General features: G+C 51.8%; 41 protein-coding genes (1 of these 41 cut by a window edge). 34 read left to right on the top strand and 7 right to left on the bottom strand.

The genetic code is table 11. The features are described 5' to 3' along the window. Nucleotides 1-230 precede the first annotated feature (230 nt). The 5 genes from AB8809_RS19195 to AB8809_RS19175 all read left to right on the top strand — a co-directional run bounded on the left by AB8809_RS19195 (nt 231) and on the right by AB8809_RS19175 (nt 4,491). Complete coding sequence (locus AB8809_RS19195; protein ID WP_349855285.1) at nt 231-833, top strand: hypothetical protein; 603 nt, start codon at nt 231-233, stop codon at nt 831-833. A 3-nt stretch (nt 834-836) separates the two neighbouring features. After that, nucleotides 837-1,268 (top strand): hypothetical protein, encoded by a 432-nt coding sequence (locus AB8809_RS19190; RefSeq protein WP_349855284.1) that lies wholly within the window; start codon nt 837-839, stop codon nt 1,266-1,268. 457 nt (nt 1,269-1,725) lie between these two features. Continuing rightward, nucleotides 1,726-2,397 (top strand): hypothetical protein, encoded by a 672-nt coding sequence (locus AB8809_RS19185; protein WP_349855282.1) that lies wholly within the window; start codon nt 1,726-1,728, stop codon nt 2,395-2,397. Between the two features lie 97 nt (nt 2,398-2,494). Further along, nucleotides 2,495-2,767 carry a hypothetical protein gene (locus AB8809_RS19180; protein WP_349855281.1) on the top strand — a complete coding sequence of 91 codons (273 nt, stop codon included), beginning with the start codon at nt 2,495-2,497 and terminating at the stop codon, nt 2,765-2,767. A gap of 1,244 nt (nt 2,768-4,011) precedes the next feature. Then, a complete protein-coding gene (locus AB8809_RS19175; protein ID WP_349855280.1) occupies nt 4,012-4,491 on the top strand; it encodes an Hcp family type VI secretion system effector in 480 nt (159 codons plus the stop codon). 213 nt (nt 4,492-4,704) lie between these two features. Here the strand turns inward: AB8809_RS19175 and AB8809_RS19170 are convergent, their stop codons facing one another. Both AB8809_RS19170 and AB8809_RS19165 read right to left on the bottom strand, forming a co-directional pair. Further along, on the bottom strand, nt 4,705-5,394 hold the full coding sequence (locus AB8809_RS19170; RefSeq protein ID WP_349855279.1) for a hypothetical protein: 690 nt from the start codon (nt 5,392-5,394) through the stop codon (nt 4,705-4,707). A gap of 323 nt (nt 5,395-5,717) precedes the next feature. Continuing rightward, entirely contained in the window at nt 5,718-6,785 is a 1,068-nt protein-coding gene (locus tag AB8809_RS19165; protein WP_349855278.1) for a DUF1176 domain-containing protein, read from the bottom strand. 376 nt (nt 6,786-7,161) lie between these two features. Between AB8809_RS19165 and lpxP the strand changes: the two genes are divergently transcribed. Next, the gene (gene lpxP / locus AB8809_RS19160; RefSeq protein WP_012773357.1) at nt 7,162-8,085 is read left to right on the top strand and encodes a kdo(2)-lipid IV(A) palmitoleoyltransferase; all 924 of its coding nucleotides are present in this window, start codon (nt 7,162-7,164) and stop codon (nt 8,083-8,085) included. A gap of 254 nt (nt 8,086-8,339) precedes the next feature. Here lpxP and AB8809_RS19155 read toward each other — a convergent pair whose 3' ends face one another. Next, nucleotides 8,340-8,744, bottom strand: a complete 405-nt coding sequence (locus tag AB8809_RS19155) for a hypothetical protein (RefSeq protein WP_336709370.1) — start codon at nt 8,742-8,744, stop codon at nt 8,340-8,342. Between the two features lie 242 nt (nt 8,745-8,986). Between AB8809_RS19155 and AB8809_RS19150 the strand changes: the two genes are divergently transcribed. The 23 genes from AB8809_RS19150 to AB8809_RS19040 all read left to right on the top strand — a co-directional run bounded on the left by AB8809_RS19150 (nt 8,987) and on the right by AB8809_RS19040 (nt 45,780). Further along, nucleotides 8,987-10,342 (top strand): NCS2 family permease, encoded by a 1,356-nt coding sequence (locus AB8809_RS19150; RefSeq protein ID WP_012773362.1) that lies wholly within the window; start codon nt 8,987-8,989, stop codon nt 10,340-10,342. A gap of 279 nt (nt 10,343-10,621) precedes the next feature. Next, a complete protein-coding gene (locus AB8809_RS19145) occupies nt 10,622-12,268 on the top strand; it encodes a Na+/H+ antiporter (RefSeq protein WP_349855277.1) in 1,647 nt (548 codons plus the stop codon). Between the two features lie 358 nt (nt 12,269-12,626). Further along, the gene (locus AB8809_RS19140) at nt 12,627-13,337 is read left to right on the top strand and encodes a response regulator transcription factor (protein WP_010285248.1); all 711 of its coding nucleotides are present in this window, start codon (nt 12,627-12,629) and stop codon (nt 13,335-13,337) included. Beyond that, nucleotides 13,315-14,814 (top strand): HAMP domain-containing sensor histidine kinase, encoded by a 1,500-nt coding sequence (locus AB8809_RS19135; protein ID WP_012773364.1) that lies wholly within the window; start codon nt 13,315-13,317, stop codon nt 14,812-14,814. Before AB8809_RS19140 ends, AB8809_RS19135 begins: the two co-directional genes overlap by 23 nt. Before the next feature lie 313 nt (nt 14,815-15,127). After that, on the top strand, nt 15,128-15,349 hold the full coding sequence (locus AB8809_RS19130) for a Flp family type IVb pilin (RefSeq protein WP_010285252.1): 222 nt from the start codon (nt 15,128-15,130) through the stop codon (nt 15,347-15,349). A 7-nt stretch (nt 15,350-15,356) separates the two neighbouring features. After that, nucleotides 15,357-15,908 carry a prepilin peptidase gene (locus tag AB8809_RS19125; RefSeq protein ID WP_012773365.1) on the top strand — a complete coding sequence of 184 codons (552 nt, stop codon included), beginning with the start codon at nt 15,357-15,359 and terminating at the stop codon, nt 15,906-15,908. 46 nt (nt 15,909-15,954) lie between these two features. Further along, complete coding sequence (cpaB, locus tag AB8809_RS19120; RefSeq protein ID WP_180777508.1) at nt 15,955-16,899, top strand: Flp pilus assembly protein CpaB; 945 nt, start codon at nt 15,955-15,957, stop codon at nt 16,897-16,899. An 80-nt stretch (nt 16,900-16,979) separates the two neighbouring features. Then, nucleotides 16,980-18,416 carry a type II and III secretion system protein family protein gene (locus AB8809_RS19115; protein WP_012773367.1) on the top strand — a complete coding sequence of 479 codons (1,437 nt, stop codon included), beginning with the start codon at nt 16,980-16,982 and terminating at the stop codon, nt 18,414-18,416. A gap of 21 nt (nt 18,417-18,437) precedes the next feature. Continuing rightward, on the top strand, nt 18,438-19,124 hold the full coding sequence (locus tag AB8809_RS19110; RefSeq protein WP_349855276.1) for a CpaD family pilus assembly protein: 687 nt from the start codon (nt 18,438-18,440) through the stop codon (nt 19,122-19,124). Nucleotides 19,125-19,138: 14 nt separating this feature from the next. Continuing rightward, nucleotides 19,139-20,338: a hypothetical protein gene (locus AB8809_RS19105; RefSeq protein ID WP_182101056.1), complete on the top strand. Its 1,200-nt coding sequence runs from the start codon at nt 19,139-19,141 to the stop codon at nt 20,336-20,338. A gap of 60 nt (nt 20,339-20,398) precedes the next feature. Next, on the top strand, nt 20,399-21,802 hold the full coding sequence (locus tag AB8809_RS19100) for a CpaF family protein (protein ID WP_349855275.1): 1,404 nt from the start codon (nt 20,399-20,401) through the stop codon (nt 21,800-21,802). Nucleotides 21,803-21,820: 18 nt separating this feature from the next. After that, nucleotides 21,821-22,801 (top strand): type II secretion system F family protein, encoded by a 981-nt coding sequence (locus tag AB8809_RS19095; RefSeq protein WP_349855274.1) that lies wholly within the window; start codon nt 21,821-21,823, stop codon nt 22,799-22,801. A 14-nt stretch (nt 22,802-22,815) separates the two neighbouring features. Beyond that, nucleotides 22,816-23,775, top strand: coding sequence for a type II secretion system F family protein (locus tag AB8809_RS19090; RefSeq protein WP_336709365.1), 960 nt, complete (start codon nt 22,816-22,818; stop codon nt 23,773-23,775). Between the two features lie 215 nt (nt 23,776-23,990). Next, entirely contained in the window at nt 23,991-24,842 is an 852-nt protein-coding gene (locus AB8809_RS19085; RefSeq protein WP_180777573.1) for a tetratricopeptide repeat protein, read from the top strand. Beyond that, nucleotides 24,842-25,402: a hypothetical protein gene (locus AB8809_RS19080; RefSeq protein WP_012773374.1), complete on the top strand. Its 561-nt coding sequence runs from the start codon at nt 24,842-24,844 to the stop codon at nt 25,400-25,402. Before AB8809_RS19085 ends, AB8809_RS19080 begins: the two co-directional genes overlap by 1 nt. Then, nucleotides 25,395-26,045, top strand: a complete 651-nt coding sequence (locus tag AB8809_RS19075) for a hypothetical protein (protein ID WP_349855273.1) — start codon at nt 25,395-25,397, stop codon at nt 26,043-26,045. The genes AB8809_RS19080 and AB8809_RS19075 overlap by 8 nt, the downstream gene beginning before the upstream one ends. 178 nt (nt 26,046-26,223) lie before the next feature. Beyond that, nucleotides 26,224-27,855 (top strand): Tad domain-containing protein, encoded by a 1,632-nt coding sequence (locus AB8809_RS19070; RefSeq protein ID WP_182101058.1) that lies wholly within the window; start codon nt 26,224-26,226, stop codon nt 27,853-27,855. A 58-nt stretch (nt 27,856-27,913) separates the two neighbouring features. Further along, nucleotides 27,914-37,582, top strand: a complete 9,669-nt coding sequence (locus tag AB8809_RS19065) for a beta-propeller fold lactonase family protein (RefSeq protein WP_349855272.1) — start codon at nt 27,914-27,916, stop codon at nt 37,580-37,582. 118 nt (nt 37,583-37,700) lie between these two features. Next, nucleotides 37,701-39,488, top strand: coding sequence for a TolC family protein (locus AB8809_RS19060; RefSeq protein WP_349855270.1), 1,788 nt, complete (start codon nt 37,701-37,703; stop codon nt 39,486-39,488). Continuing rightward, a complete protein-coding gene (locus AB8809_RS19055; RefSeq protein WP_012773379.1) occupies nt 39,488-40,243 on the top strand; it encodes an efflux RND transporter periplasmic adaptor subunit in 756 nt (251 codons plus the stop codon). The genes AB8809_RS19060 and AB8809_RS19055 overlap by 1 nt, the downstream gene beginning before the upstream one ends. Further along, nucleotides 40,240-41,595, top strand: coding sequence for an HlyD family efflux transporter periplasmic adaptor subunit (locus AB8809_RS19050; protein ID WP_349855269.1), 1,356 nt, complete (start codon nt 40,240-40,242; stop codon nt 41,593-41,595). The genes AB8809_RS19055 and AB8809_RS19050 overlap by 4 nt, the downstream gene beginning before the upstream one ends. Before the next feature lie 2 nt (nt 41,596-41,597). Beyond that, entirely contained in the window at nt 41,598-43,727 is a 2,130-nt protein-coding gene (locus AB8809_RS19045; RefSeq protein ID WP_225181469.1) for an HlyD family efflux transporter periplasmic adaptor subunit, read from the top strand. Nucleotides 43,728-44,049: 322 nt separating this feature from the next. Beyond that, nucleotides 44,050-45,780, top strand: coding sequence for a polysaccharide lyase family protein (locus AB8809_RS19040; RefSeq protein ID WP_349855268.1), 1,731 nt, complete (start codon nt 44,050-44,052; stop codon nt 45,778-45,780). Between the two features lie 73 nt (nt 45,781-45,853). Here AB8809_RS19040 and actP read toward each other — a convergent pair whose 3' ends face one another. The 3 genes from actP to acs all read right to left on the bottom strand — a co-directional run bounded on the left by actP (nt 45,854) and on the right by acs (nt 49,907). Continuing rightward, nucleotides 45,854-47,512 carry a cation/acetate symporter ActP gene (gene actP / locus AB8809_RS19035; protein WP_349855267.1) on the bottom strand — a complete coding sequence of 553 codons (1,659 nt, stop codon included), beginning with the start codon at nt 47,510-47,512 and terminating at the stop codon, nt 45,854-45,856. Beyond that, nucleotides 47,509-47,820: a DUF485 domain-containing protein gene (locus tag AB8809_RS19030; RefSeq protein WP_349855266.1), complete on the bottom strand. Its 312-nt coding sequence runs from the start codon at nt 47,818-47,820 to the stop codon at nt 47,509-47,511. The genes actP and AB8809_RS19030 overlap by 4 nt, the downstream gene beginning before the upstream one ends. Before the next feature lie 125 nt (nt 47,821-47,945). After that, nucleotides 47,946-49,907: an acetate--CoA ligase gene (acs, locus tag AB8809_RS19025; RefSeq protein ID WP_012773385.1), complete on the bottom strand. Its 1,962-nt coding sequence runs from the start codon at nt 49,905-49,907 to the stop codon at nt 47,946-47,948. A 902-nt stretch (nt 49,908-50,809) separates the two neighbouring features. Between acs and AB8809_RS19020 the strand changes: the two genes are divergently transcribed. The 5 genes from AB8809_RS19020 to AB8809_RS19000 all read left to right on the top strand — a co-directional run bounded on the left by AB8809_RS19020 (nt 50,810) and on the right by AB8809_RS19000 (nt 57,169). Continuing rightward, complete coding sequence (locus AB8809_RS19020; protein ID WP_342413697.1) at nt 50,810-51,202, top strand: transcriptional regulator; 393 nt, start codon at nt 50,810-50,812, stop codon at nt 51,200-51,202. 738 nt (nt 51,203-51,940) lie between these two features. Next, nucleotides 51,941-54,334, top strand: a complete 2,394-nt coding sequence (locus tag AB8809_RS19015) for a TonB-dependent siderophore receptor (protein WP_349855265.1) — start codon at nt 51,941-51,943, stop codon at nt 54,332-54,334. A 173-nt stretch (nt 54,335-54,507) separates the two neighbouring features. Further along, entirely contained in the window at nt 54,508-55,032 is a 525-nt protein-coding gene (locus AB8809_RS19010) for a sigma-70 family RNA polymerase sigma factor (RefSeq protein ID WP_349855264.1), read from the top strand. Next, nucleotides 55,029-55,976 (top strand): FecR domain-containing protein, encoded by a 948-nt coding sequence (locus AB8809_RS19005; RefSeq protein WP_349855263.1) that lies wholly within the window; start codon nt 55,029-55,031, stop codon nt 55,974-55,976. The genes AB8809_RS19010 and AB8809_RS19005 overlap by 4 nt, the downstream gene beginning before the upstream one ends. Nucleotides 55,977-56,158: 182 nt before the next feature. Further along, the gene (locus tag AB8809_RS19000; protein ID WP_349855262.1) at nt 56,159-57,169 is read left to right on the top strand and encodes an AI-2E family transporter; all 1,011 of its coding nucleotides are present in this window, start codon (nt 56,159-56,161) and stop codon (nt 57,167-57,169) included. Nucleotides 57,170-57,529: 360 nt separating this feature from the next. Here AB8809_RS19000 and AB8809_RS18995 read toward each other — a convergent pair whose 3' ends face one another. Next, nucleotides 57,530-57,671, bottom strand: the end of a protein-coding gene (locus AB8809_RS18995) for an MFS transporter (RefSeq protein WP_012773391.1). Its footprint extends 1,385 nt past the window's final position; 142 of the gene's 1,527 nt are visible here — the last part of the coding sequence; its start codon lies off the right edge, out of view — the gene reads right to left on this strand; its stop codon occupies nt 57,530-57,532.

Below are 57,671 nucleotides of genomic sequence, written 5' to 3'. Positions count from 1 at the left end.
AATGCCACATGTCGAGATGACGCAGCAGGGGATAAACAGGTTTATGGTGGTGTTCGTACCTGCACACGATACGCAGGCTCTACCAGCGGTTCGGCCTCGCTCCTTCGGGTACATGGTCATCCTGATACCCTTCACTGTCTGACATGACCCTGATGAAGTCGCTCAAGGCTCCGCTTTGTCTTACCACCAATGGGGCTTATGATGTACTATGCGAAAAAATAGGGGCGCTTATGTCAGACAGTTATGTTGGTCTAATTGGGACGGTTGTGGGTGCACTCATTACAGGAGGCTTCGCCTGGTTCACCGATTGGCGTAAGAGCCGTGTGAAGAATAAAAAAGATTTAGAAGTGTTAGCCTTAAAACTGACTTATAAACTAGATCGTTATGTTGCACTGTGCCTTGAGTGCTCAGAAGATGATGGATGTGAGTATTATTATGAAGATGATGGCAGAGGCTCTGGTTCTTTGTTTAAAGGTTATTGTGTTGAGTTTCCAGAATTTACTCTAGGAAAGTTCGAAGACATCGATTGGAAGCTGTTACCTGTGAATTTAATGCATAAAATTTTTACACTTCCTACAAAAGTTAACAATGCAAGGCAACGTTTCTCCAAGGAATGGAATGAATTTGATGAACATTTTAACGATGACTATCCTACAACAATACGTGCCAAGGAGTTGACAGATCTCGCGATTTGTTTTTACAAGGTATCATCCAGCTTACGAACGTTGGCAGGACTTCCGCTCCCTGACGATTCAATCATCATAGATACACTCAATAAAAATAAAATCAAAAATGATGAAGATTACGATAGATTATTTATTCGAAAGGAATGATTAATGTCTGGAATGTTAGCTGGCACAGCCGCCGCTGTGGGTATCATTGATAAAGCAGTAGGGATTGCAAAGAAACTCGCTGACGATGGCGGTGAGCTTGATAAGGCGACTCTAAAACTTGAGCTTGCAAACCTCATGACTGAACTTGCCAACGTCAAAATGGAAGTTGTCACTACTCAAGTGCTTTTGTTTGAAGCCGAACTGAAAAATAAACAGCTCGAAGAACAGTTAAAGGACAAACAGTCATTTTCTTTTAGTTATGGCGTTTATTGGAAAGAGGGTGATGAGGTCGCATTCTGTTCTAAATGCTTTGAGAATGACCAGAAAAGAATACATACCATATTTCGTGATTATAAAATTGTTGGTTTCTCACGAGTGAAACAACAAAACTGGTATTGCCGGGTATGCGACACTACATATGAGATAACTAATTAATTCGAAAAGTTTTAGTATGGCTGCAGGGGGGACACTATATTTTATACCAGCCAATCTGTAGTGGCTAGTCTTGATATAGGTTGACACTTTTTTAGTGCTAAAATGCCTGATGCCTGACATCAGGCGTTTTGTATTCCAGATAGATGAGGTCGCTCGCTGTTGATCTCTCTTGGTTCAGTATTGGCCTAAAGTAGAGTTTTCGGCCCGTCCTCTCCGTCAAAAAGAGAGCATCCAGAATGAAAAAGACGAGTTATACCGAAGAACAGATTGCGTTTGTCCTGAAGCAGGCCGAAAACCAGCAGGTTGGTGCGGGTGCGGTGTAGAGCAGGTTTTGTTGGGGGTAGGGATTTTTCATGGAATTGGTAGTAAGATAACAAAGTATTACGTTTAGAATATAGTACATCGATGATATTAAAAATAAATATATAATATCCTGATTGTTTTTAAAAGGGGCTTTATGAAAACGATATATAAATGGATTATCGGTGGGGGGATACTGGCTCTAATTTTAAGTTTATCTAGTTGTATTGATGCTGTTGATAATATTTTGACAAAATCGATTGATCTTCCTCAGAAGATGAAAGTTTTTTCAGATAAAATGAGTGATTACTATTATGAACCAGGAAAATGGAACGGAACCTGGTCTGCCTTTCCTGAAGGACTAGTAAACATGGGAGACTATAGTTTATCAGACACTGATGTGATTATAAGTCTAACTCTTAATAATGGAGTGGTTAGCGGGGAAATAGTATCTAAAGAGTTTTGTAAGAAAGTACACATGCTTGATATGATGATTAATGGGGAGATTAATTTATTCCATGTTATAAGAGCTGACGTTATCGCTATTGTAAAAGGAGAAACTAGGAAGTTAGGTAGAATAAAAATAAATTATGAAAATAGTGATGGTGTTGTTACAGTTACCCCTCTCACTGACCCGCTTAATATAATTGGCGATAAACCAATACGCTTAATTAAAAATGTTGGGGATGATGGCGAGGGTGGTGTTGCCACTAACATGCTGGAAACAATGAATTTTTGTCACTCTAATGATTATGAATGGTGGTTGAGAGCTTTAAAAGAATATGAAAGAAAAAAACATAGTAGTGAGAAATTAAAATCCAATGAATGATTTATTATATATTGTGGGTTTTCCTTATGAAATACTATGTGATTGTAGCTTTTAAATATAATTAACCTGGTTTCTTTAATTAAGATAGGTGGTTTTTATGGATTTTTTAAAATATTTATCAATATTTTCTGGTATAGTTTCTGCTTTATGCTGGCTTCGTGCTAGTACTGTTACGGTGAATAGGACTAAATTAGAGAAGATTCGTCAAAAAATAGCTAAAAAACAAAAAACGGAGCCTGATTATTCTGGAGTTAGTTTAGTAAGGAATGGAAAAGAATATGATTTAATTGAAACGTTACATAAACAAAGTTTTTGGAACAGTTGCGGAGCGATTATGGCTGCAATGGCTATTTTTCTAAATATTTTATGATTTTTAGTAATAATTCGGGAGTTATACAATTGTTAGCTTTTATCGTTTACTTAACATAATAGACAAATACAATAGATCTGATGTGTATAGTAATGAGTATAGAATGGTTTTTATAAACAAAAAACATTATTAATTACAATGCATTATATGTTATGTTCTAATCCCTTCACTGCTCCAATTACACTTCTCTCAATATCCACCTAAGTCCGTAAAATCTAGTAATAGCTGGGTTTAGCACTAATTTTTCAGTGGGTTATGTAAATTAATCGCCTATCTAAATCATTATCTCAAGTGTAGAGGACATGATGACACTCGAAATCCTATACACATTCGCCTTCAATACAGTAGGAAACTATACCCATGCCTCTGCCATCAACCATAGTGCAGTGTGTAAAGAGCCAAAATTGGTTAAGTAGGGACAGTGATACTTTTGAGGAAAATATTTTCCCATTTATTGTACATCGATTATTGCTCTTATATCATTTTAAATATTGGGGAAAATGAAATAAGATTATCATAAGTTTAATTAGTCTTTACTAAATTAATGTTTTTTGTGTAAGCGTCATGATACAGTTTAAATTGTATTATTTTAATTTTATAATTAATTTTTTCTATTTTCATAAAGAAATATGTATTTCTTAAATACAAGGTTTCATAGCTATGAAAATATATGTTTAATAGAGAGGTATTCGCTATTGCTGGAGGAGGTATAAAACTAACTAGACCGCTTTTTTAAATGTAGGCGTAGCCTAATGGTCATGTATATTTATGGGGTTTACATTAACTTTCACTGAAAAATAAAAGTATTTATTTAAAAAATGGAGCTGGTTTTTTATCTTTTTGTTATATATAAGTAATTAGTGATGACTTAATTGGTTAGGTTCGTCTGAATAAAATATTTCTCTCCATCATCAGATTTATTCTCAATAATTATTTAAGGGAATGGCGGTTTTTCAATGAAAAATTAAGTATAACGTAATTCGGCAGATGAAATATTCAACGAGGGTTAGAAAGAGTGGGCGTATGTTCTAATATATTCATGTAACGCTTATCCTTTAGGTGATACATTTTATTATATGTTGCTATGACCATTAAAGTGCTCAAGCCATCCCCATGGAAATAAAACGTTTATATATAAATAACGGTTTTGTGTGTTTTAAAACTTCACCTGAGAGAGTATTATATCCATGCAACAGAGACTAGGGATCCGAATCGTAGAATGGAATTTTTTGTATGGAGGCATAATGTCTAATCTTATTTATCTTAGCGTTACTGGGGAAAAGCAGGGACTGATATCAGCAGGATGTTCATCTCTGGATTCTATTGGCAACAAGTATCAATCGGCACATGAGAATGAAATTTTTGTTTATGAGTTGGTGAATAATATTAGTCGGGAAGAGAATATTTCAATGCTTCCTGTAGAAATCAGAAAGCCAATTGATAAAGCCACACCATTGTTCGCTCAGGCAATCAATGATAAGGAAAAATTGGAGTGCATTCTTTCTTTCTATCGAACGGCTCAGTCTGGTGGAAATGAACTTTATTTTAAGATGAAACTTCGGGATGCACTTATCAGCAATATCCGTTTTTTCTATCCTAACTCACTGACACACAATGAAGTTCAGCCACAGGAAAGTGTATCATTCAAATTTGCTTCTATTGAATGGGAGCATGTTATTGCAAGAACAAGCGCTTACATGCTTTGGCAAAATGTAGCCTATTGATATTATACTAAAGGCCGATTTACTTTCGGCCTGATTTTTTTGATCCATATTTTATGTTGATAAATATGATTATTACAATTGAAAACAACATCAGTTTCATCCAGTGTTCTGGAATAAACGAAACATAAAAAAACCATAATGCTATGGTTATAATAACTAAAACCTCAGTGATTATAAAATTTTTTATCATATATTTTAATATTTTTTTTAAATTCATTGCTTTATAACTCCATTAATTAAGTTGATTATTTCTTCTTCATTTTTATAATTTGTTAAATTATATGGTGAGAGGATTGGTTCTATTAAAAAGTATAACATTTCTAAATTTTGTGAATAAAATAAAGCATATAATGCGGGATTAATATCCCGTAAATGACGGGCTGACATGGCTGCTTTCTGAACTTTTCCGTAAAATGCTGTTACTGTTATAGCCCAATAAGATGTTTGATTTATTGTTTTGCGTAAAGATGCTTGGAAATTAAGCGTCGTGCTAATAAATTTAGCTAGTGCATATGATATTGATTCTTTTATCGCCCTGTTTGTGGAAAATTCAGAAGCTATACCTAAAACTGCTTTGGCTATCTTTTTTTGTTTATTTTCATCAAAATCTTTCATTAAATTATCGATATAAATCTTCACCATATCCAGAATGACATCATCTCTTTTAAATACTTCTTTTATTGCGCTAACCATTCTGGAGTCTTCATACTGTAATTCTTGACATACATCGTTATATTTCTCAAGGAGACATGATGAATACCAGCTTGTTCTTTCCATGCCACTATATAGATCAGTTGTTAAACTTATTGAATTGTTCTTTAATTTCTTTGTTATGTCATCTAAATGGGTTGCGAGAACTTTGTCAGATTCCATTTTGTATTTTAAATATTCTGATGCTTGCATTCTATATATTCCTTTTACTGAATTTCTCTCCTTTTATGCAGATAGTTTACCCGAATAACAGGCATGACTTCAATGTATTTGCTGGGCTGGTAATTTGCATCCTACTAATTATAGAGTGAAAATATTGTTTTTTTAGAAAAGACGACAATATATCCTTATATAAATAAAATTTAGTGGTTGTCGAATGTGACGAAAACTCGTAGCAATTAAACTACGGGCTCATGCTTGCCCTGATGTTGGACTGTATTTTATTTAAAATACACCACTCTTAATTTCACTTGCACTGGCACTGAACAAAGGGAAGAGAGCACTTTTGTTCACTATCATTTACCCGGTTGCACCACGGTTGTCGTCCAACTGGGTAAATCCCAGGTGCCGCCGAGTTGGATCATGCGGCATGAACCTGTGGTCGATACACTGCTTTGCTGGAATGTTTTGCCATCCCATGTCCAGGATTCATAGCTCATGCAGTCCGCGAGTCCGCGTCCTTTATGCGCAGAGGTAATTTCACCGTTTTCGTAATCTGTGCCATCTGTCGTCACGAGCTGTGGCTGAGTCTGCATGGCGTTATCGATGATCCAGTAGGCGTAGCCTTCGTTGTAAGCCGCGCGCCAGCAAAGGGTGCTGAGCAGGGACAGGCTGTCATTTAGTGGAGTGAGCTCAATAGGCTCCGCTTTTTGGTCATCTTGCGGTAGCAATCTATCGCAGTCGCTATTTAGCGTTTTAAGCAGTTTTTTCTGGAGAGCCGACTGTTCCGCGTCTGTCAGATTTCGCGATGGCGCCTGTTTAGTGACTGCTGCGTAGATAACAGGGGCTGGTACGGCAGGTAACGCACTGCTTTTATTTCCTTTTTTGGTGATGGCGTCTGTTGTACCAATGCGACCTTGTTTCTCATCCATTTTTAACAGTACGGCGTAGGCACCGGCCCCGGACAGTTCGGAAACGGCACCATTGTGACGAAAAGCTACTTTCTCGCTTCCTTTTAGAGCCTGCAATACGACGGGAATTTGTTTCTCATTTAGCTGCCAGAGATTGTCTCTGGTCGGGGTGAGCAGGCCTTTATCCACGCCATCAATGGTTAGCGTGAGTGTGGTGCCTTTAGGAATCGCTTGGTATACCTCAGCGAGCATGACGTCTGCCGTTATTGGCGTATTTTGCCCTGCATGACGTGTGAGAAGCAGTGAAATTCCAGGAACATCTTGCTCTTCCCCCGCGTACTGCTCTTCGGATGAGTAGCCGGCTGCTCGGCACGTCAGCGTGTTATCACAGACCACTTCCCAGTCTTTATGAGAGAAAGAACTATCGGTGGATGTTGTGGCAAACGCCAGGGCCGGGGTACTCGCGATGAGAGCGGCTAGTATAGGGAGGCGGGAAGGGAGAGAAATCGTCATTTTCCATCAAATCCTTGATTATCTTATTATTTGTCATCGACGCTGTCTGAACGTCAGGGAGCGAATCGCTTTTTTGATATATGCCAAGATGTTAACGTTAGACTACGCGATATTGCGAATATTTCTTATCCGACCACTCCTTTATTAAGAATGAATCGGGTATGATTCTTCTGCCGTCAACCGTTCATCGGTTGCTCAACATCCCCTCTGTGTTATCAGCATGTTCATCCTGCTTTTTAACCTCATGCGTGATAACGGTCAGAACTAGTTTTCCACACAGCTGAAACGATTCCTATAAATAAGTGTCATGATAGATGTAGCGCGATGAGTACGACTCTTTATGCGGTACGCTGTTAATCACTTAAAGACGAGTATCATGAAAATTAAGCAAACTTTTACCAGGGCATTACTCCACCCACGCTATTGGACGACTTGGTTCGGCCTTGGCGTGCTGTTTTTATTAGTTCAACTTCCTTACCCGCTGCTGATGAAAATCGGGAGCAATGCGGGTCGCCTGTCCCGCGTTTTTCTTAAACGTCGTGTGTCGATTGCCAGACGTAACCTTGAATTATGCTTCCCTACGATCTCCGACGACGAAAAGGAAGCGATGATCGACAGCAACTTTGCGTCGCTTGGAATGGCATTGGTCGAAACGGGCATGGCCTGGTTCTGGTCCGATCGTCGCGTGCGTCACTGGTTTGATGTTTCGGGACTGGAGCATTTACATCAGGCTACAGCAAAAGGCCAGGGCGTGATGGTGATTGGTATTCACTTTATGTCGCTGGAACTGGGCGGCAGGGCGATGGGGCTATGTCGGCCGATGATGGCGATGTACCGTCCGCACAATAATAAAGCGATGGAAATGGTGCAAACCTGGGGACGTTCTCGTTCGAACAAGGCGATGATTGACCGTAAAGATCTACGTGGCATGGTGCAAGCACTGAAACGCGGAGAAGCCGTTTGGTTCGCGCCCGATCAGGATTACGGCCCTAAAGGCAGCGTGTTTGCCCCGTTCTTTGCAGTGAAAAATGCGGCGACAACCAGCGGTACGTACACGATCAGTCGTCTGGCAAAACCGGCGATGATGACGACGGTGCTGATTCGTAAGCCTGATGCCTCTGGCTACCAGCTGGTGATTCAGCCCGAATTACAGGATTACCCTTATCATGATGAACAGGCTGCGGCGTGTTATATGAATAAGGTGATTGAGAAAGAAATCATGCGTGCGCCTGAGCAGTATCTCTGGCTGCACCGTCGTTTTAAAACGCGCCCGGCTGGGGAAGTGTCGCTCTACGCCTGATGGCATCAGCACGTGTGATATCTGATGGCGCTTCTGCGCCATCGCTGTATTGGTGATGCAGAATTCGTTACATATCGTGTAAAACAAAAATGGCCGCCGGATGGCAGCCATTTTATGGTGGTTAACGTACTGAGTACGATTAACGGAAGATAGCGTGGGGGTTAACACCGCGATAGGTTTTGCCCAACGCTTTTAATATTTGATTGATTTTGCGGACAACGCGCATCTTTTTTATCCCCACGATTCTTAAATAATTATTGGTTGAAAGTACCAAAGTTGATGTTGATGTTTTCAAACATAGCGATGATTTTGTTCAGCAGTTTCATGGTCATTTCCTCATTGTTAGTTGATTGTTTTTCTGTGATGCTGTTCACGTTTTTAAGAATACTCGCACTGATACGGGTGGTCAACTTTTTTGTGATGAGAATCACAAAAAAATGAACGATCAGTTTGTGAGGAGTAAACCGCTGTTTTGATTTTCGTCTAAAAACCGTTTCTGCTTTTTCTTCATACTGACGCGTTTTCAGCGAGTTGCCCGATTGAACGTTAGGTGTACTGGCTGAAGGCGTCCTTATCGGACAGATTAAGTGAGATAGGTAAATTGTCTCGATTAGCAGTTGAAATACGCGTGGGTGAAGCGGGATAATCGTGCGCTTCACATTGCCAGACGCCGTTTTATCCAGCTCGTTTTAGTACCGCCTGTTTTGATACAGCAATGTCTTTATACGGTAATGTTTTGATACAACAACGTTTTCCGGTTTTGCATTCAGCGAGTTAATCGTTTGCGTGCGGAGCCATACGGTTCATGATGCGCCAGTGATGTGGGTGCATTCGCGGAGCAAGGCCGCGGGAACCGGTCAAATTGATCTTAAATAATAATGGCATTTCAGGGGATACCACCATGTCAAACACCACCCGTCAGGCAGGCTCGCAGGGCACGCTTGATGCTTTTTTCAAAATTACACAGCGCGGCAGTAATGTGCGTCAGGAAGTGTTAGCTGGCCTGACGACGTTTCTGGCGATGGTTTACTCGGTGATTGTGGTACCGAGTATGCTGGGCAAGGCCGGCTTCCCGCCTGCGGCCGTATTTGTTGCAACCTGTCTGGTTGCCGGTCTGGGATCGCTGTTGATGGGGTTGTGGGCTAATCTGCCAATGGCGATTGGTTGTGCGATTTCACTGACGGCGTTTACCGCATTCAGTCTGGTGCTGGGGCAGCAAATCAGCATTCCTGTGGCATTGGGTGCGATCTTCCTGATGGGCGTTCTGTTTACCATCATTTCCGTCACCGGCATCCGTTCTTGGATTTTGCGTAACCTGCCGATGGGCGTTGCACACGGAACGGGGATTGGTATTGGCCTGTTTCTGCTGATTATTGCCGCTAACGGTGTGGGTTTGGTGGTAAAAAACCCGATTGATGGCCTGCCGGTCGCACTGGGCAATTTCACTTCTTTCCCTGTCGTTATGTCCCTGCTGGGACTGGCGGCGACCATCGGTTTAGAGAAACGTCGCGTACCGGGCGGTATTCTGCTGGTTATCATCGCGATCTCTATTCTGGGGCTGATTTTTGACCCGAATGTAAAATTCTCTGGCTTCTTTGCGTTGCCGAGCCTGACGGCGGCTGACGGTTCGTCGCTGATCTTCAGTCTGGATATCATGGGTGCATTGCAGCCGATGGTTCTGCCGAGCGTACTGGCGCTGGTGATGACAGCGGTGTTCGATGCTACCGGTACGATCCGTGCCGTAGCCGGACAGGCGAATCTGTTGGATAAAGACGGACAAATCATCAACGGTGGTAAGGCGCTGACCGCAGACTCCGTGAGTAGCATTTTCTCCAGTCTGGTCGGAACGTCACCGGCAGCGGTCTACATCGAATCCGCAGCGGGTACGGCGGCGGGGGGCAAAACTGGCCTAACGGCAACCGTAGTGGGTGTGCTGTTCCTGTTGCTGCTGTTTGTCTCTCCGTTAGCGTATCTGGTACCTGGCTATGCCACAGCACCCGCGCTGATGTATGTCGGCCTGCTGATGTTGGGCAACGTTTCCAAACTGAATTTTGATGACTTTGTGGACGCGATGTCCGGTCTGGTATGTGCCGTATTCATCGTACTGACCTGTAACATTGTGACCGGTATTATGCTGGGCTTTGGCGCGCTGGTATTAGGCCGCATCTGCGCTGGCGAATGGCGTAAACTGAACATTGGTACCGTCATTATCGCTGTCGCGCTGGTGGTGTTCTACGCTGGCGGCTGGGCGCTGTAATCCCTTCTAACAGACCTTCTGGCTCCGCCCAGAAGGTCTGTTATTCCTCGTCTTTCCTTCCTCTTTTCCTTCTCTATTATTTCTCGCGCCAAACGCGATTTTATGTGCCCTTTTATTGGCTTTGGGTTGATGTCACTTGTGTGATAATCAATCTTGTTATTAATCTAAATTTCGGCCAAAAATCCATTTTCATACCGGACTAAATGCGTTAAATATGGAAGGGGTGTTTGCTCGCTAACAGGCAGAATTTTTTGATTTAGGAGTACGTCTAAGGAAAGCATGGAAATATTTTTTACGATTCTTGTTTTGACCCTGGTTGTATCCCTGTCCGGGGTGGTTACCCGCATTTTACCTTTTCAAATTCCCCTGCCTTTAATGCAAATCGCGCTGGGTGCCATCCTGGCCTGGCCTCAGTTCGGTTTGCACGTTGATTTCAATCCCGAGCTGTTTATGGTGCTTTTCATTCCGCCTCTGCTGTTTGCCGATGGCTGGAAAACGCCTACGCGTGAGTTTCTGAGACACGGTAGGGAAATTATTGGTTTGGCGCTGGTTCTGGTACTGATTACCGTGGTGGGCATCGGCTATTTCATCTACTGGATGGTGCCGGGCATGCCGCTGATTGCGGCCTTCGCGCTGGCTGCTGTGCTGTCGCCAACGGATGCCGTCGCACTGTCTGGCATCGTGGGTGAAGATCGTATTCCGAAAAAACTGATGGGCATTTTGCAGGGCGAAGCGTTGATGAACGATGCGTCCGGTCTGGTGTCGCTAAAATTTGCCGTCGCGATTGCGATGGGTACGATGGTGTTTACGGTTTCCGGTGCCACACTGGAGTTCATGCAGGTGGCGCTGGGCGGGCTGCTGGCGGGCGTCGGCGTGACCTGGATATTCGGTAAATCGCTGCGCATTATCAGCCGCTGGAGTGGTGACGATGCTGCGACGCAGATCGTGCTGCTGCTGCTGCTGCCTTTCGCGTCGTATCTGATTGCGGAACACATTGGTGTGTCGGGTATTCTGGCTGCGGTGGCGGCGGGGATGACGATCGGTCAATCGGGCGTCATCCGTAGCGCACCACTGGCGATGCGGCTGCGTGCAAACGGCGTGTGGTCGATGCTGGAATTCGTGTTTAACGGCATGGTATTCATCATGCTGGGTCTGCAATTGCCTGACATTCTGGAAACCTCGGTGACGCAGGCGGAATTGGACCCAACGGTTGAAACCTGGATGTTGTTTACCGATATCGCGATCATCTACGGTGCTCTGCTGCTGCTGCGTTTCTGCTGGCTGTGGGTGATGAAAAGATACAGCATGCACATCCAGAAAAAGCGCCCGATGATCTTCGCCGAGTTTTCTACGCGCGAGCTGTGGATCGCGTCCTTTGCCGGTGTGCGAGGGGCTATTACGCTGGCGGGTGTGCTGTCTATTCCGCTGCTGCTGACTGATGGCACCGCGTTCCCGTCACGCTATCAGTTAGTGTTTATCGCCACGGGTGTCATTCTGTTTTCTCTGCTGTGCGGCGTGCTGGCCTTGCCATTTCTACTGCGCGGCGTGGTGGTGGCGGATAAAGCCGCACACGCCAAAGAAATCCGCATGGCACGTATGGCGGTGGCTGAAGTGGCGATAAAAAGTATGCACAAAATGGAGGAGCGTCTGGCGGCCGATCGGGAGGAAAACATTGATGAGCAGGTGCTGAAAGAAGTCAGTGCGCGCGTCATCGGTAACTTACGCCGAAGGCTAATCGATAAAGACGATCCTGAAAACGGCCTGCTGATCGAGAATCTGGAGCGGCGTTTCCGTTTGACCGCGCTGAACTCCGAACGTGCCGAGCTGTATCACCTGCGTGCTACGCAGCAGATCAGCAATGAGACGTTGCAAAAAATGCTGCGCGATCTCGATCTGATGGAAGCGCTTCTGATCGAAAATGAGTAAAACGCGGTGAGGTGATCCTCGCTACCACGTTGATTTATTTCTCTTCTCTTTCCTTTCTTAACATCCCCATGGCGTAAGCGATGGGGATGTTTTTTATGCGTCCAGTCTAAGAACGACGTCAGGCGATTGTAAACTGCTTGTCACTAAATGATAATGATTGTTATTATCCGTAGGACTTTTCTCATAGGTGAAAAGTAGAGCAGTAAAAAGCAGAAAAGTAAAAAAACCAGAAGCACAAAACGGCCCGCACGGTATCAACATCGTGTGGGGTGAATGGCTGTTTGAAGGACCAGATAAAAATAAACGGACATTAACCCTGAATTAATTAGGTAATAAGCCACGTTTATAGGGGAAAATTATGCGTGTATTAGTGGTTGATGATGATTCTGTGCTGTGCCATTGGCTGGGGTCTAAATTACATTCCCACGGCCATTCTTGCCGAATGGTGCATGATGGCGCACACGCATTAAAAGCGATCAAGGATGAAGTTTATGATGTCGTTCTGTTAGACAGAATGTTACCCATCATGGACGGATTTACGGTATTACGTGAATTACAAGGCTCGCGTCATCCCCCTATTATGCTGCTTTCCGCACTGGATCGTGATGTCGATCGGGTGATGGGCTTAGAGCTTGGCGCAGAAGATTATCTCGGCAAGCCTTTTAATTTTAATGAGCTTAGATTACGTCTGGATATTATGGCGCGGCGCGGTAAACGCCACGTGGATAATCCTTCTATGCTGACTTTTGAAGACCTGCAGCTTGACCGTATGCAGCGTGTTGCATGGCGCGGCGGCAAGCGTATCGATTTGACCGATAAAGAAATCAAGTTACTGATTATATTGATGGAAAATCCGGGGCAGGCCATTACGCGCACCATGCTGTTAGAGCGCGTATGGGGTTACAATTTTGATCCACAAACCAATCTGATCGACGTTCATATGTCAAAGCTGCGGGCGAAAATTGATAAAGGCTTCCCGCGTCCATTAATTAAAACGTTGAGGGCGATGGGCTACGCATTAGGCGCGGTAGATAAGGACAAAACTGATGTTGGCAGCCACGCTGAATAAAATAAAAATAAAGAAGCTGGGGCAGCGCTGGCAGGTAAAAATAAAACACTGGCAATTACTCGGGGCAAGCCAATATCCCGACTTTTTATGTACCTCTAATTTTCGTCAGGCAATAACCATTGTTTTTCTGTTCTTATTGATGATGCTGATGTGTATTGTCGGCTTCAGTTCACTCAGCGAAACGTTGATTAGAACGCATGTCCGTGAAGTTATTCTGGGTAATATTTATGATTACTCAATGCAGTCGCGTTTAACGAGTGCTGACAGTCTGATTACGCAATTACGTCAGGATAATCGAGCGAAAGGGGATGAATTACCGCTGTTTCTGGTGATGGATAAACAAGGCGATATTCTGTATCACAATCACCCTCTAAGAACGCATCCTTTAAGTAGCGATTCTTTCAATACGCATCGTCTGGAAATGCGGCAGCGTACTGATTGCCGGATGGATGTCAGCTGTCTTAAGGCCGAAATTTCCAGCCCAGACGACCCCAATCTGATCGGTTTGTCCGTCATGCTGGATGATGGAGGTGTGCTGTTTACCGCCTACAACATCCGACCCATGTTGGAACGGGTGAGGACGATCCCGCTTGTGGCGGGAGCGGGACTGTTTATCGTGCTGCTCTTCTGCCTGTTTGTCAGCCGCCATTTCAGTTTACGCAGTTTGCGCAGCGTGGAGAAAATCCGTGCGGCGCTGCATCGCTACAGCAGCGGCGAGCAGCAGGTGCGCATGCCGCTGTCGCCTTATGACGATGATTTTGACAGCCTGAGCGCCGACATTAACCAGAATCTGGAGCGGATTGAACGCCTGATGGAGCAGGTGCGCAACACATCAAGCCATGTCGCGCATGAACTGCGTACACCGTTGACGCATTTGCAAAATCGTCTTTTCAACCTGACGGAACGTGCAGGGCTGGATAACGACGTGCGTGATGAATTGAATCTGGCGGTGGACGAGGTGCACAAAATCCTCGGTCTGTTCCGTACCGTGATGCGCATCGGTGAAATCGAAAGCGGGCGCTGTGTGCACCAGTTTGAGAACATTGAAGCGCGCCAACTGCTGGAAGAAATTGCCGAATATTATCAGCCGCTGGCGGAAGAGCGCGGCTGTCGGCTGAAAATTGAAATCAAAGCCGGAATCCAACTCTTTGGCGATCGTGCGCTGCTGTTTCAGGCGTTGGCCAATCTGGTGGAGAACGCGCTGAAATACGCGGCACAGGGGAAATACATCACCTTGAGCGTGACGCTGTATCGCGGCTGGATCGCCCTGAGCGTCGCTGACCGTGGCCCGGGGATTCCGCCCGCACTTCATACCAAAGCGCTACAGCGTTTTCAGCGGCTGGATACCTGGTTTCAGTCTGGTTATGGGTTGGGGCTGTCTTTGGTACAGGCGATTACCGACCTGCACGGCGGCAAGCTCTATCTGGACTCCTCTGAGCCGGGCCTGAACGTCTACCTATGCCTTAATCGCTGTTAATGCGCTTTTTCTTACGATGAACAGACATGTGGCGAGCGATTTTCCCCCAGCTTGCCACGACACGCCACTCTTGATTTCTTATGAATATCCCTTCAAAAAATATGAATATCTATTAATTTTCTCTGTAACGGAATTCGTGTTAATTATTGATTTATATTGATAATTTTTTGTATGTAAAGATTAACGAATATTAATGTTCTGCTGCTTGCGACGCTTGATAATAAGTCTCATTATTAATCTTATTATCATCATGGCGCCCCCGAATTCCCGAGTAGGCCATGATTTCTTTGGCTGCGAATTAGAGGCTCTTCCCATGAAAAACATGAAAGCAAAATTACGTTCTTTCCTGCGTGACGAAAGCGGTGTAACGGCAATCGAATACGGCATTCTTGCAGCGGCAATGGCGGCGGCAATTGGCGCTATTTTCGGCGGTGACGGTATCTTCGTGAAAGCGTTGAATGAGAAATTCAGCCAAATCGCCGATCAAATTACCGGTACGGGCACCAGCGGCGGTACATCCGGCGCAGCGAAATAAACGCGAGATGGCGGATTACACGCACTGGCCGCAGACGGCATTGCTGATGGGCTGCCTGCTGTGGTGCATCAGTACCGACCTGTTAGTACGCAAAATTACCAATCGGGCGGTACTGATTTTATTGCTGGGCTGGCTGTTCTTCAGCGCTTCACATGTCCTGCAATCCGGTGCGTTAGATATGTTGGCATTACGGAAAACGCTTTGGGCGCTGCCAGGTGCGGCGGCGGTATTGGTTGTGGGTTTTTTGCTTTTCCTCACCGGCAGACTAGGTGCCGGGGATGTCAAGCTGATGAGTGTGCTGTGCCTGTGGGTTGGGCAAGGGCACCAGATCGTTTTCGTCATGGTGACGGCGCTGGCTGGCGGTGTGTTGGCGCTTAGCCTGCCGCTGCTGAATACCGTACCCACAGCTGTGGCGATGGGCATTCAAACCACCAACCGGATATTCAAGAGTCGGTTGCCTATGCCACCCGCGTTGCCCGCCGACCTTTCTCAAGGCATACCTTACGGCGTCGCCATTGCGTTCGGCGCGATGTATGTCCTGATTTTTCCCTTGTTTTAATTCTGTCGCAGCTTTAAGACACACACGCTAGGGTAGGCAAGTTGAAATGAAAGTGAACTCTACATACGTACTGTCAGGCGCGCTCGTGCTGGCAGGCATTGTTGCGCTGGTGGTGCGTAGCCATCTCTCTTCTGAACCCCCTGCGCCGCCTCCGGTAGTGGCTAAAGCGCCGGAAAAAATCGCTGTCTTGGTGGCAGCAAAAGATCTGCATCCCGGTGATTTCATTGATTCTAGCTCAGTACGCTGGCAAACCACGGATGAATCAGTTTCCCGTTCGTTTAACTTCGTTCGCGGCCGGGATAGCCAGTTTCTGCTATTTGGCGCAACTCTGCGTGAAACGGTAAAGGAGGGGACACAGCTTAGCAGTAATGTTGTTGTGAAGCCCAATGAACCTGGCTTTGTTGCCGCCGTGCTGCATAAAGGGATGCGGGCTATCTCCGTTCCTACCAGCGCGATTGCGAGCAATGCTGGGCTAGTCTCAGCAGGCGATCGTGTTGATGTGATCCTCAGCATGAGACGAGACGATCAGTCAGAGTTACCCGTTAGCCGTAACCAGCCAGTTGTGATGCCACTTTTGGCTTCGCAGACCATTGTTCGTGATCTGAGAGTGCTGGCACTGAATGATAAGGTCGGTACGCCGGTATATCCACGTTTGGATGCGATGGAAGATGGCGCGGCGCTTGATGCCGCAGCCAAGAGTCGTGAGTCAGCCGTGCGTTCTCGTCCTGCTACCTATCAAACCGTCACGTTGGAAGTCACGCCGCAGCAGGCTGAGGCACTGACCGTCGCTAAAGAACTGGGAATTCTGCATTTATCGCTGCGCAGTGCCACGCAGGATGATGTTGTCGATCCGCTGAAGGAACGACAGAGCGTGACTACGGTTCCACTAGCAACCGATATCTACGGGGCGCTATCAGCAGGATCCGGCGGACACAAAGTGAAGGTCTATCGCGGTGAGCAAAAAGACGTGGTGACGTTCCCCTCCCGATAGAACGAATACGCAATCTGACAGCCTGCGAGGTGCCGCGAGCTGCTCATAGAACAATGAAGCCCATTACGGAAATTAAGTAAATGACGATGTTTTCGCTGTTTTTGAAATCGGACTTTCGGGGTACGTGCAAACGATTGCTGGCTGCTTGCCTGTTTAATGCGGTATTGCCTGTCACGCTAACGACGATGATGTTGCCTGCGACCACACTAGCTGCTGGGGTATCTACAGCGCCTATCACTGATGAAGTTCACCTAACGGTCAATCAGGGACGGTTACTCCAACTTGCTGATACACCGGATAGCGTGCTGGTGGCCGATCCGAATATCGCCAGTTTTGAACTGCCTTCGCCGGGTAACCTGTTCGTTTACGCCAAAAGTGTCGGTGTCACCACGCTCTATGCGATGGATGAAAATGGCAATGTCATCAATGCCATTCGTCTGGTGTCCGAGCATGATTTGAAAGCGCTGGGTGAACGCATGAAGCGTGAATTCCCCGGTGCGGATATCCAACTGGAAGCATCGATTCCCAGCGGTGTCATTGTGCGCGGCAGCGTAGATACCCCGCAGGATGCCAAGCGCGTCATCGACAGCATACAGGCTTACATCAGCGCGTCCTCGGGCGGGCAGGGCGGTGGTGGAGGCGGTGGCGAAAAATTGCCGGGCTCCAGCGAATCCTCCGGCAAGGTGATCAACCAACTGAAAATTAAAACGCCTTCGCAAATCAATATTCAGGTGCGTGTGGTGGAAGTGTCCCGCAAGTTGACCAGCGAACTGGGCTTCAACTGGGCGGCATCGCTGAGCACCGGCAGCGGGAATATGAGTGCGGGCAGCGGTTCGCGTCTGAATCTGTTCAACGCTACAACCGGACGATTTTCTAACCCAACAGATTCTGGCTTCCTGAACTTCGGCCGCTCCAGACTGAGTGGATTGTTAACCGCCATGAACCAGCAGGGCATGGCGACCGTATTGGCCGAACCCAACCTGACAGCGATGTCAGGGGAAACCGCCGCGTTTGCTGCGGGTGGTGAAGTACCTATCGTTTTGATCACCAACAACAGCGTCAGCATCGATTACAAATCCTACGGCGTGATTCTGCGCATGACGCCAACGCTGCTGTCTGCTAACCGCATCAGCCTGCACATTGCACCGGAAGTCAGTGAACTCACGGACGTCGGTTCCGTACAGCTGGAAGGCGGATCGCGTATTCCGGCCTTAACGGTACGTCGTGCGGATACCACGGTAGAGCTGGCCAGCGGACAGAGCTTTGCACTGGCGGGGATGTTGCGTAGCGCCGGCAGCCAGACAATCAACGGCGTGCCGGGGCTGAGTAGCGTCCCGATGTTTGGCCGCCTGTTTGAAAGCGAAGCCACCAGTCAGGAAGAAACGGAATTGGTGATTATCGCGACCGCTTATGTGGTTGAGCCGGTTAATGCAGGCGATCTTCAGACGCCGGGGCAAGGCGTAAAAATGCTGGATTCGTCCATGCCACGTTCTGCATCTATCGGCTATCTCTACTGAGTTCGCGAGGGGAAACAACACATGAAAACGATCAATAGCAATCACCCTCCGTTTCGTCCTCTGCCCTTGCGTGCAGCGGTGCTGACCGCCGTTTTTCTGCTGGCAGGCTGCGGATGGAATAAACCGATTAACGATGTACGTATGCAGCGTTTTGACCAACCTGCTCTGCAACCCATTGCCGTCCAGCCGTCATCGGTGTCCGTGCCGTTACTGGCTGCGCCGAACGGGCGGGGTTTCCTCCCTGAGTCGTTAAAGCAGCTCAATATCATGTTGAAGGATCAGGGGCGGTTATCGGCACAAACGATCACGCTGATTCCGCACAGTGCGAGCGGTGAGCAGATGGCTGGGCGACTGGCGACCGTGCTGAAAAATGCCGGCGCTAATCCACAGAATGTGAAACAGATGCGCCGTTCTACGGCGAGTGGTCAGAACGGCGATCTGGAAGTGATCTCCGAGGCGCTGGTGGTCAAAACCACCCGCTGCACGATTAATGATCCCAACCAGTTGATGGTGAAGCCTTATGAAGCCATTGGTTCTCTTGGCTGCGCCACACAAAACAATCTGGCGATGATGATCGCTGAACCACGCGATCTGATTCAGGCGAAAGCGCTGGATGATGCGGATGGCGTAGCGGCGGTGAATAGCATCGAACGCTATCACAAAGGTGAAGTGAAAGAGCTCATCGACATTAACTTTGAAGAAGATTAAGGGCGTGACATTCCATGAGTGAAATTACCCCTAACGATGGTGAAGAACTGGCGTTGCCGCTGGTGGCGTTCGCCAATGACGTACGCGATGTGGCCGATATCAGCGATCTTTTCACTCGCCTGAAACAGCCGGATGTACCGGTGATGTCCGGCGGTATTGCAGCTGCTCGTCAATGGTGTGAGCTGAATGTTCCGCCACGTATTTTACTGGTGGATCTGGAAGGCGCGCACTGGCCGCTTCCGGCACTGGAAGAGCTGCTGAGCGTCTGTGGTCCCACCAGCCAGGTGATTGCGACGGGCAAAGAGCAGGATGTCGGCTTGTACCGCGCACTGCTTCAGGCTGGCGTGGTGGATTATCTGGTCAAGCCGTTCACGCTGGATCTGCTGGCAGCAACGCTGGCGAAATGTGAAGGCCAACAGGCCGGGCCGGAATATGCCCGCATGGGCAGGACGATTGCGGTCGTCGGCGCCAGCGGCGGAAGTGGGGCAAGTACCGTCGCGATGGGGCTGAGCCGCCTGCTGTCCGGCGAGCGTCATTTGCCCGTCGCGCTGGTGGATTTCGATCGTCGTAACGGCGATCAACTGCTGCTGCAAGGGCAAACCGATGACGCAGGGCTGGCGGCGGTGTTGGAAACGCAGGAGCTGGATACCCGACTGCTCCAGCGCGCCATGCTGCGTGTGGATACCCGTTTGCATCTGCTGGCGCAAAAGCCGGAACTGGGTGAATTGAGCCCGGTGGACGTGGATAACGTACTGAATCTCGGCGGGGCGCTGTGCCGCATGTTCAACCAGGTGATCTGGGATCTGCCCAGCAGTTACCCGACCGGGGCGCTGGACGTACTGACCTACGCGGATCTGCGCATCATTGTGACGGAATTGACGCTTCAGGATGCGCGTAATGTGCGGCGCGTGCTGAATGAAATCGGTGACGAAAGTGAAGGGCAACGCCTGTTGCTGGTACATAACCAGAGCCGTTTTGCCTCGACCGCGCCGCTAAGCCGCGAGCAGTTTGAACAATTTACCGGCCGGAAGATTGATGTCGTGCTGCCGAACGCGGGCCACGCGCTGTCGCAAAGCCTGACGCTCGGCGCACTGAATCTGGCTGCGGCACCCGCTTTCCAGCAGGGATTACGCCAGTTGGTCGATCTGGCCTGCGGCGTACGCGCCAGACCGGCAGAAAAACGCTGGTTCTCGCGTTGGTTAAAACGTGCCTGATGATGTTAAGCGCTCGCCGTTTTTCAACGGGTTACAGACTGTTTTTTGGGGTTCAGGATTATGTTGATTCGCAAGAATAACCTGCAAAAAAGTGAAGCAGGAAAAAGCACGCCTCAGCCTGCGCCTGCTGCCAATGTGGCAGAACTGAAAACGCGTCCGGCTGCGGAGAACCGCACACAGCCTGCGGCGAGCTCCGCGTCTGGATCCGCTCCAGCCGCGCGCCAGACGGACAGCCGAACCAGCCAGCGCCGGATTATCCGCGCACAGCTCTACGATCAGATCGACGCGGGTAAAGCGGCGATGATGGGGCGTGACAAATTGCTGGTGCAGATCGAGACGGTGATCCGCCGCATCTGTGATGAGCAGCGCTTACAGCTTTCCCGGCAGGAAGAGGAAGCCATCGCCGCCGAAATGTTGGACGAGATGACTGGGATCGGGCCGATCCAACCGCTGCTGTCGGATGACACGGTCAACGATATTCTGGTTAACGGTGCGGGGCAGGTGTTTGTCGAGCGCTTTGGCAAACTGGAACTGTCACCAATTACCTTCATTGATGAAGAACATGTGTTTAACACCGCGCAGCGTATCGCGGCGGCAGTGGGGCGCCGTATCGACGAAGCCAGCCCGATGGTGGATGCGCGTCTGCCTGACGGTAGCCGCGTCAACGTCATCACCTATCCGCTGGCGATTGACGGCACCACGATCTCGATTCGTAAATTTATGCGCCGCAACCTGTCGCTGGAAATGCTGGCAGAGCGCCGCTGTATGTCCTACGCGATGGCGGATGTGCTGAACAAAGCGATGCAGGCACGCGTTAACGTGATCGTCTCCGGCGGAACGGGCGCGGGTAAAACCACCTTGCTGAATGCGCTGTCGCAGAAGATCGGCAGCACCGATCGCATCATTACCATCGAAGATGCCGCCGAACTGCAATTGCAGCAGGAGCACGTGGTGAGACTGGAAACGCGTCCTGTCAGCGCCGAAGGTACTGGCCGCGTCGATCAGCGCGATCTGATGCGTAACGCCCTGCGTATGCGGCCCGACCGCATCATTCTGGGCGAGGTGCGCGGCGGCGAGAGCTTTGACATGTTGCAGGCGATGAACACTGGCCACGACGGTTCGCTGTGTACGGTACACGCCAACACCTCGCGCGATGCGATACAGCGTCTGGAAAACATGGTGATGATGGCGAACATGCAACTGCCACTGATGGCGATCCGCCGCCAGATCGCCAGCGCGGTTCACCTGATCGTGCAGATCGAACGTATGCGCGACGGTATGCGCCGCGTAGTGTCCATCACAGAAGTGTGTGGCATGGAGAACGAAGTGATCCAGCTTCAGGATCTGTTCAGCTTCAACATTCAGGGGATGGATGGACAGGGTTTTTTGACGGGGGAATATGTTCAGCACATTCAGCGCCCGCAGTTCTACAGCGACAAATCGCATCTGTTTGATGCGCAGTGATGGGGTGAGGAGACGCTGATGAGTGACGCACGTCTGAACCTGATTACGCTGCTGGTGTTTTGCAGCGTGCTGATGCTGCTTCTGGCGGTCAACGCCTGGAGAAAATCACGGCAGCAGCGCATGCAGCGCGAACAACGCTGGCAGCAGATTTTGAACGAGGTCAGCCCGTCGGCTGCCGTAGTGGCATCTGATTCGATCCTGCGTGATGAGATCAGAACGCCGCTGATGGGTGTCCCGATGATTGGACGTTGGCTGGCGATCCTGTGGGCGCAGATGACGTTCATTGGCTGGAAAAAGAACCTGCTTCAACGCTCTCTTGCGCTGGCGGCGGTTAGCCTGATACTCGGCATGATTCTGGGGCAGCGCACCCTGCTGCCGCTCACGATGGGGCTGATTTTTACGCTGGTGCTGTTTGTCAGTATCGGCATGCTGCTGTTCCGTTCGACGTTGCAAAAACATCTGAAAGCGCTGCGTGAGAGCCTGCCAGAAGCGATTGATGCGATAACTCGCAGCTGCCGTGCCGGTGTCCCGGTTGCTAACACCTTCTCTATTGTCGCTGAGCACCTGACCGGGCCGCTGGCGAATGAATTCAAGACGATCGATCACTGGTTGCGGCTGGGGATTCCGCTGCGTCAGGTGATTCAGGCTTCTGCCACGCGGGTGCCGATGTCCGAATACCGTTTCTTCGTGGTAATTCTGATCATCAATCAGGAAGCGGGTGGACGACTGGGGGAAACGCTGGAGCGTCTGTCGGCCACGCTGCGTGAACGTCGCGAGTTGCAGTTGAAAGTGCAATCCAAAACGTCGGAAGCACGTGCATCCGCCAAGATTGTCGCGGCACTGTTCCCCGGCTGTCTGGCCTATTTGTACATGAAGTCGCCGGACGATTTCAGTTTCTTGTTTTCCGATCCGGTGGGAACGTCGGTGCTGATTTATGCCTTGTGCAGCGTCTCAGTCGGCATGTTGATCACGCACGTGATGGTTAAGCGAATTGGGTAAAGGGAGAGCCATTCATGACTGTTTTTGACGATCCCTTACTGCTGCTGGCGCTTGTGCTGATGGTGGTCGGGATTTACCTGGCACGTACACAGCATAAAACACAGCAATACAAGCAGTTGGAAATTCGCATGCGCGGGCATCTGCCCGCCGCCTCTATAGAGGCGGCCTCTCAGGAAAACATCCTGAGAGGCCAGGGAACCACATTATCTCCCCTGCTGGAGAAGCTGTTGCAGCCCGTTGCTACGCAGGGCGAGCGCCTATCGGGATCGGAGCGCGATCGCCGCAACCTGCGCCGCCTGCTGGATCTGGCCGGGATCCGCCGCAACGAAGCGGTAGGCTGGCTGGTGATGGGAAAATTTGCCGCCGGTGCGCTGTTCGCTATCGCGCTGGTGTGGGGATGGTTGCCGCCAGCTGACCGTGCGGGGCTGACGGGCGTTGCGGCGGGGCTGATTGGCTTCTTTGTCGGTTCTATGGTGCCGGAGTGGTGGCTGAAGTGGCGTGCGGCAAGCCGGGGCGAAAAGCTGGCGCGAGCGGTGCCGGATGCGCTGGATCTGATGGTGGTCTGTGCCGAAGCTGGTCTGCCTATCGGGCGCGTGTTGCAGGTGGTATCGAAGGAACTGGGGCTGTCTTCACCGGAGATGGCGGATGAATTGCACTATACCGCCGCCGAATTACAGATCCTGTCAGATCGTACGCTGGCGATGAAACATCTGGCGGAGCGAACCCGCGTCAGCGAGATCGAAAGTATGGTGGCGACGCTGATTCAGGCGGAGCGCTACGGTACGCCGCTGTCTCAGGCGTTGCGCACGATTGCGGATGAAAGCCGCAAGACGCTGATTCTGAGTCTGGAAGAGAAGGCGGGTAAATTGCCAGCGCAGCTGAGCGTGCCGCTGATGGCACTCATTCTGCCACCGATTATCGCCATTATGGCGTCGCCTGCACTGGTGCGAGTGGTCCGCCTGCTGGCGCAATAGTTTTTTATTTACAACACATTGATTTTTAAAATATCGATTCCCGATATATACCCTAAATAATTCGAGTTTCAGGAAGGCGGCAAGGGAAGGAATCCCGATGAGCTTACACAGGTAAGTGATTCGGGTGAGTGAACGCAGCCAACGCACATGCAACTTGAAGTATGACGGGTATGTGCCGGAAATCACGGCGGTGACAACCGATGGAGTTATCGAAGATGGTCGATCTGGTAGCAAAACTTAAGCGCGGCGCGCCCATGCTGGCACTGCTGATTGTCAGCACCGTGCTGGCGGGATGCGGCAGCTCGATGGCGATTAAAGGCAGTAAAGATGAAGGACTGCGTCTGGCACGCCTGCTGCGCGATCAGGGACGTGTTGAGGCCGCGACGGAAGTGTACGCGCGTCTCGACAGCCGCGATGCACTGAAAGGCGCAGAGATGCTGGAGTATGCCAGCGTCGCAGCGCTGGCGCGTTCACCGCAGCAAACGCTGGAACTGTACGGGCGAGCACGTCAGGCGTTGGGCGGCGATACCAACAAAATGACGCCGGAAGAAGCGCTGGCGGTGTGTCTGGGAATGGGGCGTGCGCAACTGGCATTAGGACGTAATTCGATGGCGCAAGCCGACTTTGCCTGTGCGCTAAAAGCACAGCCGAACGATGCAGGCGCTCTTAACGGCATGGGCGTGGTGATGGATGCCTCAGGTAAACACGCAGAAGCGCGCCAGCTGTTTGAAAAAGCGTTGCAGATAAACCCGGCAGATGTCGCGGCACTCAACAATCTGGCGCTCTCATGGCTGGCAAGTGGCAACGCGGATAAAGCCATTTCTCTGCTGCGCTCGGTGGATGAGAGTAACGCAACCGGCAGACTGAATCTGGCGCTGGCCTACCTTTCTGGCGGCAGAGAGGATGACGCACGTTCGGCGTTGGCGACCATTGCACAGCCACAGCGTATTGATGGCTTGATCGACGAGCTGCATCAGCGTCTACAGCAGATGCAACAGGATAAATCCCGTGGCGAAGCGCTGCTGCTGTCCAGCCGTCAACGCCTGCAATTGAGTTCGCCTGAGTAATGGCGTGGCTTCGTAATCTCGGCCCGTGGCGTGATGAAGGCACCGTGCAAGGAATCGTGCCGCGCCATGAACGTCACTGGCGCAGCACGCACGGCGTGATCGCGACGGAAGTGGCGTTTCTGGTGCCGGTAGTGCTGGTCGGGGTGATGATGCTGTTTGAACTGGCGCGCATCGGGCTGGTGATTGCCGCTGGCAGCGCTGCGCTGGATAAAGCGGTGCAGGCTTTCCGCCTCGACAATCTGGCGTCGGACAGCGCGGAACAGATGGGAACGCGCCTAAAGGCACGGATGGTTGAAGCGGGATACGGCTACCTCAAGGAAGATGATTTAACCGTCAGCGTGTTGCACTTTGACAATCTGAGTCAGCTTGGCGGGCTGACGAACGGCAATAGCAGTCAGGACAACCCCAATGGCGAAGAGACGACAACGCTCCCCGTGTGGTCCGTGACGGTGCAGATTAAAAAGGCGTTTATTACGCCACTGCCGGAGGTGTTAACGCTGGGAGACACCTTCCGCTATCAGTACAAACATGTGTTTGGGACGGAACTGCGCAATGACTGATCGTTCATTGAAAACTGGTCGTTCATTGAAAACCAGCCGTTCGTTGAAACCCGGCTATTTCCTGAATGGACTCCGCCGCTTCTGGTTTTCTCGTTGTGCTTCTACCGCGGTAGAAACCGCGCTGGCGTTTCCGATTGTGTTGGCGATTGGTTCGCTGTGTGCGGATATCTACACCGTCGGGCTGGAGCGTACGCGTATGGAACAGCGTGCGGGTGCCATCGCGTCAATACTGGCGATGCAGCAGAAGCTGGATGAGAAAGGCTTGCAAGGTCTACTCGATACGGTGCTGCCAACGGAAGGGTTAGGCAATTACCAACTGTTAATCAGCAACGTGCGTCAGACCGGCGAGCTGTACTGGCAGTTAAGCAAAGGGACAGCAGAGTCGCTGTGTGCGGAAAGTGAAACGCTGCCGGATGAAGAGTATCTCCCTGAACTACCGGAAAGGGATCGCGAGGAAGGCAGCAAGAACACCTCCATGATGGTGGTCGAGATCTGTCGTCAGGGGAAAGATGTGAGCCTGTTGGGCGGGTTGTCGCTGGGGGGACTGCTGCACGCCTCGTCGGTCAACCGGGTGGCTATCGGTGTGGTTGAACTGGATGACGTACTCAGAAAAGAGGCCGGTCTGGAAGAAAAAGATCAATAGCTACGGTTTTATAGAAAATACAGAAGCGGCAAATAGATCGCAAACGGTAGCGAGAGCCTCGTTACCGAAAATAACGAAACCATTAAGACAAATAACGTGTGAGCCATGTCGTTTTTATTTTCCCGCTTGATGGGCGGGTTGAGTACGCGCTGAATCCAGGTATACAGGATAGGAAGGAATGAAAAAAACCTTACAGAACAGAAGAGTAAAAAAAGACGATAGCAGAACCACTCTGTTCTGGCGTGAACACCTGTCTGCTTTTATTCAGCAGGAAAAGGGGGCAGGCACAGGGTTTTATGTGCTGGGGGCGATGGCCTTATTGGTGACGGCGGCTTTTATCGTCGATACCTCTACGGCAACCGGTGATGCGACGCAAATCAAACGCGCGACGGATGCCGCTGCGCTGGCTGTCGGGCATCAGGCGACCATTAATGGTGAAGAATACAGTCAGGAAGAGACTAATAAGCTGGCGTATGAATACGTCAAAAATAATCTGGGGATGAATAAGGCCCTAAGTGAAAAACTGGTGGCGAGTGATGTATCCGTTGCGGAAGGACGTAACAGCGCGACGCGTAAAACCTATACCGTCACCGTCGCTTTCGAAACCAAACCCAGCCTGATGAGCCTCGGGGCGAGAAAGCAGGAAGTGTATTCGACTGCTGAGGTCATCAACCGTCCGACTGAAATTGCCCTTGTTATGCCAGTGACGGGGGATATGAGTGATGCCGATATCCGTTCGCTGAAAAGCGTTAGCCGCTCGTTTGTCGAACGCATGTTGAGCAGCGCGGACGGTAAACGCGACAACCTGTGGCTCTCACTGGTGCCGTACAGCCAGTCGGTGAATGTGTATGACGCGGAAGACGCGAATCGCATTCGTCGCTGGTCTACGCCGAGTGCGCTAAACCCACCGGAGCTGCGTTCACTGTTTGCCAGCGGGGTTGTCAGCAGCCTCGCCGATCGTCGTTTCCCGGATCGCCGGGCGAATTTGCTGTGCATGTACCGTGGGCTGGGCCGAGAAGAAAACTTCTTCTGGGACGAGCCGCCCGTTGGGCAATTCCGCGTGTACTACCGCCACGATTTGCCGCAAAACGGCAGCCCCGGCGCACCGCCGATTACCTGGCGTGGCCCTAACCCCGATCTCTATCCGTGGGATAACAACTCCGATGCCGTAGACACCCGCTTTATCGTCGCGGATCGAGGGTGCCCGAATGCCGCATTGATGCCGCTGACCAATGAAGAAAGCAAGTTGAATCAGCGTATTGCCGAGTTTACCCCACGCTTTAACACCAACTATGCGATCGCAATGTCATGGGCAGGGGCGGCGCTGTCACCCAACATGCGTGGTTCAGACGGCTGGGGCGATACGACGCTACCGCTGGATTTCAATCTGGACGGCAATGGTGATGGGCAAAAGGTGATCGTCATGATGGCTAACACCATCGGTAACTGGTTCGACACCGACAGCTACAACTTCAATCGTAACGAATTTCGTGGCTCGACCGGAACGGATCCTGCCCGTTCCTTTGCCGCACAGCGCTTCCAGGATCTGTGTTCCAGCTTCCGCGCGCGCAACATCAAATTTTATTTTGTCGGTATTCGTCCCGGCGACCCTGAAGACTTTGGCCGCAACCTGTTCGACAGAGAAGCGACGCCGGGCCTGCTGGTCTGTACCGAGGGCGAAAAACGCATGAGCTTTATCGATGGTGCAGGCTTCGGCGCAGAGGGCGTTGAGGATCAATTGATTCAACGGTTGGATCGTATCGCCGGCCAGATCGAAACCGAGGGCGGCTATGTTCGGCTGGTTGAATGACCGCTGAATGTAGCCAGGAATGACGCGCTTTGCCCCTTTTATTACAGGACATGACACGATGACTTTTTCCCGCTCAAAATCTGGTTCAGGCTTAACGCGCACGCCGCGTCAGGCGTGGGTATTGGAACCGCGCATGATGTTTGATGCCGCCGCTGTGGTGACCGCGGTGGATGTGGCGGCACACGTTGCGGCAACAGACACGGCACCCGGCGTTGATGCTACGCCGGTTAAGGCGACGGTCACTATTACCGACTCCAGCGACAGCTTTGCATCGATTGATCTGTTCAGCGAGGTTCGCGTATCGGCGGATAAAGGTGGGCAGGAACTGAAAGATCTGGTGATTACCGTCAATCGCACGGGCGCGAATCAGGCAATTGTCATCGACGGTACTGAAATTACGTTGGAAGCCGCTAATGGCGCAAAAACGACGGAAGGCGATGGAAAATACGGCTATACCGTTGCGGTTAGTGGTGGGACGACAACCATCACCGTTAGCATTGCTTCATCTGACGCATTTCAGCCCAATGACGTCGCGAAGCTGATCGACGGTATTGCCTATAAGCCACTCGATAAAACCGTGGCCGGTGGGGATGTCACGGTGACGCTGAAAAGCCTGAGCGATGAGAGCGACACGGCCGATCTGAATATCCACTCGACCATCACTATCGATAGCAAAATCAACGTAGCGCCAGTGGTGTCTGCATCGGATGCGCCCGAACTGGCTGAATTGATCGTCGTGCCCGGTATGGAGGCTCCACAGGATGTACGCTACTCCAGTAATGGCGAGTATGCCTACGCCATAGGAAGCGATGGCACACTGGGGGTCTTTACCGTCGGCGAACATGGCAAACTGACGCTGAGCCAAACGCTGAGCGATATCAGTGCGCTCAAAGATGTGAAAGACATCGCGCTGAGTGCGGACAACCGTTCACTTTATGCCATCACGGGCGATAAAAATATTGTTGCACTTAGCCTGGATGATAACGGGCAGGTCATTCAGGTCGATGGCAGCTATACCCAAACTACCCCTTCGCAAAACGGCAATATTACCGGACTGGCCGTCTCCAGCGATGGTACTCAGGTTTATGCCACTACACAGTGGAACGGCATGGTCGTCTTTACTCGCGATGCGACGACGGGCGGCCTGACGCTACTTCAGGTGGTGAATGACAGCGGAATCGATCGCAGTGGTATCGTGGCGAGCAGCGGTAACTATGTGGTCACGATTGGGATGGGAGCAAAGCACACGCTGTCGGTTTTCCAGCGGAGTGATAGCGGAAAATTAATCTCTGTCGCGACATTGGAAACGTCTGGGGAAGGCTATGGTGCGGTAGATTACCAACTGGCGATCTCGAAGGATCAACAGTTCATCTACGTCGCCGATCCTGATAACGGCGAAATTAGCGTCTACCAACTGCGCGATGGTACTGAAGGGAAGACGCTGGCCCGTACGGATACGAAAACGCTGGAAGGTGTCAACGCAGTCTATCTTAACGCCGACGGGAGCCAGCTCTATGCTTTGAGCAGCGAAGGCGCATTGCAGATTTATAGCGTCAACGCCTCTACGGGAGCACTAAGCGAAAGCGGCCAGATTACGAATATTGGCGATACGCGTGGCATGGTGCTGTCACCCGATGGGCAATCACTCCTGATCGCGGGTGAGGCCATTCAGCGCTTTAGCGCCTTACGCACTTACCTCTACGGCAGCGACTTACCGTTTGCCGATCATATTGCGCTTTCGGATAGCAATCTGGATGTGTTAAACGATGGTGCCGGAAACTATAACGGCGCGGTGATAACTATCGGTCGTGAAACGCCTTCCGCAGACGATCAATTCGGCCTAAGCGCAGGCAACAACCTGACGCTGCAAGATGGCAAAGTTCTGCAATCAGGCACGGAAATTGGAACGTTCACGCAGAATCAGGGCGTGCTTAGCGTCACCTTTACCGCTGATGTAACGAAAGAAACCGCCAATGCCGTCCTGAAGCAAATCACCTACCGCAACATCGGTAGCCAGAGCGCTACCGAGACGGTGGTGCTGACGGTGACCGCGAACGATGGCGAGCTGAACAGCACGGTGACCACGGTCGCGTTGCTGCTGACTGCCAACAGTGCGCCAACGCTGGTTAGTCAGGGCGGAAGCAGCCTGACGCTGGATACGCGTGGCGCCTCCGTCACGATATTCAAAGATACCGCTGTGAATACCGGAGAAGCTGGACAGGCACTGACCAAACTGTCGATAGGCATTGATGGCCTAAACAACCCGCATCAGGAATACCTGACTGTTGATGGCACGGTCATCGATCTGAGCAAAGACAGCGCGGGCACGACGGTGAGCGGCTATCAGTATAGTTACACGTATAACGCCCTGAGCGGCGAGTCTTCACTGGTGCTGAGTAGCGTTCAAGGCATCAGCAGCATGGCGGTGATGAAGTTGGTCGATGGCCTGAGCTACTCGACTGGTAAAGAGAGCACTAGCGCCAGCGGTTTACGTACCATCACCTTAACCGAGTTGCAGGATAACGGCGGCACCGCCAATGGCGGCAGCGATACCGCGACGCTGACGGTTTCTGGCAGCGTTAATCTGGCCTTCAACGAACTTCCAACGATCGAGGCAACCTACTCCCCCGATGCCGCGCTGTTTTATAACGACGGAAAGCTCAGTGATTACAATGAACGCGTCTCGGCGATCAGTGTCTCGCAGGATGGGAAAACCCTGCTGGTCACCGGTAGTGAAGGGAACAATAACAGCGGCAAAACCTACCTGCGCGTTTACGCTCGTGATGCGGAAAGCGGCAAATTAACACTGTTACAAAGCTTCACGCAGGGCGAACAGGATGATCCATCTACTCCTGCGATTGAAGTTAACGGCCTGAACACCATCACCACGCTGGCACAGTCAAAAGACGGCAGTAGCGTCTATGTGGCGGGAGGCAGCGGAAGCGCCTACTCGCTGGTGCAGTTTAGCCGTGATGCCACAACGGGACTGCTGAGCTATGTCGGCGTAGTTGCCACGCAGGGCGTGAATGGCGTCAGCGGCCTGGATGCGGCAGTTTCCGAGATCGTGCTGTCCGAAGATGGCACCTCGCTGTACACCATTAACGGTGTGACACCGACGGATGGCTCTACGGGTAAAAACGCGATTACCTTTTTCTCGCGTGATACCACCTCCGGTGCGCTGACGTTTGTCGGCTCGCTGGTTGGCAGCGACACCATTCCGGTGAGAAGCCCGAGCGGCATCGTGCTGTCCAGTGACGGCACATCGGCGTATATCTCCAACCTGGGGAATCACAGTATTACCGTGTTGTCGCGCGATGCCGCAACGGGCAGCCTGAACTACGTCACTACGATCAATAAAACGACGATAGCGGCTGATGCGAACAGCGCGGAAATTCCGAAGGACGACCGTTATCTCACTGGGTTGCAGGATATCGTGATCTCCCCTGACAACCGCTTTGTCTATGTGTCCTCAAATACTCAGGGCACCGTCTCGATTTTCAGCCGTGATGTGGACACCGGGTCGCTGACCTATGCTGGGACATTGGATTTGTATAATGCAGGACATATTCCTGCGAATGCGCTGTCACTGCGTGAACTGGTGATATCCGAAGACGGTTCGGCGTTGTATGTTGCTGCGCTCGGTAGTCAGTCAGTGCTGGTGTTTGGCCGCGATAGCGATTCTGGTGCCTTAACCTACCGCAATAGCGTTGAACTCTCGATTAACACGGTTAACCATCTTGCCGTCAGTGCGGATGGTAAGAATATCTATGCCGGGGTCAGTTCGTTCTTTGCCGGGCTGAACGTGCTCAATGCGGCAGCTAATGCGCCTTATAGCCAAACGACGGATGCCCCGTTTGCCACGAGCGTCACACTGTCAGATCAGGAACTGGACGCCGCCGATGATTACAAGGGTGCATCTATTGCCATTAGTCGCAATGGCGAAGCATCGGCAAATGATCGCTTTGCTTTCCAGAATGGGAACGGGTTAACGCTGTCCGGCAACGAGATTCAGTATCAGGGCACGACCATTGGCACCTTCAACGTGAGTGAAGGGACGGTGAAGGTGGTGTTTACCGACAGCGTCACTAAAACGGTCGCCAATCAGGTTCTGCATCAGGTGACTTACCGTAATGATGGCGATGCGGCTGGTACATCGATTCCGTTGAATATCACCTTTAGCGACGGCGGTAAGGAGACCAGTCTGCTATTGACGCTGGTGCCGAATAAGCCGCCTGTGGTGGATAACGTCGAGTACGTGCCGCCGTCTGGTACAGCAGGACACTCGTATAGTGCAGAACTGCCAGAAGATCTGTTCCGCGATCCTGAAAATGGTGCGCTGACGTGGCAGGTGAACGGACTTCCTGCTGGGTTAACCTTCGATCCTGAAACGCGCACGATTTCTGGTACACCCGCGCTTAATGGGGCGGGAAGCTTCTCTATTACCGTCGTGGCAACCGATGGATCGGGCGAACAGGCGGAGCGGACGCTGACATTAACCGTTGCCTCCGACCCTGCACAAATCCCGACGATCGGCGGCGAATCCAGCGCCCTTCAGAATGATTACAATCTTGACGGCAATGACTCTAATAATTATGTGGATGTACTGAGCGGGGTAAAAGACACCGCGTTGTCTGCTGACGGAAAAACTCTCTACGTTGTCAGTTCGCCTGATAGTGGTTCAGCGGTACTGAGCGTGTTTGTCCGTAACGAAGAAGGCAAATTTACCCTGTCGAAGACCTTCTACAACTATCGCTCCGTGTATAACGATGAAACGGGACAGCTTGATAAGATTGTGGACAATGCCGCGTTGGCGGGGGCATCAGACGTTACCCTGTCTGCCGATGGGCAGTACCTGTATGTGGTAGGCAGTGAAGGCAACGCGGTGACCCTTTTCCGCATTGGCAGCGATGGGGAACTGACGCAAGCCGGTGTCCTCGATCAGGCGGCACTAGGTGGCCATTCGCTGGATGTGCGTTCTCACATTGTTTCTCAAGGCGATTACCTCTATCTCACCGCTGCCCAGTCTGGCAGTGATAATGACAGCCGCAGCGTGCTGGTGTTTAAGCGCGGGACGGACGGTAGCCTGACGTCGGTTTCTCAGACCGATAACCTGATCGGGGCGAGCCGTCTCGTGCTTGATCCTGAAGGGCGTTACCTGTTCGTGTCGGGTTCAGGTGATACGGTTGATATGGTTGGTATCACGGGTTTCAGTATTGATGCTGAGGGCAAGTTAACTCAGGTTGCCCAGATTCGTGCTGAAGGCGATGACCCGTACTACATCAATTCACTTGCCCTCTCACCTGATGGCAAGACCCTGTATGCGATTAATGCTGATGGCATTCAGTACACGCTCAATACGATAACGGTGGGGGTCGATGGGGCACTCTCGCTGGTCGCAACGGTGCCGTTTGTCAATGACGGGGGGGATACTGGTGAAGCGCTGGCAACCGGTCTGGTTGTCTCTGCCGATGGCACGGCGCTGTTCGTGATTGGTAAGAATATTTCTGTTTTCGCTCGTGCCGAGGATGGCAGTCTGACGCTGAAACATACGATTAGCGGCGGCTGGGATAGCCCGCTCAATATTTCCTTCTCGGATCTACAAAATGTAGAACTGAGTGTAGACGGTAAGCAACTGTACCTGATTGGCGGCGATAAAGTTCATGTGTTGAATGTCGGGACAGCGGGTGCCACCTATACCGAAAAGACTGACGCAACGGTACTGCTGCCGTCAGGCCGTTTGTCCGATCCGCAGCTAGATGCGTTAAATAACGGTGCGGGTAACTATAACGGTGCCAGCATCACAGTAGGCCGACAAGAAGGTGGCCTACCGGAAGATACCTTCGGCTTTAAGGCCGATAACGGCTTAGCGCTGGACGGTAACAATATCGTCAAAGATGGCACCACGATCGCTACCTTTACGCAGGTTGATGGCGTGCTGAAGGTGACCTTTACGGCAGCGGTGACAAAAGCTGATGCGCAAAATGTGTTGCGTCAGATTACCTACCAGAACACCAGTCAGGATCCTGAACATGCGGGATCGTCGCCGACATTCGTCTTTAGCATTAATGACGGTGACAATAACGTTGCGACGATGGACGTGACGGTTAATCTGATCGGCGTAAACGATCCGGCTGTGCTGACCACGACGGTGCTGAATCCACAGATTCCGGGCAACGGCGAGTTCGTTAAGCTGTTTAAAGATACGCATATCGACACCATTGAGAGCGGGCAAACTATCTGGCAGGTGGTGCTGACGTTTGATGTGTCAGGGCCCAATGAGACGATCAGCGTCGATGGCAGTACGATCGTGCTCGAAAAATCTAACGGTACACCGCGCACCGCCAGTGGGTTGCAATATTCTGTTGAGGTGAAAGACGGTAAAGCAACGGTTCTCCTGTACGTCGGGAAAGACGGTAGTGGCACTGCCGCGATCATTGACAGCATCGGCTACAACTATCTGGGTAGCGACGCTAGCGGGGAACGCCATGTTACCTTGATGATCAAGGAGAATAACTATAGCGGCAGCGCACCGGAAACCACGTTAGAGCAGGCAATTACCTTAACACTGGTGCCTGCGGCAGAGACCAATACTGCGCCAGTCATTACGGTTCCGGGCACTACGCCGACGTATACCGAGCGTGCCGATCCTATTGTGTTGGCACCGGATGCGACAGTGTCCGATGCGCAGATGGATAAACTTAACGGTGGCAAGGGTAACTACGACGGCGCGACGCTCAAGATTACGTTGGGTGACGGGAAAACAGCACTCGATAAGCTCGGTTTTAACGCGGGTAACGGCCTGACGCTATCCGGCGATACGCTGCAAAAAGACGGCGTTACCATCGGTCAGGTCAGCAATAAAGACGGTGTGCTGACGATCCGCTTTAACGCGAATGCGGGCACTATCCCCACTACGGAAGATGTGCAGAACACGCTACGTCAGGTTACTTACGCCAGCGACAGCCATACGCCTGCTGCACAGGTTGCGGTGACCGTCACGTTGTCCGATCGTTATCTGGAGTCTCAGGTTACGGCCTTGTCGGTAACGATTACCGCGATCAACGACACGCCTGTCGTGGCGAACGATCCGGTGCTCTCCGCCGATGAATTGCGTCTGGTGAATGCGTATACCGCGATCGCCGGGCTAGGCACGGTGAAGAGTGCCGCTCGCACGACAGACGGACTGGCGCTGTATGTCAGCGATGATAAAGGGGCGATTGCCTTATTCCAGCGTGATGCGAACAGCGGCGAATTAACCTATGTGCGGACCTTTGCCGCCGTTGAAGGCGTCGGAGGGATCAGTCAGCTACAGGTTTCCGCCGATGGCAACAGCGTGTATGCACTGCGTGCCGACGGTAACGCGATTGTCTGGTTTAGCCGCGATGCTGAAGGCAATCTGGAGCATAAAGAAACCATCGTTGATAACTACGATATACATAAAAGCAACCTCTACGACATCAAAGGCATCACCCTGTCTGATGATGGTAAGACGCTGTATGTCATCAACAACTACAACCTTCTCTGGTTTACCCGCGATACGGCCACAGGCAAGCTCGATTATGTGGGATTGATTGAAGGGGGGATGTGGAGTGAGCCCTATCTGTGGCAACCCAGTGAAATAGTCAGCCGCGGTAATCTGCTCTTTGTGACGACGAACACCAGCAGTGGTTCATCACTGATTGTGTATACGCGTGGTGACAACGGCGAGCCGACGCTATTGGGATACACCCGTGACGTTACCGATGCTTCGGGTAATACCGTACAACTCTCTGGACTGGAACAGATAACGGTTAGCGCCGATGGCCGTAGCATTGTTGTTGCCAGTGCAGATCACATCGATGCCTTCGCGTTGGATACGGCAACGGGAACCTTCACACACCTTGCCCGCGTTGCGACGGAAGGCACGGTGAATGGTATCGCTTTCTCTGCGGATGCGCGGGTGCTGTACGTTACGCAAAGCGACGGTTCGCTGACTCGCTATGTGTTGAATGGTCAGGCGCTGACAAAACTCGATACGCTGAAAAATGACGGGGCGGGCTTTGCCCATCTGTTGCCCGTTGACGGTGGTCTGATTGCGCTCGGCAATGGCGTGACGGTGCTGGATGAAGTCTCTCGCCTGCCGGTTTATCGCATCGATGGTCCGGCGGTTATCGTTGCGCCGTCGCTCGTCTTCAGTGATGCGGAACTGGATGCGCTGAACGGAGGAGCAGGAAACTATCAGGGCGCTTCGATCACGCTACAGCGAGGTGAAACGGCATCAGCAGGCGATCGCTTCGATTTTACTGCGGGCAATGGCTTCACGTTGGCGAATGGCGTAATTAGCAAAGACGGGCAAGCGGTAGCGACCTTCACACAGGCAGAAGGCAAGCTCACCATCACCTTCACTGCCGCTATTTCCCGTGCGGACGCGACGGCGCTGGCTCGCCAGATTAGCTGGGCGACAAGCGCACCGCTGACGGGGAACGCGACATCGTTGACGCTGGTGCTCAATGACGGTGAAACCGACTCTACAGCGCAAACACTTGGCGTGACGCTGTCAAGAGAGGTTAACCAGCCGCCTGTTGGCCATGCAGAATTATTCACCCCGCCAATGGCACAGGTTGGCACTCGCTGGTCCTATACCTTACCCAATAACCTGTTCAGCGATGCGGAAAACGATACGCTGACGTTGTCGATCAACGGTCTGCCGAACGGGCTGACGTTTGATGCCGTAACGCGCACGATCGGCGGCGATCCGGCTGTTTCAGGAACGTTCAACCTGACGATTACCGCCACGGACAGCGCGGGCAACGCGACGGCGCTGAATGTGGCGCTGACGGTCAACGCCGCGTCGACGCCGGTTGATCCCGGTACGCCGACGGAGCCGGCCAATCCTGACAACACCGCCACAGCGGCACCGGTGATTTTGGTGCAGCAGGGCGTGAGCCTGCCCGCCGATGCGGATGAAAGAGAGCGTGAACAGCCGCTGGGCGCGATTGTCGCCGATCTGTCTCGCCCGGAGGCGCAAGCGCTACCAACCAACATTGTCGCTGAGCCTGCACGGCAGCGTGATGCGGGTTCGACACGGCAGTCTGATGCGCCTTGGGTACTCGATCCGGTGATGTCACAGCTCATGCCGACGCTGGATCAGGTCAACTTCTCTTCGCGTGCCAGCACCACCGTGCGTGACAGCGCCGCCGTTTCTCCGACGGATTCCAACCTGTTCCTGAGCGTGCGCGGTCAGACAACGGCGCTGGAATCGGCATTCAGCAGCGTGCAGGGCGCGTTACAGCCGGATGCCTCCGGCGCGCTCGCCTTTAGCCTGCCGCAGCGCATGTTCAGCGTGCGTGAAGGCAATGCCACGCTGACGCTGCAACTGGCGAACGGGCGTCCTCTGCCTGCGTGGGTGCAGTTTGATGCCCGCAGCGGCGTGGTGCGCATTACCGATGCCAGTGCCGTGCAGGTTAATCAGATTCAACTGGCGTTGAAAGCGCAGGCCGCAGATGGCACCAGCCGGATCGTACCGATTACGCTGCAAACCGGACAGGGTGCTGGCGCCGAGATGGCGACTGACCGTGGTGCGATGCAAGGGCCAGCCAACCCCACGATACAGCCCGCTGAAAGCCGGGATGTCGAACGGTTAGCGTCTGCGGGGAAAACCGCCTTTACCGAACAACTGCGTCAGCATCAGCCGGAACAAGATGCGCTGCTGGCGGCGCTCAGTGAACTGAGCAGCCTGCGTACATAGCACACGTAGGCTGAATATTAAGACGAGATTTTATTTACTTAACCACTAACCCTGGCGCTGGCAGGCGGGAGTTTGCCAGATGAAGGGAACAGACAAATAGAAGATGGGGAGAACCCGGGTGAATCAGCACATAGCGCATTTCTGGGATAGCCAGCAACACGACAGTCAGCAGCAGCACGTTCAACACGAGGCTACACCACGCACCGCGGGCTCCCGGGTGTTACGGATCGCGGTGACCCTTGCCTGTTTGGGGCTGGCCGGCTGTGCCGTCAAGCCGGAGCCGGTGACGATCGAACAGCAGGTCGCACAGGCGCTGAGCGACAGAACGCAGATGTTCGCCAATCAAGAACCGGTGCGCGGCACGATCACGCTGGATGAGGCGATTGCCCGTGCGCTGAAATATAACCTGCAACAGCGGGTCGCACTGATGGAACAGGCGATGGAAGATGACCTGTTGGGCGTACAGAATCTGGACATGCTGTTACCTAAACTGACCGCCCGCGCTGGCCTGCAAACCCGCGATAATGTCGCTGGTTCCAGCAGCCAGTCGGTTACCACGGGTCGGCAATCACTGGAAGCGTCCACCAGTCAGGATCAGACCCAGCGTACCGCCGATCTGACGATGAGCTGGAACGTGCTGGATTTTGGTATCAGCTATTTCAACGCCAAAGTACAAGCGAACAAATCGCTGGCGGCGGAAGAGCGTCGTCGTCGTGTGGTCGCGGATATTACCCGTCAGGTGCGGACCGCCTATTGGGAAGCGGCAACGGCGCAGCGTTTGCAGCCAGAAGTGACGACTGCGTTGACGCAGGCGCGTCAGGCACTGGAATACGCGCGTCAGACTGAGCAACAGCGTCTGCTGGCACCGGTTGAGGCGCTGCGTTTCCAGAAAAACATGCTGGAGATGGTACGTCAGTTAGAAATCGTTGACAGCGATCTGGTGGTGGCGAAATCCCGTCTGGCCGCGCTGATGAACCTGCCGCCGTCGAGTAAATACGATGTCGTTGTACCGAGCGAAAGCAGTCTGGTCGCGCCGAAGATGGCCTACTCGCTCGACGATCTGGAAAACTTCTCGATGGTTAAACGCCCGGAAGTGCGTGAAGAGAGCTATCTGGCACGCAATAGCGTACTGGAAACCCGCAAATCGTTGCTGCGCCTGCTGCCGGGTGTGTCGCTGTTTGCCGGTATCAACGGCGACAGCAACAGCTATCTGGTCAATCACCAGTGGGCAAACGCGGGTGTTCAGGTCAGCGGCAACCTGCTGAACGTGCTGTCGTGGTCGTCGGTTAAACGTGCCGGACAGGCGAATGAAGATCTGGCGGAAGTTCGTCGTCAGGCGCTACGCATGGCGGTGCTGACACAGGTGAACGTCGCCTGGCAGGAATATCAGCAGAGTACGCGGATGTTCGGTCGCTATCAGGAACTGGCGCGGATTCAGCGCGGTATCCTCAACCAGACCACGCTCAGCGTACAGCATCGTGCCGAAACGCAAATGGAGCAGGTACGCGTCAGCACCGAAACCATTCTGACCACCCGCGCACGTGACCGCAGCTTTGCCGATGTGCAGAACGCGCTGGGCGCGGTGTATCAGGCTGCCGGACTGGATGTGCTGCCGGATAACGTGAACGATGTCAGTCTGGCGGCGCTGAGCAACTCGATTGCCCGCACCACAGGGAACCTTGAGAAAGGTGGCGTTGCCGTGCCGCGTCTGTCTCTGTCAACACCGGCTACGCCTGCCACCACGACGGCTCCTGCCGTCACTGCTTCTGCAACAGGTTCCGTTGTCACGAAACCCATCACGCCTGTGGCGGTAACGCCATCGGCCAACGCGGGGAAACCATACCGCGTCGTGAATACGGATATGTGGGATAACCTGCAATCCCTACAGGCCGGAGGTTCGCGTTAATGGCTGTCGGCATGATGCGTCCGCTGTTACTGGTGAGTGCGTTAAGTCTGCCCCTGTGGGGGCAGGCTGCGACGACGGGAGACATTCGCGTACAGCTTAGCGCGCAGCGCTATACCGTGTTATCCAGCGAAATTGCCGGGAAAGTGACGGATATTGCGGTGAAAGAGGGCGAACACTTCAAGCAGGGTGATACGCTGGTGACGTTTGACTGCACCGTGCTGCGCGAAAAGCTGAACTACTCAAACGCGGCAGAGAATGCCGCGCGTAAGAAGCTGGCGATTGCCGATCGGCTGGATAAGCTCAATTCGATCAGCCTGTCGGATGTCGATCAGGCGCGATCGTCGGTGTCGATGGCGCAGGCCGAAAGTGGCGTCAATCGCGCCATGTTGCAACGCTGTGCCATTAAAGCCCCGTTCTCCGGCCGTGTCACGGAAACCAAAGTGAAGCGTTGGGAATCGGTGCCGGAAGGCAAAGAGCTGTTAGCGATTTATGATGACAGCGCGTTCGAATTGGAAATGATCGTGCCGTCCCGCTGGCTGGTGTGGCTCAAGCAGGGCAGCGCTTTTCAGGTTACGTTGGATGAAACCGGCCTGAGCTACCCGGCGGAAATTAGTCGGCTCTCGTCAGCGATCGATCCGGTCAGTCAATCGGTAAAAGTCTTTGGTCGTATTACCCAGTCTACCGCCGGATTGCTGCCGGGCATGAGCGGCGTGGCGCAAATCGTGCCGCCTGATGCAGGCAGCGTGTCGCCATGACCGAACGGAACACGACCGCAGCACAAACTGAACAGGATATCCGGCTGGCGCTGCTGGCCGAACTATTACAGCTGCAAAGCCGTGCCAGAGCACGTGAAACGCTAGATGAACTGGCGTTTTTTATCGTCAACGAGACGCATAATTTAGTGAAGTATCGTCAGGCGCTGCTGTGGGACTGCGATAAACAGCGCTTGCAGGCGGCTTCCGGGCTGGCCTCGCTCGATCACAACGCGCCATTTTGTACCGAATTTAGTCGCTTGTGCCGCCAGTGGCAGGAAGAAGGGCGTCAAACGCAGACGCTACAATGCCGCGAGCTAGCTACTGACGATCGGATTTTGTGGCAGGAACATCTGCCGGAGTTTTTACTTTGGCTGCCGCTGCGTTTACCGCAGGGTGATGCGCCGCTGGTGCTGGCGCTAGCGCGGGACAGCGCGTGGCTGCCTGCTGAGATCGTGCTGCTGGAAAAACTGGCGGACGCCTACGCGCACGCCTGGTCGAGTTTGCTGAAGCAACGTCGTCGGCAGACCAACACCAGTCCGAAGAAACGTCGTTTGATCCTGGCGGGGATCGTGGCGTTGGTGTTGATCTTATTGATCCCGGTTCGCCAGTCGGTGCTGGCGCCAGCGGAGATCGTCGCACACCGTCCGGTGATGGTGCGTGCGCCTGTGGCGGGCGTGGTGGATGATATTCTGGTTCGTCCTAATCAGAGTGTCAGTGCCAATCAGCCGCTGGTGCGGCTGGACGTGCGCGAACTGGAAAATCGGCTGGAATCCGCGCGGCAGGCGTTCGCTACGGCTGATGCCCAGTATCGTCAGGCACAGCAGCAGGCGCTGTTCGATGCCAATAGCAAAGCCAGTCTGGCCGTGCTGCAAAGCCGCCGCGAGCAGGCGCAGAGCGACATGGATTTTCTCCAACGTCAGCAAGAACGCATGCAGCTTACTTCCCCGCGCGACGGCGTGGCGATTTTTGATGATAGCAACGACTGGATTGGGCGCTCGGTGTCGGTGGGAGAACGCATCATGATGATCGCCGATCCGCACGATGTTGAACTGGAGATCCAGTTGCCCGCGGCGGACGCGATTGCGTTGGAAAACGGCGCGGATGTGCGCTTGTTCCTCAATGTTGCACCGAATTCGGCACAGGACGCGCGGCTTGAGCAGATTGGCTACCGCGCCGCGCCAACGCCGGATAATGTGATGGCTTATCGGCTGCGGGCGCGCTTTACGCAGGATGATCCACAGCTGCGTGTGGGCCTGAAGGGGACGGCTAAGCTGTACGGGAAACGCACGGTATTGTTTGTCTACCTGCTGCGTAAACCGCTGGCCTCTCTGCGCGTCTGGCTAGGGGTTTAACGATGGCCGGAGGCGCGACCCCAGCCGCCGGACTCAGCCCGCTGCGCGATGAACTGATCCTGCACGCCGGGCCGGCTAATCGCGACGGATCCCCCAGTTGGACGCTGGAAGATCCGCTGCGTGGTCTCTATTTCCGTATCGGCTGGGCAGAAATGGCGATGTTATCGCGCTGGTCGATGGGGAACGCGGCGCAGATTGTGGCCGAGGTTAACCAGACTTCTGCGCTAACGCTCGATGACAGCGATGTGCAGTATTTCAACCGTTTCTTGCAGGCTAACAGCCTGACACGCGTTGCCGGCGATGACGCGCTGGCGCAATTTTCTCGTCAGGTAGAGCAGTCGCGCGTTTCCATTTGGCGCAAGCTGTTGAAGAACTATCTGTTTTTCCGTATTCCCTTATGGCATCCCGATCGTTTTCTGGGCGCGACGCTACGGTGGGTTGAGCCGTTTTTCAGCCGAACCTTCCTCAAACTGACGCTGCTGGTGGCCGTGCTGGGGCTCTTTCTCGCCGGACGCCAGTGGGAAACGTTCAAGCATACCTTTCTGCATTTCTTCACGCTGGAAGGCGCAGCGCTGGCGGGGCTGACGCTGTGTTTTACCAAGATCCTGCATGAGTTCGGCCACGCCTACACCTGCAAGCGCTTTGGTGCGCGGGTTGCCACGATGGGTGTCGCATTTCTGGTGATGATGCCGGTGCTGTATACCGATACCTCTGGGTCGTGGAAACTCACCCGCCGCCGACAGCGGATGGCGATTGGTGCGGCAGGCATGATGACCGAACTGGTGCTGGCGGCGTGGGCGACGCTGGCATGGAGCTTCTTGCCGGACGGTATGCTGCGCAGCGCGGCGTTTATGCTGGCAACGACGACCTGGATTATGACGCTGGCGATTAACCTCAGTCCGCTTATGCGTTTCGATGGCTATTTTCTGCTTTCCGATGGGTTACAGGTGCCGAACCTGCAAAATCGGGGTTTTGCGATCGGCCGCTGGCAGATGCGGGAATGGCTGTTTGGCTTGGGGGATGCGCCGCCGGAACACTTTCCCCGCTGGCTACAACGCACGCTGGTGGGGTATGCCTTCGCGGTGTGGATATACCGTTTCTTCCTGTTTACCGGTATCGCGATTCTGGTTTATCACATGGCGTTCAAGCTGCTGGGGATGCTGCTTTTCGCCATTGAAATCGGCTATTTCGTGGTGATGCCAGTGGTGAATGAAGTGCGCGAATGGAGTAAACGCCGTAAGGATTATCGTATGAACCGTAATATGACGACAACGTTGACCGTGAGCGCAGTAGTTCTGCTTTTGCTGATGATTCCCTGGCAGCGCGGTGTGTACGCGCCAGCGCTGCTGCGGGCGGAACAGCAAAGCAGCCTGTATATGCCCGTGCCCGCGATGGTTCAGCGCATTGAAGTACAGGTGGGTCAGCCTGTACGCGCGGGACAGACGCTATTTACGCTGTCGTCTGACGCGCTGGTGCATGAACGGCAACAGCTGGAGCGACAAATCGCTACGCTGAACTGGCAAAGTGCCTTTCAGGTTTTCAACAAGGAAGCGGCTGGCGACCACCTGCGAGTGAAGCAGGAGCACGACGCGGCATTACAAAAGTTACAGGTATTGCAGCGTCAGTCTGAACAGCTGACGGTACGTGCGCCGATAGACGGTGTGGTGGCTGACATGGCAACGCCGTTGGCAACGGGTGAGTGGCTGGGGCAGGGCGAATGGCTAGCGGTTGTCACCAAGCCGACCGGCGGGCTGGTAGAAGCGTTCGTGTCGGAAAAAGACTGGCAGCGGCTTCACTCCGGCGCAAAGGGGACGTTTTATTTACAGGATGTCAGCCGCTCGTCGCTGCCGCTCACCATTGTGGAGATCGCCAGCACGGCCACCCGCGATCTGAACGCTGCGCCAGAGCTGGCATCGATTTACGGCGGCGATATTGCCACGCTGAGCGATGCACAGCGCAAACTGCACCCTGAACAGGCCGTTTATCGCGTGCTGCTCAGTTTGCCTGAAGACTATCGTGCTCAGCCGCAGGTGCTGCGCGGCACGGTGGTGATGGACGGTGAGGCGCAAAGCCTGCTGGTTCGCGGCTGGAAGGTGGTGTCTGCGGTACTGATTCGCGAACTGTCATTCTGATCAGTTTTGATTTCTGCGATGTCGATCCTGACTTTCTTCCTGTCATTGCCAGCTTCCTGTTTCTGCTGGCAGTGACGTGAAGGAGGGCGCTTATCCCCTCGATTATGTTGTTCCTATCACTGCTATATATTTAAAATAGCTGGAATTTTTTATATCTCAGGCTACACCCAATGTTAGATGTTAGGGGAAACACGGTGATGAGGTTCCCGCAGGGACACCTCGCGCCGTGGTAGCCCCGTGTATCTCGATATTGAAGCGGCAATAGCCTGAACCACTGTGATGAAAATTCTTGTCTAACCGACTGGATACAAGAGGGCTGACTGTGAAGCGATCTGTCTTGTTGTTGGTGGGGGCCATGCTGGCGCCCTATAGCTATAGCGCGCAGGATAATGCGGTGTCGTTATCCGTTTCTGGTTTGAATACCGTGCTGGATAACGGCTTACTCAGCGTCGCATTTGGCGAGGATGGCAGCGCGGTGCGTATGGTGACGGGAGGCAAAAATATCGTCACGAATTTGTCTGGTGCGGCGCGCGATCCGAGCAAAACGCGTAGCGCTTACCTCGATTATTATGTCAACAATGTTCATGCTAAAGGCGTCAAAGATTTTGTCCCCGAGCGGGTAGAGGTGCTGCGCAACGATCGTGAGATGGCGCATGTCGCCTATATCGACGATCGGGACGGGCTGTTGCGGCTTGAATATCATCTGATTATGCGTCGCGGCGTTAGCGGACTTTACAGCTATGTAGTGGCGGAGAATCGCGGCAGTCAGGACGTTAAAGTCAGTGAACTACGTAACGTATACCGTTTCGACCCTGCCCGGTTAGACCATCTCTATAACGGCGATCGTCAGGGTAAACCACTGCTCTACAGCCAGCTTGAAGCCTCGCCGAAGGTACAAGATGAAACCTGGCGGCTACCGGATGGCAGTATCTATTCCAAATATGATTTTGCTGGCTATATGCGTGCCGCGCCTTTTTGGGGTGTTTTTGGTAATGGCGTCGGGGCGTGGTTGATTCACGGCAATCGGGAGTATTTCTCCGGTGATGCGCTCAAGCAGGATTTACTGGTGCATCAGGATGCGATCATTTTGAACTACATGACGGGTTCACACTTCGGTACGCCGGATATGGTGGCGCCTCCGGGCTGGAAAAAATTCTACGGCCCGTGGCTGCTGTATATCAATCAGGGCGATACCGAGCGGATGCTGGCAGATGCCCGGCGTCAGGCGCTGACGGAAGCTGTCAGTTGGCCGTACCAATGGGTGGATGATTCCCGCTATGTGCGCGATCGCACCCAGGTGAGTGGACGCGTTGCCAGCCAGCAGCCGGTGACGGTGGTGCTTTCATCATCATTGGATGAACCGTTTGATGTACAAACCCGCGGTTATTCGTATCAGGCAACGACTGATACACATGGGAATTTTGCGATTTCCCATGTCCGTCCGGGCAATTACCACCTTGCGATCTACGCCAATAGCGGTACGCAGCCGGGAATATTGGCAGAACAAACGCTGTCTGTTTCTGGTGATAAACAAGCCCTGCCGGTGATTGTTCTGCCTAAAGCCGAACCCGTTATCTGGGCGATTGGACAGGCAAATCGCCAGGCGAGTGAATTCCGCTTTGGCGACGAGGCACGCAACACCCGCTGGCAACATGAGGTGCCTGCCAATCTGACGTTCGATATTGGCCGCAGCGACTATCAACGCGACTGGTATTACGCGCAGACCAAACCGGGAAAATGGGATATCCGTTTTGCCCTGCAACCTGAGAAGAAAACCTATTTCCTGAATATCGCATTGGCGGCAGCCAGCAATAGCGGCATGAGTGAACCGACCCTGCCACAGCTGGCGGTAGCGGTAAACGGCAGGATGCTGGAAACGCTGACTTACGAAAATGACAAAACCATTTATCGCGGTGCGCTACAAAGCGGTCGTTATCACCTAGCCCGCATCCCTGTGGCATCCCACTTGCTGAAAAACGGCAACAACACGATCACGCTGCAATTAAAAGGCGGCAGCGTGATGTACGACGTGGTGACCTTAAGCGAGGAGTAAACCAGTTTTAATAACGTGGAGCGTTGGAGTCAGAGAAGAATTGGCCCGCGAAAGCGGGCCAATGAGAGGGAAATTAGTGGGAACTGCCTTTTGAGGCGCCGACGCCGGTTTGTGAACGGACAAACTGTGCATGGAAACGCGCACGTTCCTGCTGTCCCGCTTCGGAGCGATCGGTGATGGAGAAGAACCAGATACCGATAAACGCGACCAGCATGGAGAAGAGTGCTGGATAATCGTAAGGGTAAATGGGGGTGGCGTGACCGAGGATTTTCACCCAGATAGTCGGCCCCAATATCATCAAAATAACAGCCGTAAGCAGCCCAGCCCAGCCGCCAATCATGGCGCCGCGTGTCGTCAGCTTTGACCAGTACATCGAGATGATAATGATCGGGAAGTTACAGCTGGCAGCGATGGAGAAGGCCAGACCGACCATGAAGGCGATATTCTGGTTCTCAAACAGGATACCGAGCGAAATCGCCACGACACCCAGCACCAGCACGGTGATTTTCGAGACTTTCAGCTCATCACGCTCTGTCGCTTTCCCTTTTTTGATCACGTTAGAGTAGAGATCGTGGGACACGGCAGAAGCGCCTGCCAGCGTCAGACCGGCGACGACCGCCAAAATGGTGGCAAAGGCTACGGCGGAGATAAAGCCGAGGAAGAAGTCGCCGCCGACCGCATCAGCCAGATGCACCGCCGCCATGTTATTACCACCGATGAGTGCGCCTGTCGCGTCCTTAAACTCCGGATTAGCGCTGACCAACAGGATGGCGCCGAAGCCGATGATGAAGGTCAGGAAGTAGAAATAGCCCATGAACCCGGTGGCGTAGAACACGCTCTTTCGTGCTTCTTTGGCATCGCTGACGGTGAAGAAGCGCATCAGAATGTGCGGCAGACCGGCGGTACCGAACATCAGACCTAACCCGAGGGACAGCGCGGAGATGGGGTCAGAAACCAGTCCGCCCGGGCTCATGATCGAAGCGCCTTTTGGGTGAACCGCCATTGCCTGCTTGAACAGTGCGTCAAAGCTGAAGCCGACGGATTTCATGACCATGACGGCCATGAAGGTGGCGCCGAATAGCAGCAGGACGGCTTTAATAATCTGTACCCATGTGGTGGCGAGCATGCCGCCAAACATGACGTACATCACCATCAGAATACCGACCAGTACCACGGCCACATGGTAGTTGAGGCCGAACAGCAGTTCGATAAGTTTCCCCGCGCCCACCATTTGTGCAATGAGGTACAGGGCTACAACCACCAGTGAACCACAGGCGGAAAGGCTACGGATCGGACGCTGTTGCAAACGGTAGGAGGCGACGTCAGCAAAGGTATAACGTCCGAGGTTGCGTAGCCGCTCAGCGATCAGAAACAGAATAATTGGCCAGCCGACCAAAAAGCCGAGTGAGTAGATCAGGCCGTCGTAGCCGGAGGTATAGACCAGTGCAGAAATACCGAGGAAGGACGCGGCAGACATATAGTCGCCCGCGATCGCCAGCCCGTTTTGGAAACCGGTAATATTGCCGCCAGCCGTATAATAATCGCTTCGTGAACGGGTTTTCTTCGACGCCCAGTAGGTGATATACAGCGTACCGCCGACGAACAACAGAAACATCACGATGGCTTGAATATTCAACGGCTGGCGCTGAACATCCCCCGTGAGGGCATCTGCCGCCCACGCAAGCACCGGCAGCGTCAAAAGCCCGAACAGCATCATAAAGCGTATTTTCATTGCTTTACCTCATCCAGTAACTGTTTGGTCAGACGATCAAATTCACCGTTAGCGCGGTAGACATAAATGCCTGTCAGAATGAAGGAGATCGCAATCAATCCCACACCAATCGGAATACCACGGGTAATGCTGGAACCTGAGCTGATAGGCGTTCCCAGCCAGCCAGGTGCAAAGGCGATGAGCAGGATAAAACCCACATAAAGCACCAGCATGATCAGTGAGAGAAAAACAGCGAAACGCTGCCGTTTGTTGACCAGTTCTCTGAATAAGGGGTTACTTTCAATCCGTTGATAAATGGCATCATTCATCGTAAGTCTCCAGTAATCTGTAGTGTTGAGTATTGCCGCGACGTCACCACCTGATTTATCGCCAGCCACATCCCCGCAAGCCACGTCATGGCTTACGGGAATGAAGAGAGCGGTGGGTCAGAGGGTTATTGAGAGGCGGTACTCATGGCCTGCTTTTCTTCGAGCAGTTTTTCGACGACGCCAGGATCGGCCAGCGTTGAGGTATCCCCCAGATTGCTGGTATCACCGGCGGCGATTTTACGCAAAATACGACGCATGATTTTGCCGGATCGCGTTTTCGGTAAAGAGTCAGTCCAGTGCAGGATATCCGGAGTTGCAATCGGGCCGATTTCTTTACGTACCCAGTTGCGAACTTCCGTATACAGCTCGCTAGACGGCTCTTCGCCGTGGTTCAGCGTGATGTAGGCGTAAATAGCCTGTCCTTTCATATGGTGTGGAATGCCAACCACGGCTGCTTCGGCAATTTTGGGATGGGCAACGAGTGCTGACTCGATTTCTGCCGTCCCCAGACGATGGCCGGAAACGTTCAGCACGTCGTCAACGCGGCCCGTGATCCAGTAATAGCCATCTTCGTCACGGCGCGCGCCGTCACCGCTGAAGTACATGCCTTTGAAAGTAGAAAAGTAGGTTTGCTCGAAACGATCGTGATCGCCAAACAGGGTGCGTGCCTGACCCGGCCAGGAATCCACGATGACCAGATTGCCTTCCGCAGTGCCTTCCTGAGGGTTACCGAGGTTGTCGACGAGCGCAGGCTGTACACCGAAGAACGGACGTGTCGCGGAGCCGGCTTTTGCTTCAATCGCGCCGGGCAGTGGGGTGATCATGAAACCGCCCGTCTCCGTTTGCCACCAGGTGTCGACGATAGGACATTTACCGTTGCCGATTTTGTTGAAGTACCATTCCCAGGCTTCCGGGTTGATCGGTTCACCGACGGAACCCATGATCCTGAGTGATTCACGCGATGTGCCTTCGATCGCTTTATCACCTTCAGCCATCAGCGCGCGGATCGCGGTGGGAGCGGTGTAGAGAATATTGACCTGATGTTTATCGACCACTTGCGCCATGCGTCTGGCGTCTGGCCAGGTTGGCACACCTTCGAACATCAGCGTAATCGCGCCGCATGCCAGTGGGCCGTACAGTAGGTAGCTGTGCCCTGTGACCCAGCCGACATCTGCCGTACACCAGTAAATATCGCCGGGATGATAATCGAAGACGTATTTGAAAGTCAGTGCAGCATAAACCAGATAGCCGCCCGTGGTGTGCAACACGCCCTTGGGTTTACCGGTCGAGCCTGATGTATAAAGGATAAATAGCGGATCTTCCGCATTCATCTCTTCTGGCGGGCAATGATCGTCTGCTTTTTCAACCAGATCGTGCCACCACAGATCGCGCCCCTCTTTCCACTCACCGATCTTACCTGTACGGCGGAAAACGATAACGCTGGAAATGGTGGTGACGTTCGGGTTCTTTAACGCTTCATCAATATTCTTCTTCAGCGGAATAACCCGTCCGGCGCGTACGCCTTCATCGGCGGTAATAACCAGCTTGGCACTGGAATCGATAATGCGCCCAGAAATGGCTTCAGGGGAGAACCCGCCGAAGATCACCGAGTGAATCGCCCCAATTCTGGCGCAGGCCAGCATGGCTACGGCGGCTTCCGGCACCATCGGCATATAAATGGCAACAACATCGCCTTTCTTGACGCCCTGTGACTTCAACACATTGGCGAAACGGCACACGGACTGGTGCAGTTCGCGATAAGTGACTTTTTTGCTTTCTGTCGCGTCATCACCTTCCCAGATGATGGCCGTTTGATCGCCACGTTCGGCCAGATGGCGATCCAGACAGTTTGCCGCCACGTTTAGCGTACCATCTTCAAACCAACGAATACTGATATGGCCAGGGTCGAATGAGGTGTTCTTGATCGTTTTATAAGGTTTGATCCAATCGACGATCTTTCCCTGCTCACCCCAAAAAGCGGCGGGATCGTCAACGGACAGCCGATACATATTTTCGTATTGCTGGGCATTTATCAGTGCATTTTCCGCAATTGCGGTGGGAATGGCATGTTTATTATGTTGTGTCATAGCGCTTCTCCTTAAACATGTTAATGCTATGTCAAATAATGGTTAATTGTAGTTAACCAGTTATCTTTGTTTCTTTTTTGCGCGATTGATCACGCAATGCAGGAAAAGCAGTGAGGCGTTACTTAAAAGATAGTCTTTTGGTTCAGAAAACAGGCAGTTTTTTCGTGGTAGCCAAAACGCGATAAGTGATGTATGTCACAATATGATCGTCAGCAGAATTATCTGTGCTGTTATAATGTCATTAACGATCAATTCATTGTTTTCAATAGATTATATCTATTGTTATCAAGTTTTTGATCGCCCTTTACGATCAAAAGGCATAAAGATCCCGCTTATTCAGCCGATAGTAAAAACCCCGTTCAGAGTATATTTCTACGTGGACCAGCTATTTAGCGCGTTCGCCCGTGTTTCATTTGTTAGGATTTTGTTTCGGTTGTTAATTATATGTAGGCTATTAATGAAATAGATTTATCTGATTATCAACGGGCAGATAAGTGTGAATAATCTACACTCTAAGTGGGTTCCACAGCACAGATGTGGACCTTCTTAAAAAGAGTAAAGGTGCCGTGTGCTAGCTGCTGACAAAAAGAAAAATGAAGTGTTGTTTTGTGTGTCTTATTCAGAAATATCCGGTTTCCAAAAATAAATAACATAGATATACCCAACATCACTGACGCCGAGTAAGGCGGCAGGTGTTTGAGCCCCGGTAGCCTGAGAACGTATAAACGGTTCCGGTTAGCGAAATTCACTATTTTCATTAGGTGATTTTCTGGGGTGGGGAAGAACACTATTAGTCCGGAAACCTTTTAAATTCCGGTAGGTTGATTGCTTATCAATGGTGTGCCGTGAGGTCATGGCGCGCTGTGAGATATCTTTTTACATAGCATGATGCAGAGGAAACAATGAGTCTGATATTTGGCCGGAATGAAATTTTAGGCATGCTTTCTCAACCAGTTCATAACGATCGGCGTGCTGTGGCGGTGATTGACGAAAAGTGTAAGGTCGTTTGCGCGAATTCTGCTTTCAACGCCCATTTTGGATTGCGTGCTGAAATGAATACGCCCGTCTCAATTGATGATGTGCTACCTATCAACGTGAAGTTTGCCTATCACGACTTTATAACGAATTCCAACGTGTTAAGTACGCGGGTGGTCTCGGATTTGTTGTCTGATGGCTTTGCTAAAAAGCAACTAAGTACGCTGTCTTTCTCTAAGCTGAACGTTGAAAACCGGGTGCTTTCTTTGCTGATCCTAAACCAGGATACGGTTGAGCCTTCGGCAAATCTGGCGTCATAAGCTTGCATCATCGTAGATTATCTGGCCGGAAGACTAGAAGCGTGTATTTTCCAGTGGAAAATAACGGCAAAAGAAAAACTGTTGCTATTAATAACATTGTTATTGCTAATTTAGCATCGCTTTTTCAACAGCAACCGATTGCGTAGGTTATTCTCTGGTAACCACTTGCGGCCAGCAGGGTGATAAAGTCGCGCCGATTTTTCGTGAATGAAGAATGAAAAACGTTCTTTATTAACCGCGATAAAGTTAAAAGTTAATAAAAATAGAGGGTTATATACTTTATTGTATATAATATGCCTCTTTAAAATAAATAGCGAAACGTTTCGATACCATCCTGATCTTCTTCTCGTCTATTCTCTTTTCTTTATGCCTTCTCATGAATTATTTCTTTAAACATGATGATTTATTAAACCTTGGTAAGAGGCTCTTAAAAATTTCTTTATTTTTAGCGTGTTGAATCTTAAAGAGTGACAAATGAGTAAGTAGACTCTCGTCTAATTATAGATAATGTTAGGCTGATACAGCCTTCATCGGCATATAGCACTTTTTGATAAAAAAGATGTCAGTTTTTTTATTAGCAACGGTATTGGTTTACCAATATCGACAACGCGTTTTTCGTAATAATTCTGATTCAGAACGTATTATTTCAATTATTTTTCGATTTTCAGTTCCCCTTTTTGCTCCCTCGATTGGCATAGATTCTGAAAACAGCGTTTCTCATGCGATAGGGGATAAATAATGGTTAAATTCCGTACCCACCTGTTGGCGCGTGCTTTACGTGCTGGGGTACTTGGGGCATCGTTTGCCTCAGTGCTGCCGATGGCGGCGGTCTATGCGGCGTCTGCGGCACCTGTCCAACAATATGCGGTGTCGTCCGGTCCGCTCAATCAGGTGCTCAATCAATTTGCCCAACAGGCGGGTGTATTACTTTCTTACGATCCGGCATTGGTCGCGGGTAAACGCGGTGCTGGGTTGCAAGGGAATTACAGCGTCGAACAGGGCTTCCAGCAGATTCTCAGCAGCAGTGGCCTCAGCGCACAGTACAGCGCCGATGGCAGTGTGACGCTAGTGCAGCGTACGGCGACTGCGCCAGTCCCCGTTACCGCGCCTGCTACGACTAAAAACGATCGGATCGTTGTCACCGCTCCACCGAATACCGCGATGAAGCTGGATGTGCCGATTTCAGAGACGCCACGTGCGGTTGCCGTTGTCACAGAGAAGCAGATCGAAGAGCGTGGGGCGCAAAAGATCGATCAGGCGCTGCGCTATAGCAGCGGGATTCTGGCTACGCCATACGGGCCGGATAATAAAGCCGAATGGGTGACCATTCGTGGGTTTAGCGATCAATCCCGGTTCCAGAATGGTCTGGCGACGTTGAATGAAGATGGGTTCTATGGTCAGCAGATTGAACCGTTCGGCGTTGAACGTATCGAAGTCCTGAAAGGCCCTGCCTCGGTGCTATACGGACAAAACCCGCCGGGTGGTCTGGTTAACGTCATCACCAAACGTCCTACGCGTTTGCCGCAGGGGAAAGTGGAGCTGGAATACGGCTCTAACGACTATCGCCACTTGGCCGTTGACAGTGCAGGTCCGTTAAACGATGACGGCTCAGTGCTATACCGGGTTGTTGCGCTGGCGCGCGATACCTCGGGTGAGGTGGATTTCTCTAAGAGTAAGCGTTTCTATTTAGCACCTAGCGTCACGTTCCTTGGGGAAAACACGGAACTGACCGTGTTAGCCAGCTACATGGATACGAAATCCGACATGACCAATGGCTTTAAACTGCCGTACGGTACGCTGCATAACACGCCGTTTGGTAAAGTTGGCTATAAAACCTCGCTGGGTGAACCGGGGATTAACAATCACGATACCCGTCAGTTCAATCTGGGCTATGAATTCACGCATCATCTGAATGACACCTGGACATTCCACCAGAACCTGAATTATTCCTATCTGAATATGGATCTGCGCGGCGCTTATGTGCTGGGGATGTATACCGATCCGGTAACGAATGTTGTCAGCGATCGGTTAGCCAATCGTGGGCTGACCTACCGCGACGGTTTTGCGCAAAACTGGGCTACCGATAACCGCCTCGTTGGCGAATGGCAATGGGAGAATATTGAGAATACGCTGCTGCTCGGGTTCGACTATCGTCGTGCCAATACGCAAAGCCGCGATGCGAACCTGTACTCCTTTGGTGCCCCTATCGATATTTTTAACCCGGTTTACGGTAACTATACGTCACCGGATAGTCAGCTCTTTGATCACCGTTCTGGTCGCCATCAGACCGGTTATTACGTCCAGAACCAGATCAAATACGATGATCGTCTGATTTTCTTGCTGGGTGGACGTTACGACGTGGCGAAATCTCGTGACCGTAATTTTTCATCAGGCGCTGATACCCGCACTGATGATACCAAGTTCACCAAGACTGCCGGGGTAATGTACCTGTTTGATAACGGTATTTCCCCTTACATTAGCTACTCGGAATCGTTCCTTCCTGTGTCAGGCCGCGATAGTTACGAACGTCCTTATGTACCGGAAGAAGGCCAGCAGACGGAAATTGGCGTGAAATACACGCCGGAAGGCTTTAACGGCTATGCCTCCGCTGCCCTGTTTAATCTGGAACAAAAAAACGTTAAAACGACGGATCCTAGTAACCCAAGCCTGACTATTCAGGCGGGGGAAGCGCGTTCACGCGGCCTTGAACTGGAATTGAGCGGTGAGGTTTATACGGGTCTGACGTTGACGGCAAACTATACATACAACGAAGTGGAGACGACCAAATCAGGTACCGTCGGTGAAGTGGGCAAACGCCTGCCGGGCTTGCCTGAACACATTATGTCTGGCTGGGCGACCTATGCCTTTAACGGCAAGCTGGAAGGATTAAGTATCGGCAGCGGCGTACGCTATGTGGGCAGCTCTTACGGTGATATCGCCAATACGGCGGACATGAAGGTTCCTGCTTATACGCTGTGGGATGCGATGATCGCCTATGATTTCAGCAAAGACTGGCGCTTGCAGGTCAACGCAACCAATCTGACAAATCGTGAGTATGTCAGCGCGTGTAACTACTGGTGCTACTACGGTGAAGGCCGCAACGTTAGCGCGAACGTCAGCTATCGTTGGTAATCTCCCGTATCAAACATCACTAAAAGAAGCCTTCGGGCTTCTTTCTTTTTTCCACGACTCGCTATGCAATCCCTCTTTTTTACCGCAATCCGCTCCATAGACGTGAATAGTCGTTGACTTTGCTTTTAATGATAATGAAAATCATTTCATTGCTGTCACATTGAGCGAATACCGTGAAGAGTCCCGCCTCTGTCTGCCCCAATCAGCCTGAAACCTTAAACGTTCAGCAGATTTATCATGACCATCATGCCTGGTTACAGGCGTGGTTGCGCCGGCGTTTGGGGTGTTCACAGCAGGCTGCGGATCTGGCGCAGGATACGTTCCTACGTTTGATCTGCCAGCCTCAGAGCGATCGTATCCGTGAACCGCGCGCCTGGTTGACGACCGTGGCGCATGGGCTGATGGTGAATCACTGGCGGCGTAAAGATATCGAGAATGCTTACCTTCAGGTGCTGGCAGAGCAGGAATTTCATTTTGCTCCCTCGCTGGAGCAGCAGGCGATGGTGGTTGATGCGCTGTTAGCCATCGATCAGATGCTGGCGACGCTACCCGGCAAAGTGCGTCAGGCATTCTTGTTGGTGCATCTTGACGGTTTGACCTATCGACAGGTCGCTGAACAATTAGCCGTTTCCGAGCGGATGGTAAAAAAATATATGGCACAGGCGATGCTGAATTGTCTATTGTGTCAGGACTTATGATTTCCTCTATTACGTCTTCTATTCCCAAAGATGTTCTTTATGCTGCCGCTGAGTGGTATGCCACGCTGTATGACGAAGACTGCTCCGAGCACGATCGTCAGGCATGGCAGCGATGGTTACGTCAGGATGACACCCATCAGCTTGCCTGGCAGCAGGTTGAACAGATTCATGCCCGCTTCCATGCGGTAGACAGCCAGTTAGCCTCTTCGGTGCTGAGTAAGCGGGGTGAGGAACGCCGGCGTATGCTGAAATTATTGGCAATCGTCAGCCTTACCGGAGGCGCGGGCTTTAGTCTGCCGTGGGAAAGCTATGCTGCCGATTACCGTACGGGTACGGGGGAAACGCGTGAACTCAGCATCGAAACGGGGATGACGCTCTGGCTCAATACCGATTCGGCATTGAATCAGCAGGGCAACCCTGCGTTGTCTCAGCCGCTGACGTTTCAATTGATCAAAGGTGAATTGATGCTGGACAACCAAACGGTACATGCAGCCCGGTTGACCACACCCCATGGCGATCTCGCCGCTTCTGCGCATACCTGCCAATTAGCACTGCGCTATACATCCGCCCATAGCGTGCTTTCCGTTTTTAGCGGTGAGGTTTTGCTACAAACGGCAGTCCCTGCCGCACGACGGGTGACGGCAGGGCAACAGGTTATCTTTACCCGCGACAAGAGCAGTGAACCGACACCCGTTGAGAATTTCCGCCAGAGCTGGCGTAAAGGGCAACTGGTTGCGGATAACATGCCGCTAGGGCAGTTCATTAATGAAGTTTCCCGCTATCACAGTGGCTATTTTCATGTTGATTCCGCTGTTACAACGCTACGGATTTCGGGCGTTTTTCCGCTGCATGAAACCGATCGCCTGCTCGATGCCGTTGCGCGAACGCTGCCGGTGAAGGTAAGCCGACGTTTTTCCTGGTGGGTGGATATCCAGCCGAGTTAAAACACTGCTGGCATTTCGCCGATAAAACACCAAAAATATTCTCTGTTTGTTATCTGGTTGGTTATCACTCGCAGACGAAACGCAAATCTGGCGCATATATATCAATCTGTTGATACCGAAAAAGGCGTAGCATACTCCACAACGAGTATTCTCGGCGTTGCCTCTTCATACGGGATGTCATCATGCAGTTACTGAACCTGAAACAAGCTCGCCTGTTGAGCTTTTTCTTTATTATGGGTGGCCTGCTTATCTTGCTGCCTTTACGCCTGCTGGCCTGCTTTATTGCCGGTTTTTTGGTGTATGAAATTGTGAATTTACTGACGCCCTATTTTCAACGGGTCATCAGCGGTAAGCGCGCTCGCTGGATTGTGGTCGCGGTGATCAGCACATTGGTGGTCAGCCTGCTGAGCTTATTGTTTGGTAGCCTGGTCGGGCTGTTGATGCAGGAAATGAAGGATACGGCGGCATTCAACGTGCGTATTGGCTACATCCTCAATGATATCCAGCAGCAGGTCGCCCATTATTTACCGGGGTATTTGCCTGTCAGTATTGAAGAGCTTCAGCGCGAACTGCTGCAATGGGTTCAGGCACATATTGTCATGTTGCAGAACATGGGGAAAAGTTTCTTGCATGGGTTTGTGACGATGCTAATCGGTATGGTGCTGGGGGCGATTGTGTCGCTTTATAACGTCGATCAGGACACGGAAAAGCCCTTGCTCAAAGCGGAGTTGCTACGTCGGGTTACCTTGTTATCGGCATCGTTCCGCAACATTGTTTTCGCTCAGGTGAAAATCTCTGCGGTTAACACGGTGCTGTCTGCCATTTTTATTCTTGGTGCTTTGCCGCTGTGCGGTGTTCATCTGCCGTTTGCTAAAACGCTGGTGGTGCTCACGTTTGTTTTTGGTTTGCTACCGGTCATCGGCAACCTGATCTCGAACTCGATTGTTTTCCTGTCGGGTTTATCGCTTTCGCTGCCGATCGCACTGGTTGCGCTGGTGTATTTGATGCTGATTCATAAGCTTGAGTACTTCCTGAATGCACAAATCGTTGGGACAAGAATCAAAGCACACGCGTGGGAAATCCTGCTGGCGATGCTGGTGTTTGAAGCGGCCTTTGGGTTGGCCGGTGTGATTGCGGCCCCGATATACTACGCTTACCTGAAAAGTGAATTGAAAGAAGCCTCGTTGATTTAATGCTGCATTTTGGCAGAGGATTGATGATGCAATCGTCTGCCATATCCTGCTCGCTCAGTTAATCAAAATATGAAGCGCTAAATGAATCAGCCCAATACGAGATTGGGCTGATTGAGGTTGCTGATAAAGGCCGCCGAGCGGTAGTAACGGATAGATCGTAAAGACGCTGTGAACACTTCCCTGTGCGCTCGGATTGCGCCATCCTTGGCGCAAACGCTTTACTCTTCTATTCCGTTACTCCCGTTTTTGTTCGGCAAAAAGGTTCGTCAACGTTCTGAGTCTACCCAATACGGAGTTGGGCTGATTGTTTTTAGTTGATACCTGTCTTCAATAAACCTCTGTATAAACGATCGTCTTCGATTAATGCTGCGCAGTAGCAACCTGCGGTTTTGTCTCTTCTGACTGAACGCCTAACGGGTTATTGCCCCAGCATTTCTCATATTCCCAACCTGTCAGTTCTTCTGCGACAGCACGTGCGTGAGGCGGTACATCGGCAATGGCG

It is taken from the genome of Pectobacterium aroidearum (assembly GCF_041228105.1).
Classification (GTDB): domain Bacteria; phylum Pseudomonadota; class Gammaproteobacteria; order Enterobacterales; family Enterobacteriaceae; genus Pectobacterium; species Pectobacterium aroidearum.
Note: the sequence above shows the minus strand (reverse complement) of the source record. Positions and strands in the feature narration are given on the sequence as shown.

Bases quoted from the DNA above. Each gene is read 5' to 3' on its own strand.
- AB8809_RS19195 (WP_349855285.1), top strand. From the start codon at position 231: ATGTCAGACAGTTATGTTGGTCTAATTGGGACGGTTGTGGGTGCACTC.
- AB8809_RS19190 (WP_349855284.1), top strand. From the start codon at position 837: ATGTCTGGAATGTTAGCTGGCACAGCCGCCGCTGTGGGTATCATTGAT.
- AB8809_RS19185 (WP_349855282.1), top strand. From the start codon at position 1,726: ATGAAAACGATATATAAATGGATTATCGGTGGGGGGATACTGGCTCTA.
- AB8809_RS19180 (WP_349855281.1), top strand. From the start codon at position 2,495: ATGGATTTTTTAAAATATTTATCAATATTTTCTGGTATAGTTTCTGCT.
- AB8809_RS19175 (WP_349855280.1), top strand. From the start codon at position 4,012: ATGTCTAATCTTATTTATCTTAGCGTTACTGGGGAAAAGCAGGGACTG.
- AB8809_RS19170 (WP_349855279.1), bottom strand. From the start codon at position 5,394: ATGCAAGCATCAGAATATTTAAAATACAAAATGGAATCTGACAAAGTT.
- AB8809_RS19165 (WP_349855278.1), bottom strand. From the start codon at position 6,785: ATGACGATTTCTCTCCCTTCCCGCCTCCCTATACTAGCCGCTCTCATC.
- lpxP (WP_012773357.1), top strand. From the start codon at position 7,162: ATGAAAATTAAGCAAACTTTTACCAGGGCATTACTCCACCCACGCTAT.
- AB8809_RS19150 (WP_012773362.1), top strand. From the start codon at position 8,987: ATGTCAAACACCACCCGTCAGGCAGGCTCGCAGGGCACGCTTGATGCT.
- AB8809_RS19145 (WP_349855277.1), top strand. From the start codon at position 10,622: ATGGAAATATTTTTTACGATTCTTGTTTTGACCCTGGTTGTATCCCTG.
- AB8809_RS19140 (WP_010285248.1), top strand. From the start codon at position 12,627: ATGCGTGTATTAGTGGTTGATGATGATTCTGTGCTGTGCCATTGGCTG.
- AB8809_RS19135 (WP_012773364.1), top strand. From the start codon at position 13,315: ATGTTGGCAGCCACGCTGAATAAAATAAAAATAAAGAAGCTGGGGCAG.
- AB8809_RS19130 (WP_010285252.1), top strand. From the start codon at position 15,128: ATGAAAAACATGAAAGCAAAATTACGTTCTTTCCTGCGTGACGAAAGC.
- AB8809_RS19125 (WP_012773365.1), top strand. From the start codon at position 15,357: ATGGCGGATTACACGCACTGGCCGCAGACGGCATTGCTGATGGGCTGC.
- cpaB (WP_180777508.1), top strand. From the start codon at position 15,955: ATGAAAGTGAACTCTACATACGTACTGTCAGGCGCGCTCGTGCTGGCA.
- AB8809_RS19115 (WP_012773367.1), top strand. From the start codon at position 16,980: ATGACGATGTTTTCGCTGTTTTTGAAATCGGACTTTCGGGGTACGTGC.
- AB8809_RS19110 (WP_349855276.1), top strand. From the start codon at position 18,438: ATGAAAACGATCAATAGCAATCACCCTCCGTTTCGTCCTCTGCCCTTG.
- AB8809_RS19105 (WP_182101056.1), top strand. From the start codon at position 19,139: ATGAGTGAAATTACCCCTAACGATGGTGAAGAACTGGCGTTGCCGCTG.
- AB8809_RS19100 (WP_349855275.1), top strand. From the start codon at position 20,399: ATGTTGATTCGCAAGAATAACCTGCAAAAAAGTGAAGCAGGAAAAAGC.
- AB8809_RS19095 (WP_349855274.1), top strand. From the start codon at position 21,821: ATGAGTGACGCACGTCTGAACCTGATTACGCTGCTGGTGTTTTGCAGC.
- AB8809_RS19090 (WP_336709365.1), top strand. From the start codon at position 22,816: ATGACTGTTTTTGACGATCCCTTACTGCTGCTGGCGCTTGTGCTGATG.
- AB8809_RS19085 (WP_180777573.1), top strand. From the start codon at position 23,991: ATGGTCGATCTGGTAGCAAAACTTAAGCGCGGCGCGCCCATGCTGGCA.
- AB8809_RS19080 (WP_012773374.1), top strand. From the start codon at position 24,842: ATGGCGTGGCTTCGTAATCTCGGCCCGTGGCGTGATGAAGGCACCGTG.
- AB8809_RS19075 (WP_349855273.1), top strand. From the start codon at position 25,395: ATGACTGATCGTTCATTGAAAACTGGTCGTTCATTGAAAACCAGCCGT.
- AB8809_RS19070 (WP_182101058.1), top strand. From the start codon at position 26,224: ATGAAAAAAACCTTACAGAACAGAAGAGTAAAAAAAGACGATAGCAGA.
- AB8809_RS19065 (WP_349855272.1), top strand. From the start codon at position 27,914: ATGACTTTTTCCCGCTCAAAATCTGGTTCAGGCTTAACGCGCACGCCG.
- AB8809_RS19055 (WP_012773379.1), top strand. From the start codon at position 39,488: ATGGCTGTCGGCATGATGCGTCCGCTGTTACTGGTGAGTGCGTTAAGT.
- AB8809_RS19050 (WP_349855269.1), top strand. From the start codon at position 40,240: ATGACCGAACGGAACACGACCGCAGCACAAACTGAACAGGATATCCGG.
- AB8809_RS19045 (WP_225181469.1), top strand. From the start codon at position 41,598: ATGGCCGGAGGCGCGACCCCAGCCGCCGGACTCAGCCCGCTGCGCGAT.
- actP (WP_349855267.1), bottom strand. From the start codon at position 47,512: ATGAAAATACGCTTTATGATGCTGTTCGGGCTTTTGACGCTGCCGGTG.
- AB8809_RS19030 (WP_349855266.1), bottom strand. From the start codon at position 47,820: ATGAATGATGCCATTTATCAACGGATTGAAAGTAACCCCTTATTCAGA.
- acs (WP_012773385.1), bottom strand. From the start codon at position 49,907: ATGACACAACATAATAAACATGCCATTCCCACCGCAATTGCGGAAAAT.
- AB8809_RS19020 (WP_342413697.1), top strand. From the start codon at position 50,810: ATGAGTCTGATATTTGGCCGGAATGAAATTTTAGGCATGCTTTCTCAA.
- AB8809_RS19015 (WP_349855265.1), top strand. From the start codon at position 51,941: ATGGTTAAATTCCGTACCCACCTGTTGGCGCGTGCTTTACGTGCTGGG.
- AB8809_RS19005 (WP_349855263.1), top strand. From the start codon at position 55,029: ATGATTTCCTCTATTACGTCTTCTATTCCCAAAGATGTTCTTTATGCT.
- AB8809_RS19000 (WP_349855262.1), top strand. From the start codon at position 56,159: ATGCAGTTACTGAACCTGAAACAAGCTCGCCTGTTGAGCTTTTTCTTT.